Consider the following 57,671-nt stretch of genomic DNA (forward strand, 5'->3'; position numbering starts at 1 on the left):
GGTGGTCGTACAGGCGCAGGCCTTCTGCGATCGCCGCATCGGCGCCGGTCTGCAGCGTCGCGTCGATGGTGGTGGTGACGTGGTAACCCTTGTTGAGCACATCGCCGCCGTACTTGGCGATCATTTCCTGGCGCACCAGTTCTGCCACATAAGGGGCATAGACCTCGACCGGCGGCTCGTGCGGCTTGGCGTGCATCCGTACCGCCTTGGCGGCGTCGGCTTCGGCCTGAGTGACAAAGCCCAGCTCGGCCATGCGTTGCAGCACGTAGTAATCGCGCCGTTCCTGCGCACGCTCCGGGTTGCTGATCGGGTTGCCGCTGGACGGGAACTTGGGGATACCGGCCAGCGAAGCCATCTCATCCAGGCTCAACTCGCTCATCTTCTTGCCGTAGTAGTACTCGGCGGCGGCACCCACGCCGTAGGCGCGGTTACCGAAGAAGCTCTTGTTGAGATACAGCTCGAAGATTTCGTCCTTGCTCAGTTCACTCTCGATCTTGCGCGCCAACAGAATCTCGGCGAGCTTGCGGGTGTAGCTGTACTCGGAACTGAGGAAGAACTGGCGCGCCACCTGCTGGGTGATGGTCGACCCACCCGGCACGCGCTTGGCGTCGGTGGTGGCCAGCAGCCAGACCGCACGGCCAATGCCTTTGTAGTCCACACCTCCGTGCTGGTAGAAGCGCGCATCCTCGGTCGCCAAAAAGGCCTGCTTGAGGCGCAGCGGCACGTCCTTCATCTGGATCGGGTAGCGCCGGGTCTCGCCATACACGGCCATCAGGCGGCCATCGCTGGCATAGACGTACATCGGCTCCTGCAGCTCGACCTGCTTGAGCGACTGCACGTCCGGCAACTTCGAGGAAATGGCGTAATACAGGCCGCCGGCAGCAATAGCGCCAAGCAGTGCGAGCACGACGAGCGTGGCCAGGATCCAGCCCAACCAACGGCGAATACGGGGCATGTAAGAGAGATTCCGATTGCAGATTTCTTGGTCACAGAGTATAGATGACGCCGGGTTTGGCTGGGGCCGAACTCTGGGGATCGCAGAAGATAGCGCTGGGGATCACGTCGCGGGGCCATTGCTTTGCGCGTGAAGGGCTTGTCAACTGTTAAAATTTGATTATTAATACGAGGGCGCAGACATGCGTCCAAGTGCCCGTCGGCAGGGGAGTTTCCGTGGGGCTTCTACCCAAGAGTCAATCGCCACTGATTGGTGTCGATATCAGTTCCACTGCGGTCAAGCTCTTGCAGCTGTCACGTAGCGGGAATCGTTTTCGCGTGGATCATTACGCGGTGGAACCGTTGCCGCCGAACGCGGTCGTGGAAAAGAACATCGTCGAAGTGGAGGCGGTGGGCGAAGCCATTCGCCGCGCCATCAATCGTTCCGGCAGTAAGGCCAGGAACGCGGCTGCGGCCGTGGCCGGGTCGGCGGTGATCACCAAGTTGATCCCGATGCCGGCCGATCTGGACGACAGCGATATGGAAGCCCAGGTCGAACTCGAGGCGACCAATTACATTCCGTACCCGATCGAGGAAGTGAATCTCGATTTCGAAGTGCTCGGCCCGATGCCCAACAGCCCGGACATGGTCCAGGTGCTGCTGGCTGCCTCACGTTCGGAGAATGTGGAACTGCGCCAGTCTGCGCTGGAACTCGGTGGCCTGGTTGCCAAGGTGATGGACGTGGAGGCCTTCGCGGTCGAGAACGCCTTTGCCCTGGTCGCCAGCGAGTTGCCGGTGGCCGCCGATGCAGTGGTTGCGCTGGTGGACATCGGCGCGACCATGACCACGCTGAGCGTGCTGCGCTCCGGTCGCAGCCTGTATAGCCGCGAGCAGGTCTTCGGCGGCAAGCAGCTCACCGACGAGGTGATGCGCCGTTACGGGTTGACCTACGAGGAGGCCGGCCTGGCCAAGCGTCAGGGCGGCTTGCCGGAGAGCTACGAGGTCGAAGTGCTGGAGCCGTTCAAGGAAGCGACGGTGCAGCAGATCAGCCGCTTGCTGCAGTTCTTCTACGCGGGCAGCGAATTCAATCGCGTCGACTGCATCGTGCTGGCCGGCGGCTGCGCTGCGCTGTCGCGCCTGCCGGAGATGGTGGAAGAGCAGCTCGGCGTGACCACCGTGGTCGCCAACCCGCTTGCACAGATGACGCTCGGCCCGAAGGTTCAGGCCCATGCGCTGGCGCTGGATGCGCCTGCATTGATGATTGCCACCGGCCTGGCCCTGAGGAGCTTTGACTGATGGCAAGAATCAATCTATTGCCCTGGCGCGCCGAGCGCCGGAAGGCGCGTGAGCGTGAGTTCTATTCGATGCTCGGCTTTGCAGCGCTTGCTGGCGTGCTGCTGTCCGGACTGATCTGGTTCTATTACGACGCGCAGATCAGTGGCCAGACCGAACGCAATGCGTTCCTGACCACCGAGATCGACAAGGTCAAGGCGCAGAACGAAGAGATCAAGGAGCTCGACAAGAAGAAGGACCGCCTGCTTGCGCGCAAGAAGGTCATCGAGGAACTGCAGGCCAATCGCTCGCAGATGGTGCATCTGTTCGATTCGCTGGTGCGCACCATTCCCGATGGCGTGGCGCTGACCAACATCAAGCAGGACGGCGACATCCTGACCCTGGAAGGCCGCTCGCAATCCAATGCGCGCGTCAGTGCCTACATGCGCAACCTGGAAGGCTCGGGCTGGATGACCAATCCTGATCTGTCGATCATCGAGGCCAAGAGCCAGGACAAGGCCGGGCAACCTGCGGGATCGTCGATGGAAACCAAGGCGCTGCCGTACGTGTTCACGCTCAAGGTCAAGTTGGCCAATCCGAACGAGGCCGACAAGAACGGAACCGCGCCCGCGGTGGTGGATCCGGCTGCGCCGGGTGCAACGCCGGCTGGTACCACGCCTGCTGCTCCTGCAGCGGCGCCTGCGCCTGCAACGCCGCCGAGCGCACCTGCGGCAGCACCGCAGGCAGCGCCGGCGCCCGCCAATCGGGCGCAGCAGGGGGCAGCGTCATGAGCAAGAAATCCTTCAAGCTCAGCGATCTGGACTTCAACAACATCGGCGGTTGGCCGCAGCAGGCACGCATCGTGTTCTGCGTGGTGGTCGGCCTGTTCATCATGGTGCTGGCCTGGTTCCTGTTGATCAGCGGCAAGCGCGATGAACTCGAAGGCCTGGAAGGCACTGAAACGCAGCTGCGCACCGAATTCGAGACCCAGCAGGGCCGCGCGGTGAATCTGGAGCCGCTCAAGCAGCAGCTCGCGCAGATGGAACAGGTGCTGCAGCAGATGCTGCGGCAGCTGCCCAGCAAGACCGAAATGCCGGATCTGATCATCGACATCTCGCAGACCGCGCTGTCCAGCGGCCTGTCCAACGAGTTGTTCCAGCCGGGTCCGGAATCGCCGAAGGAGTTCTACGCCGAGAAGCCGATCGCGCTGCGCATGGTGGGCAGTTACCACCAGTTCGGTGCCTTCGTCAGCGGTGTCGCCTCGCTGCCGCGCGTGGTGATCCTGACCATGCACGACATCAACCTCAAGCCGAAGGACCCAAAGGCCGGTATCACCCCGCGCGGGGCTCTGGAACTTTCCGGCACGGTCAAGACCTATCGTTATCTGGACGATGAGGAAATGGCCGAGCAGGAGAAGGCTGCGGCCGACGCTGCGAAGAAGGGCGGCCAATGACCATGAAACTGCTCAAGATCCTGTCCTGCGTGGCGTTAACTGCTGTATTGCCGGCGTGCACGCGCGGTGTGACCAGCACACCGGGCGATGCGCCGAATCTGGAAGCCTGGGTTGCCGAGGTGCGCGCACGTCCGGCGCCGCCGTTGGAGCCATTGCCGGTGATGCAGCAGTTCGAGACATTCGAATACGCCGCGCAGGTGATGCGCGACCCGTTCAGCGATGCCTGGGTCACTGCGGAAGGCAGCAACGGTACGCGTCCGGATCCGAACCGGCGCAAGGAACCGTTGGAAGCCTATCCGCTCGACGCCCTCGACATGGTGGGGACCATTGGCGGTGGGTCGGGCTTGATCGCGCTGGTGATGGCGCCTGACAAGGTGACTTACCGGGTGCGGCCGGGTGTGTATCTGGGACAGAGCGATGGCCGGGTGACCGGGGTCTACGAAGACCGCATCGAGCTGATTGAACTTGTGCCGGACGGTGCGGGTGGATGGCTTGAACGGCCGGCCGCACTCGCATTGGATGATCAATAAAGTGATAGGGGATAGCACGATGATGTTTTCCAATGCCCGGCGGCTGCGTCCGGTTCGACGCCACGCGATGTTCCAGGCCTGCGCGTTGGGGTTCGCGCTGGCAGTGGCGAGCGGCAGCGCGTTCGCAGCGGCGGCGCTGAAGCAGCCTGCGCAGGATCCGGCCAAGGTCGCTCCGGCGAGTCTGGCGGTGTCCAAGATCGATTTCAAACGTGGCGAGGATGGTTCAGGCCGTCTGATCCTGCAGTTCGACGGCCAGGGCGCCAGCCCGGATCTGCGCACGCAGGGTGACAGCGTGCTGGTCGACATCAGCAACGCCCGGTTGCCTGCCGAACTGCAGCGCCCGCTCAACGTCACCGACTTCGCAACGCCAGTGCAGCGCGTTGAAGTGAAGCCGTCCGGTTCCGGTTCGCAGCTGGTGCTGTCGACCAAGGGCGCGTTCGATTCGCTGGCCTATCAGACCGGCAACGAGTACGTGGTCGAGATAACCCCGCGCAAAGGCCAGCCGGCGGTTGGTGGCGTGAGCCCCGCAGCGGTCACCCAGGCAGCAGCGCAGATCGCTGCGCGCGGCTACAGCGGCCGCCCGGTGACGTTCAACTTTCAGGACGTGCCGGTGCGCACCGTGCTGCAGCTGATCGCCGAGGAGTCCAACCTCAATATCGTTGCCTCGGACACGGTGCAGGGCAATGTCACGCTGCGCCTGATGAACGTGCCGTGGGACCAGGCGCTGGATATCGTGCTGCGCGCCAAGGGCCTGGACAAGCGCCGCGACGGCGGCGTGGTGTGGGTCGCCCCGCAGCCGGAGCTGGCCAAGTTTGAGCAGGATAAAGAAGACGCCCGCATTGCGATCGAGAATCGCGAAGAACTAATCACCGATTATGTGCAGATCAATTACCACAATGCGTCGTTGATCTTTAAGGCGCTGACGGAGGCCAAGGGGATTGGTGGCGGTAGTGGTGGGCAGGGTGGTGGTGGACAAGGCCAGCAGGACAACGGCTTCCTGTCGCCGCGCGGTCGTCTGGTTGCCGACGAACGTACCAACACCTTGATGATCAGCGATGTACCGAAGAAGGTCGCGCAGATGCGCGAGCTGATTTCGCACATTGATCGCCCGGTGGATCAGGTGCTGATCGAGGGCCGTATTGTCATCGCAACAGACTCGTTTGCGCGGGACCTGGGTGCCAAGTTCGGGCTGGGTGGCACTCATACCTACGGTGACAACGTTGCGACAATCGGTAGTGGCGCAACAGGTGGTGGTGTTGCTGCTGGAAGAGGGCTCAACGTGAACCTGCCAACTGGCGCTTTCACAAGTGGAGCAACCGCCCCGAGTCTTGCCTACACGCTCCTGGGTTCGAACTTCAACCTGGATCTTGAATTGTCTGCTCTGCAGCAGGAAGGACGCGGCGAAGTAATTTCCAATCCCCGAATCGTTACTTCCAACCAGCGCGAAGGTGTCATCAAGCAGGGACGCGAAATTGGCTATGTCACAATTACCGGTGGCACCGCAGGGCAGGCAGCAACGCCTAACGTCCAGTTTAAGGAAGTGCTCCTGGAACTGAAGGTAACGCCTACAATCACCAACGACAATCGCGTTTTTCTTAACATGAATGTCAAGAAGGACGAGGTTGACCAGTTAATTGAACTTCCAAATTACGGTACGGTTCCGTCGATCAATCGTCGCGAAATCAACACCGCCGTACTGGTGGATGATGGTCAAACTGTTGTCATCGGTGGCGTCTACGAGTTCACTGACCGTTCCAGCGTCAACAAGGTTCCGTTCCTGGGGGACGTACCGTTTCTTGGCAACCTCTTCAAGAGCCGGGGCCGTAACAAGAGCAAGGCAGAACTGTTGATTTTTATTACACCGAAGGTGCTACGTGTGGCATCAGCGGTGCGCTGATACAGCGCGTTGACAATGCCACGCACACAAAAAGCCAGGCATGTCATGTGCCTGGCTTTTTCTTTGCCTCCCTGTGCAGACTGGTATGAACTCGGTCACTCACTGAACATCTTCCTGTTCTTCAGTGAACCAATCGCGCTCGAATCGGTCACACTGAGCCTATGAACGCACCGCCGCTGCTACCCCCAGAAGCCGCCGCCGCGCCCACCGAGGACCGGCTGCATCGTCAATTCACCTTGCTGCGCGAGTCGCTGACCCAGCGCATCGTGGGCCAGTCTGCGCTGGTCGAACGGCTGCTGATCGCCTTGCTGGCCGATGGTCATTTGCTGGTCGAAGGCGCGCCCGGGTTGGCCAAGACCACTGCAATCCGGGCGCTGGCCTCGCGGCTGGAAGCGGATTTTGCGCGGGTGCAGTTCACCCCGGATCTGCTGCCTTCCGATCTGACCGGTACCGAGATCTGGCGGCCGCAGGACAGCCGTTTCGAATTCATGCCGGGGCCGATCTTCCATCCGATTTTGCTGGCCGACGAGATCAACCGCGCGCCGGCCAAGGTGCAGTCGGCGCTGCTGGAAGCGATGGGCGAGCGCCAGGTCACCGTCGGGCGGCACACCTATGCGCTGCCGCAGCTGTTTCTGGTGATGGCGACGCAGAACCCGATCGAGCAGGAGGGCACGTTCCCGTTGCCCGAGGCGCAGCTGGATCGCTTCCTGATGCATGTGCGTATTGGCTATCCGCAGGCGGATGCCGAGGCGGAGATTCTGCGCCTGGCGCGCGAAGCCGCACGCGATACGCTGGAAAAGCACGAGACGGTGCCCGACAAGATTCCACTGGAAGACGTCTTCGCTGCGCGACGTGTGGTGCTGGATGTGCATCTGGCGCCGCAGCTTGAGCGCTATCTGATCGAGATCGTGCTCGCGTCGCGCGATGCGCAGCGCTACGACCCGGCATTGGCGCGGCGGATTGCCTGGGGCGCCAGCCCACGCGGTTCGATTGCGCTGGAGCGCTGCGCACGTGCGCGTGCATGGCTGGCGGGGCGCGACTACGTGACGCCGGACGATATCCGCGCGATTGCGCCGGACGTGCTGCGTCATCGCGTGCTGCCCAGCTACGAGGCCACCGCCGAAGGCTGGGATGGCGAACGCCTGGTCGCCGCTTTGCTGGAAAAGATTCCGCTGCCCTGATCGGGTAGCGTGTCGCTGAGGTATGCCGCCCTCTCGCCAGAATCCGATGTCTTCGATGCCGTCCTCGCCCCCTGCAATTGTTCCGCCGTCCGTCTCCGGCGATGGTCTGCGCCCAACGCTTGCCGAGTTGATCGCGCTGCGCGGCACCGTGACCCATCGCGGTCAGCCAGGCCGTGGCCGGCATGGCTTGGTGGGGCCGGTGCCGGCGGCAACGCGCGGGCGTGGAATGGAATACGCCGAATCGCGCGAGTACGTGGCCGGCGACGATGCGCGGCATATCGATTGGCGCGTCACCGCACGCACCGGGCGAGCGCACACCAAACTCTTCCAGGCCGAGCGCGAACGCTTGAGTCTGATCGTGGCCGACACTGCACCATCGATCTTCTTCGGCACGCGGGTGCGCTACAAATCGGTGCAGGCGGCGCGTGCGGGGGGCGTTGCGGCGTGGTTGGCGCAGCGGCAGGGCGACCGCATTGCCGCACTGCGTGGCACCGCCAGTGAAGCACCGATCGCGCCGCGTTCCGGCCAGCGCGGTGTGTTGCCGGTGCTGGACGCATTGGCGCGCTGGTATGCGCAGCCGCCATCGGGAGATGCCGGGCTGGATGTCGCATTGGAGCATGCTGCACGCTTGCTGCGCCCCGGTGCGCGGCTGACCGTGTTGGCCGATGCACGTAGCGCCAGCAAGATCTCCGAGGCGCGCTGGTCGGGCTTGGCATTGCATCACGAAGTCGTGGTGATCGTGCTGGTCGACCCGTTGGAATTGGCACCACCTGCACGTGCACTCACCTTCGATGTGCGTGGCGAGCGCATTGCGATCGATCTCTCCACGCAGGCCGGACGTGCGCGCTGGCAGGCCGAATTCGTCGCGCCGCTGGAGCAACTGACGTCGGTATTGCAGGCACGCGGTGTGCGCTTGCATCGCCTGTCCACCGACGATGCCAGCGATGCCTGGTTGGGCGGCAGTAACGCGGTGCGGGGCCGATGACGATGGCGCCGCAATCGCTCCCGTTGCGCGATGTCCATCTGCCGCCGTCGCCGTCGTGGTGGCCGTTGGCGATGGGGTGGTGGTTGGTGATCGCCGCAGTGGTGCTTGTGTTCGGTGCCGCATGGTTCTGGTGGTGGCGTCGTCGCCGGCAGCAGCACCGTTGGTTGGCGGCATTCGATGCCGAACTGCAGAACACGACAACTCCCGCGCAGCGCTTGGCGACGCTGTCGGTGTTGTTGCGGCGTGCGGCGCGCAGCGTCGATGCGCAGGCCGATCGGTTGCAGGGCGAGGCGTGGCTGCAGTTTCTGGATGGCCGCAAAAGCAAGACCCATGCGTTTTCGCAAGGGCCGGGCCGCGCCGTGCTGGATGGCGGATTTCAACGCGCGCCGGCGGTTGCAGATCTGGATGCCGTGCAGGCACTGGCGCGACAGCGTTTTCTGAGTCTGATGCGGGGCCAGCGATGAACTGGCTGCAGTGGTCGCAATGGCAGGACGCGCTTGCGCACTGTGCGTGGCCGTGGGCATGGTGGTTGATGCCGCTGCCGTTACTGATGTGGTTCTGGCCGCAACAGCGTGCCGATGCGGCTGCGCTGCGCGTGCCCTACGCCGACCAATTGCAGGCAGTTGCACAAGCGCAACGTGTGCCGGCATTGCGGATGCCGCGCTGGTTGGCATGGTTGGGCTGGTTCTTGTTGTGTGCGGCGCTTGCGCGTCCGCAACAACTGGGCGAGGTGATCCAGCCGCCGCGCGAGGCGCGACAGATGATGCTGGCGGTGGATCTGTCCGGCAGCATGAGCGAGCCGGATATGGTGCTCGGCGGCAGCGTGGTCGATCGCCTGACAGCGGCCAAGGCGGTGTTGTCGGACTTTCTGGATCGCCGCGAAGGCGATCGTGTCGGCTTGTTGGTGTTCGGCCAACGCGCCTATGCGCTGACGCCGTTGACCGCGGATCTGACCTCCGTGCGCGACCAGCTGGCCGACAGTGTGGTGGGCTTGGCCGGGCGTGAAACCGCGATTGGCGATGCGATTGCACTGTCGGTCAAGCGGCTACGCGAGCAGAAGCAGGGGCAACGCGTGGTGGTGCTGCTCACCGATGGCGTCAACACCGCTGGCGTGCTCAATCCACTGAAAGCCGCCGAACTCGCCAAGACCGAAGGCGTACGCGTGCACACCATCGCCTTCGGCGGCAGCGGTGGGTATTCCTTGTTCGGCGTGCCGATTCCGGCCGGTGGCAATGACGATATCGATGAAGCCGGGTTGCGCAAGATCGCCGAACAGACCGGCGGGCGCTTCTTCCGCGCACGCGACACCGAGGAACTGGCTGGCATTTATGCCGAACTGGATCGGTTGGAACCGGTAAAGGCAATGGGGCCATCGGTGCAGCCACGCGTGGAGCGCTATTATTGGCCGTTGGGCGCTGCCATCTTGATTGCGCTGCTGGCCTACGTGCTGCCGCGGAGATGGCGATGAACGCGCTGGCCGAGTTGACAGCGGCATTGCAGTCGTTGCATCTGCTGCGACCGACCTTGCTATGGGCGCTGCTGGCCATCGTGCCGGCAGCGCTGCTCTGGCACCTGCGCCGACGCGATGCGGAGGTATGGCGGCACAGTGTGGATGCGCATCTGTTGCCCAAGTTACTGGTCTCCGGTGGTCAGCGCGGATGGCTCGGCTTCGTACTGGCTGCGTTGACGTATGCGCTTGCGGTGGTGGCAATGACCGGGCCGAGTTGGCGGCAGGTCGAGCGGCCGGTGTATCACTCCAGCATGCCGCTGGTGGTGGCGCTGGATCTGTCCTCCAGCATCAATGCCAACGATTTGCCGCCATCGCGCTTGCTGCAGGCGCGCGCGAAACTGGCCACGCTGTTACGCAAGCGCGCCGGTGGCGAAGTCGCGCTGCTGGTCTATGCAGGCGAAACCTTCACCGTTGCACCGCTCACTGAAGACACGGCCAATGTGGCGTTGTTTCTGGACGCGTTGTCGCCATCGGTGATGCCGGTGGATGGCAAGCGCGCCGATGCGGCGATCGATGCGGCCACGCAGTTGCTGGTGCAGGCGGGCTTCAAACAAGGCGACATTCTGTTGGTCAGCGATAGTGCGGATCGTGTGGCTGGCAGTTCTGCACGGCTGGCGCATTCGCGTGGATTCAGCGTGTCTGCGCTCGGTGTGGGTAGCGAGCGCGGCGCTGCCTATCGCACAAGTACCGGCGAAATCGCACAGGCGAAGCTGGACGAAGCCAGCCTGCGCGATCTGGCCGGGCAGGGCGGTGGGCGTTATGCGCGCATTGCAGCGGATGATTCGGATTTGCGTGCGCTGGGGGTGCTCGATCCTACGCAGCAGCCCTTGGCCGATGAAGCGGCCGAGTCCAATGGCGGCAAGACCTGGCTGGACGAAGGCTACTGGCTGCTGCTGCCGGTGATGCTGTTGGCGCTGCTGGCGTTCCGCCGTCGTGCGGTTGTGGCGGTACTCGCATTGGTGTGTGTATTGCCGTTGGCCCAGCCCGCGCACGCAGCAGAGAGTACGTTGTGGCAACGCGCCGATCAGGTGCAACAACAACGTCTGGATGCAGGCGTGCAGGCGTATCGCAAAGGCGATTTCGCTGCGGCACAGAAAGCGTTTGAAGGTGTGCCCACTGATGAGGGCCTGTACAACCTTGGCAACGCGCTGGCCCGGCAGGGGCAGTACGACGAAGCGATTGCGGCGTACGACCGTGCGCTGAAGCAACACCCCGACCAGCAGGACGCCATCGCCAATCGTGCGGCGGTGGATGCGGCGCGCAAGCGTCAACAGCAGAACAACAAGGACGGCAAGGGCCAGTCCAAAGAGCAGAAGCAATCCGGTCAGAACAAGCCCGGCCAAAATCAGTCCGGGCAGAACAGACAAGACAACCAAAACGCTGGCCAAGACGGGCAGGATAAGCAGGGCACCCAAGGCAAACAGGACAGCAAGGATCAGCCCTCTCCGGCGCAGACGCCGCAGGATGGAAAGTCGCAAGACCAGCAATCCAAGAGCAGGCAAGGCGAGCAGAGCAAGCAGGACGCGCCGCCGCAGTCGGCCGATGCGCAGGCGCAGCAGCAGGCCGATGCCGCGCAGCGGCAAAAGATGCAGCAGGCGATGGCGCAGGCCGGCGACAAGAGCGCCGATGCAAATGGCAAGCAGGAAGCCGCAGCCGTCAGCGAGACGCCGGAACAGCGCGAGCAACGGCAGGCGGTGGATGCCTGGTTGCGGCGCGTTCCGGACGATCCGGGCAGCTTGCTGCGCACCAAATTCAGGCTGGAACACGAACGCAGGCAACGGGACGGACGATGATCGGCACACACCACTTACGCCGCGCGGCGATCGCGATGCTGGCCAGCATGGTGATGCTCGCTTCCGCACCCGTCGGTGCGGTAACGCGCGCCTGGCTGGACCGCGACAGCGCCAATGTCGGCGATGTGGTGATGTTGAACATCGAAACCGATCAACGCGGTGTCGATCCGGATTACACGCCGTTGCGCAACGACTTCGCACTGGGTGCCAAGAGCGCCAATCAACAGATGCAGGTGACCAACGGCTCGGTGACGGTGCGTGCGTTGTTCGGCGTGGTGTTGACGCCGCGCAAGAGCGGCGAGCTGATCGTGCCGGCGATACGCGTCGGTAACGAGCGCACCGAGCCGCTGCGGTTGCAGGTGGTTGGGGCGGCAAACAATGCGGGCACCGGCAGCACCGGCAGCGCTGGTGGCAGCGCGCCAGGCGGGCCGAGTGCGGCGCAGGGCAATGAAGACGCCTTCGTCGAAACGCAGGTGGACGACCCGCAGCCCTACGTGCAGCAAAGTGTGGGCGTGGTGGTGCGTTTGTACTTCGCTACGCAGCTGGCCTCCGGCGAGCTGGATCTGGAAGCGCCCGATGGCGCATCGCTGCAGCGCATTGGCGATGACGTCAGTTCGGTCAAGCTGGTCAACAATCGTCAATACAACGTGGTGGAGCGGCGCTATTTGCTGGTGCCCGAGCGCAGTGGGCGCTTACTGTTGCCGTCGGCGCGTTTCAATGGGCGTTCGGTCGGTGGTTTTTTCCATGATTACTTCGGTCGCGGTAATGGCGAGCTGACCGCGCGCAGCGCCAGCATTCCGCTGCAGGTGCGTGCGCAGCCGGCCAACGCGCCGCAGCCGTGGTTGCCGCTGCGCAGTCTGCAACTGCGTTACACCACCACGCCGCAACGTGCGACTGCTGGTGAAGCGGCGCAAATCGTGGTGGAAGCCAGCGCACGCGGCGCCACCCAGGCGCAGTTTCCTGAACTGCCTACTCCTAGCGTGCCCGACGCGCAGGTGTTCGCCGAGCCGGCGCAGTACGAAGAACGCTTCGTGGACGGTTCGCCGCAGCTGCGGCTGACCCGGCGCTATTCGATCGTGCCCAACCGCGCCGGCCCGTTGGTGGTGCCGGGTTTGCAGGTGGCGTGGTGGGATGTGGGTGCAGCGGCGGCCAAGACTGCGTCGCTGCCGGATCTCACATTGGATGTGGCTGCGGGTAGCGGTGCGTTTGCGGCGCCCGCGCCTGCGCCAGCAGCAAATCCGTTGCCGGATAACGTTGCTCCAGCTCCTGCGGCTAGCACGCTGAGCCTGCAGCAACCCGCCGCTGCGCAACGGCCGTGGGGCTGGATCGGTGCGGCGATCGGTTTCGCGTTGTTGTGGTTCGCCACGCTTGCGTGGGCGTTGTTGCTGCGTCGCGGCGGTTCGCGCGGTGCGCCGGTGACCAATGGCAGCGATGCACCCGCCTCCGGTCGGCGTGCCACCCATGGTGTGGCCGAATTGCGGCGCGCGCTCGATACCGGCGGGATGGACGATGTGGCGGCGGTACTCTGCGGCATGGCCGGTGTTGCTGACATCGACAGTGTGCTGGCCGCGTTGAGCGACCCGGCCCAGCGCGCAGCAGTGGCGCAGATGCAGCGCGCGCGCTGGGGCGGTGATGGTGATGTGGCCGCTGCGCGTACAGCGTTGCGCGAGGCGTTTTCCAAAGGCCCGCGTTGGCGCCATGCAACGGCTGCGGAACCGGAGGTATTGGCGCCGCTGTATCCGCCGGCGCGTTGATCTGCTGCGCTGCAGCGACAGTTGCTAATGGGGCCTGGATGGTCGCCAGGCCGTGTAGTGCTGCGACTCGTCGATTCCGGTTGTGCGTGGCTTGCTAACTGTGTTGCTGAAAACAGAGCGTTGGGGCTGCGGTTTGGCTGCAGGGCCCTTGCCCGCCCACCATCGCGGGACACGCCGCAAGTACGTCCATGTAGGCTCTTACGCGGCATCCATGCCGCGTAAGGTCCCGCGACGGTAGGCAGGCAAGGACCAGTCGAGATGGTCGGTGTGCACGGTTACAAGCGGGGCAAGACGTGCGTTGGTTCAATAACGGCTTGTCCGATCAGCTTTTCAACGCAAGGCAAACGAAAGGCAGGCTTTCAACGAAGCAACCTGCAGACTCTCTGGTGCGGTGTCCTCGCCGCTTGCGGGACCGTGTGGCGGCATGGATGCCGCCACCGAGCCTACAGGGACGTACTTGCGGCGTGTCCCGCGAGCGGCGAGGGCACCGCGCCCTCGACCAACCAGGCTTTTGATCTAAAGCTATAAGGCATCGTACCCTCGACTAACAAGGCTTTTGGCTGCATCTAGCAACGGCAAGACTCGAAATCTTTGCCGCTTCAAGCTGATTAGACGATGTGGATGCGCTAATTGCAGAGCGATTAGGGCAGCAGACTGGTTGCAGGACTCTCGCCCGCTCCCGCGCCAACGCCTGCATCACCTGACGTCGAGAGGGACACCTACCCTCGGGCAGGCGCGCAGCGGCACGTCGGGTAGGTGGCCGCATCGATGGCGTTTGTTAAGCTCCGGCCCTTGTGTACAGATCAAGGCCCGACCAGATGACTGCATCCCCAGCCGCACGCCGCCCGGGCCTGCCCCTGCATTGGAAGATGGGCATTGGCTTCGCCGTCGGCCTGGTGTTGGGGTTGGCCGTCTACTACCTTGCCGGCAGCGATGCCGACTGGGTGCGCGTGGTCACCAAGTACGTCACCACTCCGTTCTCGCAGATTTTTCTCAATCTGATCTTCATGTTGATCGTGCCGCTGCTGTTCTCGGCATTGGTGATGGGCATTTCCGAAATGGGCGACATCCGTGCGCTGGGGCGCGTGGGTTGGCGCACCTTGGGCTACACCGTCGTGCTGTCCGGCGTGGCGGTGTTGCTCGGCCTGGTGTTGGTGAATGTGCTCAAGCCTGGGGCTGGCGTGGATCCACAGCTGGCTAATCAGCTGATCCAGGAAAACGCCGAGCGCACCCGCGAGATCATTTCCAGCTCCGGCACCCAGCCGCAGGGCATGGACATGCTGTTGTCGATCGTGCCCAGCAACGTGATCGCTGCGGCGTCCAGCAATGGCGCGATTTTGTCGCTGATGTTTTTTGCGGTGATGTTCGGCGTGGGCATGGTGCTGACCGCAGATGAAAAGGTCGCCACGCTCAAGCGCGGCATCGAGGGCATCTTCGAAATCTCGATGACCTTGATCGGGCTGGTGATTCGCCTGGCGCCGTATGCGGTGGCCTGTTTCATGTTCAATCTGGCTGCGCTGTTCGGCTTCGATCTGTTGATCCGCCTGGGCGCCTACGTGGGCGTGGTGGTGTTGGCGCTGGGCCTGCACATGGTGGTCAGCTACGGGCTGGCAGTGAAGTTCGCCGGGCGTTCGCCGATCGGCTTCTTCAAGCAGACCCAGGAGGCCACGATGATGGCGTTCTCCACTGCGTCCAGTAATGCGACCTTGCCGACCGCCCTGCGCGTGGCTGATGAGATGGGCCTGCCGCCGCGGGTGTCGCGCTTTGTGCTGACCGTGGGCGCCACCGCCAACCAGAACGGCACCGCGTTGTTCGAAGGGGTGACGGTGATCTTCCTGGCGCAGTTCTTCAATGTGGACCTGAGCATCGGCCAGCAGTTCATGGTGATGCTGGTCTGCATTTTGGGCGGCATCGGCACCGCGGGTGTGCCGTCGGGCTCGCTGCCGGTGGTGGCGCTGATCTGCGCGATGGTCGGGGTCAACCCGGTCGGCATCGGCATGATCCTGGGCGTCAATCACTTCCTGGATATGTGCCGCACGGCGTTGAATGTGACCGGCGATCTGGCGTTGACGACGTTGGTGGCGAAGGGTGAGGAGTAGGGATTCGGGAGTAGGGATTGGGGATTCGTTGGAGCGGGCTGTTGCGATCGTCAGGTGCCAGGTCAGGTCCTGCGATGTCGTGGCAGCGTCTGCGCCGCCTGCTGCAATGTTGCACTGCGGACGAGGCTGCAGAGGCTCCGGCTCCGGCTTCACCAATCCCGAATCCCGCCTCTCCAATCCCGGCTCCCTAACGCGCTCTGTGGGAGAATAAGCGGCTCCGCTTCCAGCGGTGTTCCCCTCCGCTTCCATAGACGCCCATGACCCAGCCCACCCGCCGCCAGCTGGCCAACGCCATCCGTTTTCTCGCCGCAGATGCGGTCGAAGCCGCCAAATCCGGCCATCCCGGCATGCCGATGGGCATGGCCGATATTGCCGAAGTGCTGTGGAACGATTTCTTCCGGCACAACCCGAACAATCCGCAGTGGTTCAACCGCGACCGTTTCGTGCTGTCCAACGGCCATGGCTCGATGCTGCAGTACGCATTGCTGCACCTGTCCGGCTACGACCTGCCGATCGAGCAGCTCAAGCAGTTCCGTCAGCTGCACAGCAAGACCGCCGGCCACCCCGAGCGCAGCGAGACCCCCGGCATCGAGACCACCACCGGTCCGCTCGGGCAGGGCTTTGCCAATGCGGTCGGGTTTGCGCTGGCCGAGAAGTTGCTGGCGCAGCGCTACAACCGCCCGGAGCTGGAAATCGTCGACCACCGCACCTGGGTGTTCATGGGCGATGGCTGCATGATGGAAGGCATCTCGCATGAAGCCGCTTCGCTGGCTGGTACCTGGGGCCTGGGCAAGCTGGTTGCGTTCTGGGACAACAACCACATCTCCATCGACGGCAACACCGATGGCTGGTTCAGCGACAACACCCCGGCGCGTTTCGAGGCCTATGGCTGGCACGTGATCCGTGATGTGGACGGGCACGATGCCGAGAAGATCAAGGCCGCCATCGAAGCCGCGCTGGAGAACACCGACAAGCCCACGCTGATCTGCTGCCGCACCAAGATCGGCTTCGGTGCGCCCAGCAAGGCCGGCAAGGAATCCTCGCACGGCGCGCCGCTGGGCAAGGAAGAACTGGAAGGCGCGCGCAAGGCGCTGGAGTGGCCGTACGGCCCCTTCGAAATTCCCGAAGAGATCTACGCCGGCTGGCGTGCAGGCGGCACCGGCACGCTGCGTCAGGCCGAGTGGGAGCAGCTGTTCGACAAGTACGGCAAGCAGTACGCCACCGAAGCTGCCGAACTGACCCGTCGCTCGCACGCCGAGCTGCCGGCCGACTTCATCGCCCAGGCCGATGCCTACATCGCCAAGGCGCAGCAGGACGGCCAGACCATTGCCTCGCGCAAGGCCTCGCAGCTGGCGATCGAAGCGTTCGCACCGCTGTTGCCGGAACTGATCGGCGGTTCGGCCGATCTGGCGCATTCCAATCTGACCTTGTGGAAGGCCAGCAAGTCGGTGGCCACCGATGATCCGGATGCCAACTACGTCTACTACGGCGTGCGCGAGTTCGGCATGACTGCCATCGCCAACGGTCTGGCGCTGCATGGCGGCTTCATTCCGTTCGACGCCACCTTCCTGGTGTTCAGCGATTACGCGCGCAACGGCGTGCGCATGAGCGCCTTGAATCCGGCCCATGCCATCCACGTGTACACGCACGACTCGATCGGCCTGGGCGAGGACGGCCCGACCCATCAGCCGGTGGAACACTTGGCCTCGCTGCGCTACATCCCCAACAACGATGTGTGGCGCCCGGGCGATGCGGTGGAATCGGCGGTGAGCTGGAAGGCCGCCATCACCCGCAAGGACGGCCCGAGCTGCCTGGTGTTCAGTCGCCAGAACCTGCAGCACCAGCCGCGCAGTGACGAGCAGCTCAAGCTGATCGAGCGCGGCGGTTATGTGCTGGCCGATGCCGAAGGTGGTACGCCCGACGTGATCCTGATCGCCACCGGTTCGGAAGTCGGGCTGGCGGTGGAAGCCAAGCAGACCCTGGATGCGGCCGGCCTGAAGACACGCGTGGTGTCGATGCCGTCCACCGATGTGTTCGATCGCCAGGATGCGGCTTATCGCGAATCGGTGCTGCCGAACGCGGTGCGCAAGCGCGTGGCGGTGGAAGCGGGCGTGACCGGCTTCTGGCGCAAGTACGTGGGCCTGGATGGCGATGTGGTCGGTATCGACACCTTCGGTGCCTCGGCACCGGCCGACCAGCTGTATGCGTACTTCAAGATCACCGCCGAGCATGTGGTTGCGGCAGCCAAGGCGCTGTAACGCCTTGCGTGTTGCCTGAAAGAAAAAGCCGGCGAAAGCCGGCTTTTTTGTTGAGCCTCGTGAGCGATGCGCGATGCGTCATCGTTCAACGGAAGCGTGGCGCGCTTCAGTGCGCGTCGTTGGCCAGCGCCGAGGCGCGGATCCTGGTCAGCACCTTCAACTGTGCCTCCATCATCGGCGGGTTGGGGTCGTGCCCGGTGTGTGGCAGCAGCAGGAATTGCTTGCTCCGGGCAGAAAGACCATCGAAGTACGCCTTGCTGATCTCCGCTGGAGTGACCAGATCCTGCGAAACGCGCTCCCATCCAGGTAGCGCTCGCTTATGTCAAGCAATTGCTAAAAAAATGTCAACCTAGCTATTTAAAATGTGAATCATTCCCATTAAAATGGCGCGCTGCCGCTAGTACGGCACACCGCTTCCTCCCCCCTTGTTGCCGGCGCGGCGTCTTCGCAGCGCGTGGTCTGATTCCGTCTGCGTTGGAGTTCCCGATGATCCGTAGTACCGAGTTGCGTCATGTTTCCATGGGCGCGCGTCGTCATGCCCTGCCGCGCGCGCTGTTCGCTGCGCTGTGCACGCTGGCCGCCGGCCAGGCCCTGGCCGAGACGCCCGTTGCCGCCGCCGATGCCGAGGTCACCACGCTGGACCGGATGATCGTGCAGGGCGAACAGGCTAAGGGCTATACGGTGGAGAAGACCACCGCCGGCACGCGTATGAACCTGTCGCTGCGCGAGATTCCGCAGTCGGTCACCGTGATCACCCGTGACCGCATGGACGACCAGAACCTGCAGAGCATCACCGACGTGCTCAACAACGTCACCGGCATCTCGGTGGCGCAGAGCGACAGCGAGCGGCTGGAGTTCTTCTCGCGCGGCTTCTACATCGACAACTACCAGTTCGACGGTATCCCGGCCTATATGGAGCAGGCCTGGAGCTACGGCGATTCGGCGCTGGACGTGGCGCTGTACGACCGCGTCGAAGTGGTGCGCGGCGCCACCGGTCTGCTGACCGGCTCGGGCAATCCGTCGGCCTCGATCAATCTGGTGCGCAAGCACGCGCTCAGCCGCGACTTCACCGGCACCGTGTCGGTCGGCGGCGGCGATTTCAACAAGACCCGCAGCGTGGCCGATGTCACCGTGCCGCTGAGCCCAGAAGGCACCGTGCGTGCGCGCGTGATCGGCGTGTACCAGGACGGCGAGTCGGATATGGACCGCTACAGCATGCGCAAGAAGATCGGCTCGGCAATCATCGATGCCGACCTCACCGACAGCACCTTGCTGAGCGTGGGCTACGAGTACCAGAAGAAGGAATCGAACGATGTCACCTGGGGCGGCTTCCCGCTGTTCTACAGCGATGGCACCCGCACCAACTACGACCGCTCGTTCAACCCGGCGGCCGACTGGACGTTCTGGGATACGCGTCTGCAGCGCACCTTCGCCAGCCTGCAGCAGAGCTTCGACAACGGTTGGAACCTCAAGGCCAATCTGAGCCATGAGAAGACCGAAGCGGCCAATCACCTGTTCTATCCGTTCTATACGATCTTCGGGTTCGACCGCGCCACCGGTGGCGGCGTGGTGCCGTATTCGGGCAACTACCTGACCGAGCGCAAGGCCGATGGCGCCGATGTCTATGCGGAAGGCCCGTTCCAGCTGTTCGGCCGCGAGCATCATCTGGTTGCCGGCGCCAGCTACAACCGCCGCGAGTACGTCAACAACGGCACCTTCGATTTCCCGGCGCCGCTGGACAGCTACTTCGGCTGGACCGGCGCGTACCCGGAACCCAACTGGAGCCCGCGCACGGTGCAGAGCGACGGCACCATCAAGCAGAAGGCCGCTTACGTGGCCGCACGGTTCTCGCTGGCCGAACCGCTGACGCTGCTGGTGGGCGCGCGCTATACCGATTGGCAGATCGATGGCCGCAACTTCGATTCGACGACGCAAGGCCTGGTGCCGTTTTCCGACACCCAGACCGAAGTCACCCCGTACGCCGGCCTGGTGTACGACATCAACGATGTGTGGTCGACCTACGTCAGCTACACCGAAATCTTCAACCCGCAGACCCTGCGCGATGCCAATGGCGGCTATCTGGACCCGTTGAGCGGCAAGGGCTACGAAGCCGGCGTCAAGGCAGCGTGGTTCGACGACAGGCTCAACGCCTCGCTTGCGGTCTTCCGCATCGAGCAGGACAACCTGGGCGTGGCCACTGGCGGCTTTGTTCCCGGTAGCAGCGAATCGGCGTACCAGGCCGCCAACGGCGTGGTGAGCGAAGGCTTCGATTTCGAGATCTCCGGCCGCGTGACCGCTGGCTGGAATACCACCTTCGGTGCCTCGCACTACACCGCCCGCGATGACAACGGCACCTCGATCAACACGCATCTGCCGCGCACCACTCTCAAGCTGTTCAACAGCTACACCCCGCAAGGCGCGTGGAGCGATCTCACGGTGGGCGGCGGCGTCAACTGGCAGAACCGTTCGTACTACGTGGACCCGGTGTACGGCACCTTCCAGCAGAGCGCCTATGCGCTGGTCAGTGCATTCGCGCGCTACCGGTTGTCGCCGCAGTTTTCGGTGCAGCTCAATGTCGACAACCTGCTCGACAAGCGCTATTACTCGCAGTTCAACGGTGGCTATGGCGCATGGGGCGCCTCGCGCAACGGCATGCTGACCTTCAACTACACATTCTGATCGCTGACCATGTCGGGCGCGATTTCAGCGCCTGGCCTGTTGTTGCAACGATGCAGGCACCTTGCAAAAGGTGCCTGTTTTTTTTGTGTCTGCATCCCTTCTGGGTGATCGTAGATCTGCTGCGCTTTCTACCGCCTGTGCTGCGTGCTGACATCAGTTTGCTTGGGTGGTGCCGAGCTGGCGCGCAAGCGGAAGCCTTTCCCGCAAGTGTCAGCACGTTGCATAGGCTTGCCTGCACACGCACACGCACACGCACACGCGAAGGCGTGCCGGCAATCACATCGACGGTGGCCCAGGGCTACAGCGGTTCCAGATGCGGCGCCATCACTTCTGCCACCCAATCCATGAACGCACGTACGCGTTGCGGCAGGTGGCGACGCTGCGCGTAGAGCAGCGTGACCGGCATCGGTTCGGGCGCGATGGCGGCCAGCACCTCGATCAAGGCGCCGCTATCCAGGTGTGGGCGCAACGGGCTGGCCGGTGCCTGGATGATGCCCAGGCCCGCCAATGCCGCAGCAAGATAGGCATCGCCGTTGTTGACCGTCACCGGGCCGCGCATTGGCAGCAGTTGATAGGTCTGCCCGTCGTGATACTCGAAGCCGGATGACCGCTGGCCCAGCGTCGGCACGTAATGCACCAGATCGTGCTGCGCCAGATCGTCCAGACAGCGCGGTATGCCACGCCGCGTCAGGTAATCCGCACTGGCGCAGTTGATGATGCGAAACGCGCCGAGCGGTCGCGCGACCAGGTTGGTGTCTTCGAGCGTGCCCACGCGCAACACGCAATCGAAGCCTTCGCGCACCACATCCACGCGGCGGTCGGTGCCGCTGATCTCCACTTCCAGTTGTGGATGCAGTGCCAAAAATACCGGCAAGGCGGGAATCACGAAATTGCGCGCAATGCCGGACGACATGTCCACCCGCAAGCGCCCTCGCAACTGGCTACGGTCGCGCTGAAACATGCCTTGCAACTCGTCCATGTCATCGAGCAAATCGCGGCTGCGCTGATAGAACGCGGTGCCGTCGCCAGTGAGTTGCACGCGGCGTGTAGTGCGATGCAACAGCTGGGTACCGAGCGACGCTTCAAGCCGTTGCACGGCAGTGGAGACGCTGGCCTTGGGCAGGCCCAAGGTTTCGGCGGCGCGGGTGAAACTGCCGAGCTCGGCCACACGCAGGAATGCGCGCAACGACTCCATGGTGTCCATCGATTGGTCGATACTTTTGAACGGTGCAATCAGCCTGAGCTGATTTATGCGGCGCGGCAAGCGCAATAGTCTTTGCAACGACGCGATACCCATACCGTCGCAGGCTGGCGCGCAGACGCGCGCTACAAGATCACTGGCAGACACCAATGCCAGGCACCGATGCGCCTGACGTCCTTACAGGCGTGCGGTCGTTCTCGGCATCATCCCTCATCCCCGGAGTACAGCATGTCGAACACCACCCCCATCACGTTGATCACCGGTGGCAGCCGCGGCCTGGGCCGCAACGCCGCGCTCGCGCTCGCTGCCGACGGCAGCGACATTGTGCTGACCTATCGCAGCGAAGCAGGCGAGGCTGCTGCAGTCGTCGCAGACATCCAGACGCTGGGGCGTCGCGCGCATGCCTTGCAGCTGGATGTCGCCGATGTCGAGGGCTTCGCTGCATTTGCCGCTCAACTGAAGGAGGTGCTGACCGGTTGGGGTCGCAGCCACTTCGATGCATTGGTCAACAACGCCGGCACCGGCTTGCATGCGCCCATTGCCGAGACCACGCCTGCGCAATTCGATGCGCTGTTCAACATCCATCTCAAGGGACCGTACTTCCTGACCCAGACGTTGCTGCCGCTGATTGCCGATGGCGGACGCATCCTCAACGTGTCCAGCGGCCTTGCACGTTTTGCACTGCCGGGTTCGTCGGCCTACGCGATGATGAAGGGCGGGGTGGAAGTGTTCACCCGCTATCTGGCCAAAGAGCTGGGCGCGCGTGGCATCCGTGCCAATACGTTGGCACCGGGTGCGATCGAAACCGACTTCAATGGCGGCAGCGTGCGTGACAACGCGCAGGTCAACGCGATGATTTCCTCGGTCACTGCATTAGGCCGCCCTGGGCTGCCGGACGATATCGGACCGGTGGTGGCTGCATTGCTGGCGCCGGGCACCGGTTGGATCAATGCGCAGCGCATCGAGGTGTCTGGTGGGATGTTGATTTAAGTACAAAGGCCTGCGCATGACGCGCAGGCCTTTATGTACGCCACAGCGTCAGTGCATCACTGCAGTGTCTGATCGCCATGCAAGACGGGATACGGATTCACGACTTCGCCCTTCCACCATTCTTTTTCCGGCCCGAGGCGATGGATCTCGAAATGCAGATGCGGTGCCGCAGGATCTGCGTTACCTGTGCTGCCCACATAGCCAATGATCTGGCCGCGCTTGATCGGCTGTTTTTCCGCCAGACCATCGGCGTAGCGCTCCAGATGTGCGTAGTAGTAGCAATACGTGCCACTCGGGTCGAACTGATACAGCGTCAGGCCGCCGCGTTCGCTGTTGAAGAGTTTCTCGACCGTGCCGTCTGCCACTGCGAGGACCGCTGTTCCGGTGGGTGCGAGGATGTCGATGGCATCGTGCACGCGGCCTTCGCTACGTGCGTCGGTGAAGGTGTCCTGCAGTTGGCTGCTGCTGACGCCTTGTACCGGAATCAACAAGCCAGCACCTGAAACTGCGGTGCCAGCTGGTGGCGCGGGCGTTGCTACCGCAGGCGTATTGACTGGCGCCGCAGCGGTTGCCGGCGCAGCGGCAACGGCTGGCGGTGGCGCGGCTGCCGGAGCAGCAGATGCTGCCAGTTCGGTATGCGCCGCGTCGTGCTGTGTTGCCACGGGTGCAGCAGTGGGCGCTGGCTCTACTGTCGCCTGCGGCGCCTCACGTTCCAGCCACCAATAGCCGGCTGCACCCAGCAACACACCTACCACCAGCATCATCAGCAGTTTCATGCTTACTCCTGCATCACCACCGGCATTGACGGGCCGACCACGCTGGCCAGATTGACCACGTCCCAGTTGGTCAGGCGCACGCAGCCATGCGATTCGGTCTTGCCGACATGACCGGGTTCCGGCGTGCCGTGCAGGCCGTAATGCGGCTTGGACAGGTCGATCCACACGCGGCCGACCGGATTGTTCGGACCCGACGGCAAGGTCGCCTTTTGATCGCCCTTTTTCGCGTCCCAGAACAGCTTGGGGTTGTACTTGAACACCGGATCACGCGCCACGCCCAGGACCTTCCAGCGGCCGATCGGCAGCGGGTCGTGCTTGCTGCCGGAAGACACCGGGAACTGCGCATAGACCTTGCCGTCGGCATCAAACAGGCGCAGCGTCGACTCGGATTTGTCGACCACCAGCTTGGCCGGCTTGGCCAGTGGCGGGACACCGTCGATGTTGGGAACCTGGATTACGGCCCCGGCCTTGCTCAGGTCTACGCCGGGGTTGAGTTGGCGTAGCAGTTCGGGGTCGGCATGAAACCGCTCGCCCAGTGCCTCATCCACCGAGGTGTAGCCGAGCGAGGGCAGCTTGGCCTGTTCGGCCGGGCCCTTGGGAATCGGCTGGAACGGTCCGGCGACATCGGCAGCGGTGAGCGTGTATTGCACCAGCGCCGGCGTGGCGTCGGCCTGCAAGGCCTGCCAGGTCGCGTCATCCAACTCACCGGTCACCTTGATGTTGTGCGCGGCCTGAAACCCGGAGACGGCACGCTTTTGATTGGAGCCGCGCTCGCCATCGATCTGCCCCGGCGAAAAATGCGCGCGATCCAGCAGTACCTGCGCGTGCAGATCCGAACGCGGGCCGCTCGGCACGACATTCGCCGCTGGCGTTGCTGCAGGTGCAGGTGCAGCAACGGGCTGCGGCGCTTGCGCCAGTGCAGACAATGAAGCGCTCAGGGCGAGAGTGAGCAGGCAGGCGCGAGCGTAGGAGCGTGAGGGCATGAGCAGGTCCGAAAGAGGCATGCGCGCACCTTGCCCGAGCTGCCTGCGTGGTCTGCGTGAAATGGCTGCACCGGGACTGACTGAAACCGCAGTATCGATGCGGGTCAGAAGTGGATACCTGCTATCTCGCCTCCGCGCAGCTGCCGAGTCGACGCGTTCGCCTGCTGCTCATGCGTCTACCCGGGCGGCGGAGGGAGTCGTGCACCGCGCAACAATCGATCGCCTGTATGTCAGTCAGGCGATCGATTGGATCAGCGCAAACCTGGTGTTTGCAGCTGCAGACATCGTGCCGCATCTGTCTGCAGGTCTGCCGTCAGTAGGTATAGCCCAACGTCAGCATGTACACCCGGCCGGTCTGTACATACGCACCATCGGCGCCGGGATCGTAGGCCATGTAGCGTTTGGATTTGCCCTGCGTTTCGTAGAACGTTGCCGCATTGAGCAGGTTCTTGGCCGACACACCCACATCGATGTGGTGCGGCAAATGGTAGGTGGCATTGAAGTCCAACGACTTCACCGGTTGCAGGTAGTAGTTGAGCCGGTCGCTGGTCAAGCCCAGCAATTGCAGGCCGGTGTAGTTGTAGCTCAGGTCGGTGCGCAGATGCGTATCGTCGTAGAACAGATCCAGGTTGTAGATGCGCTCCGGCGCGCGTGGCAACCAGGTTTTTTCCGGTTGATCGCTTCGCCTGCTGTCTGCTTCGCTGTGTTGCAGCGTGAGGTTGGCGGTGACGCCGAAATTGCTCCAGATGCCCGGCAAGTCCTGCAGGCGTTTGCTCGCCGCCAACTCCAGGCCATAGAGCTTGGCGGTGCCACCGTTCTGCGGCATCGTCACCGGCACGCCGTTTTCGAACGTGGTGCCGGTCGGTACCAGGCCGCCCAGCGTGTTGTCGTTGCTGGTCGCCGATTGCGAGGTGTAGATGAAGCCGGTGATGCGCTTGTAATAGGTCGATGCACTGAGTACGCCGCCGTTGTGGTCGTAGAACTCGGCGGAGAGATCGGCGTTGTCGGCCTTGCTCGGATGCAGATCGGGATTGGGCTTGGAGATGCCGACCACCTGCTGGGTGTCGTCGATGGTGTACACCGTCTCGCCGGAAATCAGGCCGAACGCCGGGCGGCTGAAACTGCGGCGCAATGAAGCGCGGTATACGGTGAGATCGTCTGGCCGATAGTTGACGCTGATGCCCGGCAACACTTGCCCATAGGTGCTGCCGGTGCCGACGAAATTGCCGGTGCTGCCATCGCCGCTGGATTGCCAGGATTCGGCCGAGTAGCGCGTCAGCTCGTAGCGCACACCGGGCAGCACGCTCACCGAACCGATGTGCAGCGCGGCCATCGCGTAACCGGAATAGATCGCCTCGGTGCTGGAGGTGGTGTTGGCGTTGTAGTCGTTGGCCGTATAGACGCCTGCACCATTGGGATCGTTGACGTACTTGTAAGGCAACGCCTGCGCGAGCATCCAGTTGCGGTTGAGCAGTTTGAACGGGCCTGCGTAACGGCCATCGAACGCGTTATTGGTGACACGTCCCGGGATCGCGCTCAGCGGCGGGCCGCCAGCAGTGGGAAACGCGTAATTGGGCCCGCCAAAGTAAGGACCATTGGTGACGAAGTTGCCGTCCTTGTGGAAGAACGGATGATCGTAGGCGCCGCGGTCGGAGTGATCGGCAGACAGGCCGACTTTGACGCTGTCCAGCACATCGCCATCGACCTGGTAGGTGATATCGGTGTGCGCGTTGACGCGGTTGTCGTGACTGCCGGCGTCATGCCCCTGCACCTTCCACAACAGCGACGAATCCAGGTTGTAGAAGAAGTCCTTCAATGCAGGCGAGCTTGGCGCGATGCTCGGATAGCGTGGATTGCTGAGGTCGAAGGCGAAGCTACCGGGCGTAAAACCATACAGACTGGCCGACACGTAGTCCGGTCGGCTGCGGGTACCGCGACCGACGGAAGCGCCATAGTCGAAGCGCAGGCGATCCAGCGTGGTCTGGCCTCCCAGCTGCAGTGTTGCCAGCTTCTCGTCGATATCGTGGGTGTTGAAGTAGCCGCCGCGCACGGCGGTGGGCTGGTTGCGATAGGTTTCCAGGCGCGCGCTGGACTGATCCTGCTGCCCGGTCACGCCGTAGCTGCCGTAGATGGCACGCGCATACAGCGCGCTGTTGTCGCCTTGCCAATCGAGCGAGAGATTGCCGCCATAGCGTTCGATCTCACTGGTGTAGAGGCTGTACTTGTAGCGGGTGCTGATCAGTGGGCCGACATCGCGCAGGTCCGTTGCACTGGCGAATGCAGGATCGGCCGGCACATACTTGCTGTTGGGCGCCGGCGCCTGCGCCATGTTGTTGTTCTTGCCGTAATAGGCCGATGCGTAGAGGCCGAAGGCATGGCCGTCGCCAAACTTCCAGGCCAGCTCCTGCTGGAAGGTGCCGCCGGTGTCCTTGCCGCCCAGGTCGGAGGCCAGCGCGTTGAACTGACCTTGCGCAGTGGTCTTGGCATAGACGTCGCGATCGAAGTCGAAGGCGTTGGGCGTGCGCATGTCGATCGCACCGCCGATCGAGTCGCCGGGCATGTCGGGTGTGGGCGATTTCGACACCTGCACCGACTGGATGCCGAACGGGGCCAGCATGTTCAACGAGATGGCGCGCGTGGACGAATCGGTCTCGGGCATGCCGAAGCCGTTGAGCGTATATGCGTTGTAGCTGGCATCCATGCCGCGGATGCTGACGTAGGCATTTTCGCCAGTGGTGGCCTGGCCCAGATGCATGTCGCTGTAAGCGGAAAGGCCCGGCATGTGCGACACGACATCGGCGATGCCGCCCGACGGAATGGCATCGATCTGCTGCTTGCTCATCACGCTGTTGACGCTGCTGGACAGGCGCTGTTCGTTGAGCGATCCCGGTGTGGCAGCGTGCTTGGCCTGTACGTTGACCGAATCCAGTGTGGTGGTAGCGGGCTCAGGAGTCTCGGCAAACGCAGGTGCGGACAGCGCCAGCGCAATGGCGCAGGTCAGACGATGGAAAGTGCGGGGGTGCTGCATGCAGTTGGCTCGCGTAGTTGGAGAACGTGGGGTGCCCGGCCCGCATGACGCGGGCACAGACGTGGATCGCCGACGCCTTCCATTGCGACAGGTCTGTGTGGTGTGGCGTGGGTGGTGCGATTGCGGACGTGACCCCACTCAATGCGTGAGGTCGACGCCCTTGCAATGCGCGTGCGCAAGCTGCGGATTGCAGCGTGCGACCGCATCGCCATCGAAGCGCACCACGTAACCGTTGCTGGCCGGCTCGTGTGCGGGGAAGTCGGTGCTGAGCAACTGCGCACCGCTTGCAAGCATGCTGTTGCGGCGTGTGGTGTCGTTGTGCAGCGCTTCCTTCAGGTCCGCATCGGCCCGTGTGCGCACCAGATAGCCAGCTTTCACCAGCTGGTTGATCTTCTCGACGGGGCCATCGTTGAGTTCAGTAAACGCGGCATCGTCTTCGCCCGGCACGGCGTTGGTGAAGCACACCCGTCCGCGTAATGACGGATGCCCGGGCAGGTAGCTCGCACCGGCCGCGCGCTGGTCGAGCAGGAACACGACCTTGCCGCGTGCTTCGTGCAAGGATGGCCAGCCATGCGCGAGCACAGCGGCGTTGAGCGTAGCTGCCGTGCCACGGACTTGGTCGGGGCTAAGGTACTCGCCGGGCTGAAATACCGAGCGCAGTTCGGCATCCAGGGCATCCAGCGCCGCGGTATCGAACGGCTCCGGCTGCACGGTCGGAAAGCTTAGCTTCACCGCTGCCTGTTTGGTTTCCAGCAGGATGAAGATCGGCACGTGCCCAGGGTGCTGCTTCGACCACGCGCGCACTCCCTGCAGGCAGGCGATCAAGGGTTGGCAGTTGCTGCGCTGATCCACATCCTGCACATGCATGACCTTGAAGCCGGGCTTGTCCATCACGCCGGCTGGTGCGCTTGGCGGTGCGGGTGGCAAGCCGGCCTTGGCGATCTGCGCGACGATCGCCGGGTGCGCGTAGCGGCCACCGTTCGCGTCGGCAAACACATCCAGTTCGAGCTGTCTGACGCCATCGTCCAACTGTTGCGTCAGCGCTGGATGGCGATAATCCAGTGCTGCGAACAATTCCGGGCTCAGTTGTTTCAGCAGTGCCGCTTCGCTGGGGGCGAAGCCGGCGTGGTAGCTGTTGTGGCTACCGATGTATTGCAGATCGGTGAGGCGAGGTGCGGCGTGTGAAGTGACGCTGGCCATCATCAACACGCCGCAAAATGCAGCGTGTCTCGCAGTGCTTCGCTTCACGCGCGATGGCTTCGCTTTGCTGTCATCGCCTGGATTCAAAGCCGAAAAAAAAGCGTGTAGAAAGCGCATGCACCGAAGCCGGAAAGAAGGTGGTCGCCATCATCCCGGCCAAATTTGACGCAACGCTTTCCGCAGTGTTGCCGTCGTGGGTCACAATGCGATAAACGCGCCATGACATCGTTTCTCGGCACATCCCGGCAAAGCCGCTCTCAGTGCGATCTGGTCTTGCGCAACGCGTATGCCAGCAGCCGCGCCTGCACGCGCTCACCGATGCCGCGTGGCGTGTCCAATGCCATGCGTTGCAAGCAGGCAGCGTCATTTGTATCGCCCGCATCTCGCGACAGCAGTGCGCGCCACACCGTCGTCAGTTTCGCGCTGTTGCTGGCAGTGGCGCGTTTGAGCCAGGTCAGGGCGCGTAGCACGCGTTGCTCGACTTCGGTGAAGTCACTGCCGAGTGGGTAGTCCGGCAGGCTGCCGTCGCGGCGAAACGGCGCCAATGCCTGTTCCAGCGCTTGCGGTGTATTGCGTTGTGCGCGGGCAGACAGTGCAGGGTCGCCACGCAGCTTGCGCGATGTCTTTGCTGTGGCAAGCAATGCATCCTGAAAGCGCGCATCGCAGATGCTCGCCATCGCCAGCACGCAGTCCTGATCGGTCTGGTGACGCAGATCGGCGATGCCGTACTCGGTGATGTACAGATCGCGCAGATGGCGCGGGATGGTGGTGTGCCCATAATTCCAGCGCACATTGCTCGCCGCATGTGCTCCGGCATCGCGGGTGGCCCGCAGCATCAGCGCGCTGCGTGCCTGCGGCAAGGCATGCGCCATCGCCACGAAGTTGTACTGGCCACCGACACCGGAGACCACGCGCCCATCGTCAAGCCCATCGGACACCGCCGCGCCGAGCGCGGTGGCCATCATGCAGGAGTTGAAGAAGCGGGCCTGATGGCGTTGCAAGCGCTCCAATGTTTCGTTACCACCGTAAAGCTGATTGATCTCGCTGATGCGGCGCATGCCGATGGCATCGCGGGTCTTCGCATCCAGATCGCGCAGCCATTGGTAGAAGTCCGGCGAACCAAGATAGAACGCGCCATGCAGAAACTCGCCTTCGCGTGCCAGCCGCGCGTGATCGGCTGCATCGGCACTGCCGTCGGCGATGCGCTGCATCAGCGGCAGATCGTCGTGCACCTTGCGGCGGATCACGCCGCAGTCCACCAGCTGCTTGAAGCCCTCATTGAGCATTTCGCTGCAACCGTACAGGCCGATCTCGAAGGGCTCCAGACCACCGCTGGCGCGCACCGCAGGATGCTGTTCCAGCTCCGGATCCAGTGCATGCAGCACGCGACGATAGGTCGCGTTGTCGGTCTGTCGCAGCACCAGCGCATGGCTCAGCGCATCGGCCAACGTGCCGATGCCGATCTGCAATGTGCCGCCATCGCGGACCAGCGTGCTGGCATACAAACCGATCGCGTAGTCGATGGTGTTCACCGGTTGCCGCGGCAAGCCGAACAGGCGCGGCGACGGGCCGGGCAGGTCGATGACCAGATCGAAGAACGCCTCGTCCACCGCTGCAGTGCCGCCGATCCAGGGCAGTTGCGTATCGATTTCCGCCACCAACAGTGGACGTGGCAGTCCGAGCGCCTGCACCGCATCGAGCGTGTCCTGGGTGATGTCGTTGTTGCACGACAGCGACAACCGCGTGCCTCCCGGTTCGCGCGCCACCTTCTGCACGATCAGGTTGGGCGCGCGTTGCGCCACCGCTGCAGCGGCGTGCGTGTAGTTCAGACTCGTGTAGTCGGCCTGCGCCTGGGTGGAGTGCAGCAAGCCGCCGGACTGCATGTAGAACTCTTCCACCTGCACATGCTCCGGCAATGCGTCGCGCAGCATGTCGTCGACATACGCCAAGCGCGGAAAGTCGTCACCGAAATGGCGTGCAACGAACGGCGCGGCAAAGCGCGCCTCCAGCCCCGCACCGGGCTTGGGCGGATTGAGCGACAGCGCCGTGTACAGCGCCAGCGGTCGTGACGGTGTGTCCTTGAGCTGCGCATACAAGGCGTTCAACAGCCGATGCGGCTTGCCGATGCCCAGCGGTGCTCCGACGCGCAAGGGGCCTTCGATACGTCGCAGGATCCGCTGCACGGCGGAGGGCAGGTCAGTGAGGTGTTCGGTCATCCGTGCAGGGTAGCCGAGCCGATGGCGAGCCGGTTGCTTGGGCAGTTGGCGTTGCGGTTGGTCGCTGCAATCGCTGCTCGAAGCCCGAGGAGGAACAGGCTTGACAACCGTTTGGTTTACGCATGTAATCAGTAAAAATTACGGATGTAATCGGATGTCGATCAGCGATGCGGAAGCGGTGGTGATGCAAGTGCTCTGGGACGCTGCCCCCCGCACGGCAGAAGAGGTGGTCGCAGCGCTGGTACAGACCGATTGGGCCGAGCCGACCATCAAAACGCTGCTCAATCGCCTGCTCAACAAGGGCGCCATTGCCGCACAGAAGGACGGGCGCAAATATCTCTATACCCCGCTGCTGCAACGCGAGCAGTGGGTACAGCAACAGAGCGAAGGATTGCTGCAACGGCTCTTCGGTGGGCGGGTGGCGCCATTGGTGGCGCATTTCAGCGAGCGCGGAAAGCTCAGTGCGTCCGACATCGCGGAGTTGAAAAAGCTGATCAAGGAGTTGGACGATGAGCCCTGACGCACTGGTTCCGCTACTGCTGCGTGCAACGCTTTACACCGCGGCCGCGCTAGCGCTCTGTCTGCTCCTGCGGCGCCCATTGCGCAGCTGGCTTGGTGCAACAGCGGCGTACGCGATCTGGGCATGCGTTCCGCTCGCCTTGTTGGCCGCCGTGCTGCCAAGCCCGCAATCGGATGTTGCGATGTTGAAGGTGCCGCTGCTTGCTGCCATACCGGCGCTCTCCAACGCGCATGACGGTGCTACTGCGTGGACGACGCTGGCATTGGCGGTATGGCTGACTGGTGCCGCGCTGATGGCAGCCATGCTGTGGCGGCGTCAGCATCGTTTCGTGCGCAGCCTTGGGCCTTTGCACACGTTGGACAATGCAGTGTGGTCGGCAACACATGACGCAGGGCTGCCGGCATCATTGGGAATCTGGCGCCCACGTATCGTGGTGCCGTCGGATTTCACTACGCGCTATTGCGCTGCCGAACGTGCGTTGGTGCTGGCGCACGAACGGCTGCATCTGCGCCGCGGCGATCTGCATGCCAATCTGCTTGCGGCCCTGATGCTCTGCATCGGGTGGTTCAACCCGCTGATGCATCTGGCCTGGCGCGCGTTCCGGCTGGATCAGGAACTGGCCTGCGATGCGGCCGTGCTGGCACAACATCCATGCAAGCGCCGCAGCTACGCCAGCGCAATGCTCAAGACCCAGCTGGGTGCTGGGTGCACACCGCTCGCCTGTCATTGGGCTGCATCGCATCCGTTGACGCAACGCATTGCAGCGCTGCGCAAGCCACTGAAAGATGCCAGGCGTTCGCGCTGGAGCAGTGGGGGTGTGCTGTTGCTCGCGGTAACACTCAGCGCCGCCGCTTGGGCCCTGCAGCCAGCGCGTATCGCAGCAGCGTCTTACGCCGCGCCTGCAGACAACGATGCGGCGGGTGTCACTCGCATGCGTGAGTCGAACTATGCGGATTTCACCACGATGCGACCGCCTACATATCCTGCACCTGCGTTCGATGCCGGCATCGAGGGTTTTGTCGAACTGCAGATGGAGGTCGACCCAGGCGGTGTACCGCAGCACATCGCCGTCGTGCGGAGCACGCCAGCCGGTGTCTTCGATCAAGCGGTGCTGGATGCAGCGCGCCAATGGCGACTGAAACCTGCGTATGCACAGGGCAAGGCCATTGCATCGAACGTGCGCGTGCCGGTGAAGTTCGAACTGGATGCGCCTGAGCAAACGACCAAGACCGCCAATGCCAGCGCCAGCGTTGCACGATCGCATGCGCCACCCTCCGAGCGCCTTGCCGGTTGCGCTATGCCAGGCTGCGCGATGCAGGAGACGCTGCGATGAGATTTACTTCGATGGGCGCTGCAGTCCTGGCGCTGTCGCTTGGCGCATGTGCAACGCAAGGCGTGCAGGAACAGCAGCGCAGCCAGCGCGAAGATTCGGTGGACCAGCGCATGCTGAGCACTCAGTCGGGAGGCGGCGGCGATTCTTCGATCCAGCCTTATACGCTGGCGCCGACACAGCGCTTCCGCATGCCGCGCGCGCTGCGCAGCGCGGCGCCGGTGCTGCCGGCCGATTCGCCACGGCAGACCTTGCCGCCGACCACCGTCTGCGCGCATGTGATCCTGACTGCCGAAGGCGCGGTGCAGCGCGTCGATCCGATGTCCGATCGCGACGAATGCGCGGCGGGTCTGCTGCCGGGCAACGCCGATCTGGTGCAGTCGGTGCGCACCACGGTGCAGCAATGGCAGTTCGTGCCGGCCGCGATGTGCACGTTTGCGCCTGGTGTGGCGCAACCGGCGGCGCTGGACGACTGCACCGGCGCAACTAGCGAAGAACCGGTGCCGGTGACGTTGTCGTTCGCGTTCACCTTCGAAGTGCGGCAGGGCAAGGTCAGCGTGCGCACCGGCAAGGTTGCCCGCTGACGCAAGCCTTGCGTCAGCGGGTGGACGCAACGCACCAACCCTGCCGATTGCGCTTACTCCAGCACATGCAGGCTGTCGGCAATGCGCTGCACTTCGTCGGGATTGTGGCTGACGTACAACATCGGCAGACGGATCTCGTCACGCACGCGTTGCAGGTAGGGAATCAATTCTTCGCGACGCGCCTGATCCAGCGCCGACAAGGGCTCGTCGAACAATAGAATCGCCGGTTGCGACAACAAGGCGCGGCCGATCGCCACGCGTTGCGCTTCGCCACCGGACAAATTGCGCGGCCGGCGTTGCAGTAACGGCGCAATTCCCAGCAATGCCACCACATCATCGAAACCGAATGGTGCTGTGCCACGGGCATGCCGGCCGTAACGCAGGTTGCGGCGCACATCCAGATGCGGAAACAGCCGCGCATCCTGAAAGACGTAGCCGATGCTGCGCTTGTGCGTAGGCAGGTTCACGCCTTGCCGGGCGTCGTACAGACACCGCCCGTCGATGCGGATATGCCCGGCCTGCGGTTGCACCAGCCCGGCGATCGCATTGAGCACGGTGGTCTTGCCGGCACCGGACGGGCCGACCAAGGCCACCACGCGGGCGGCGTCCTGAATCCGGATGTGGCGTTGGAAGTTGCCGCGCTGCAATTGCAGATCGATGTCCAGCATCAGTCTTCCTCACGCGGATGCGGCCTGCGCACCAGCCATTCGGACAGCAGCAGCGCGGCCAGCGAAATCGCCAACGCAACGCCAGCCAACCGCCACACGCCCGATTCCATGCCTGGCACCTGCATCAAGCCGTAGATGGCCGACGACAAGGTCTGGGTTTCGCCAGGGATGTTGGAGACGAAGGTGATGGTCGCGCCGAACTCGCCCAAGGCCTTGGCGAAGGCCAGCACCGTGCCAGCGACCAGGCCGGGCCAGGCCAGCGGCAAGGTGATGCTGAAGAACACCCGCCACGGACCGGCGCCGAGCGTGGCGGCGGCCGCTTCGAGACGGCGATCGGTGGCTTCGATGGACAAGCGGATCGCGCGCACCATCAACGGAAATCCCATCACCGCGCATGCCAGCGCTGCGCCGGTCCAGCGGAACGCGAACTGGATGCCGAGGTGTTGCAGCAACCAGCTGCCGACCGGGCCCTGTGTGCCCAGCACCACCAGCAGCGCGTAGCCGGTCACCACCGGCGGCATCACCAAGGGCAAGTGCAGCAACGCGTCCAACAGCGCCTTGCCCGGAAAGCGCCGCCGCGCCAGCAACCAACCGCAGGCAATACCCGGCGGCAGGCTGGCGATGGCGGCAACGATCGCGACCTTGAGACTCAAGCCAATCGCGGTCAGCTCTTGCGGGGTGAACATCGACAACGGCGCGCCTCAATCGGTCAACGAAAAACCGCGGCGGGTGAAGATCGCCTTGGCCGGTTTGCTGCTCAGCCATTGCACGAACTTGACGGTGTCGGGGTTGCTGCTGTTCTTCAACGCAGCGACCGGATACACGATCGCATCGTGGCTGTCGTCGGGAAACGTGGCGACCACGCGCACCTTGGGGTCGGCGCGTGCGTCAGAGCCGTACACGATGCCCAGCGGCGCCTCGCCACGCGAGACCAGCATCAGTGCGGCGCGCACGCTCTCCGACTCGGCCAGGCGGTTGCTCACTCCGTCCCACTGGCCAAGCTTGCGCAGCGATGCGGCGGCGTATTTGCCGGCCGGCACGCTGGTGGTCTGGCCAACCGCCAACCGGCCGCTGTCGCCGAGCGCCTTGGCAATCGCGCCAGGTTTGCGCGGGTCCACGTGCATCTTGCTGGCGGCCGGGGCGATCAGCACCAGCGTGTTGCCGAGCAGGTTGTGGCGCTGCGCCGGCAGCACCAGGCCGCGCTGCTGCAGATAGTCCATCCATTCCAGATCGGCCGAGAAGAACACGTCTGCCGGTGCGCCTTGCTCGATCTGGCGTGCCAGTGCGGAGCTGGCGGCATACGACACGCGTACCGGCGTGCCGGTCGCCTTTTCGTAAGCGGCCGCGGCCTCGTCCATGGATTCCTTCAAGCTTGCTGCGGCAAACACCGTCACCGGTGCAGTCTGCGCAGTGCCCAGGACGGGCAGGGCGAGCATCAGCACGCAGAACGCGCGCTGCCAAAAACCGATCGTGCGCATGGGTAAGCTCCAGCAGGGTCAGACACCGATCATAGCGGCTGCACCCCGTGCGCCGCGTGGCGACCACACCGGAACGTTACCGATCCACGCCGCCGCATCGGCCAGCCTGGAGATTGGCCTGCAGTGCCGGCCGGATCAGCTTGGGCTCGGGCAAGGTGGCATCGCGCGCCTGCCGCTGCGCCACGAACGCCTCGATCTCGACGCCATCGCGCACATGGAGATTGCCGCGCCGCTGTTCGCCAATGCTGGTCTGATGCGCCACAGCGCGACCGCCCGGGCCGTAGTCGTGGCAGACGAACACACGCGTATCTTCCGGCAGCGCATACAGGCGCTGGATCGAGGCGAACAGTTGCCACGCATCGCCACCGGGAAAATCGCAGCGCGCCGTGCCCGCGTCGGGCATGAACAACGAATCGCCGGGAAACAGCGCATCGCCGATCAGATACGCAATGCTGTCGCTGGTATGCCCGGGCACCGCGATGACGCGCGCCTGGATGCCGCCGAGCTGGAAGCGTTCGTCATCTGCGAACAGGTGATCGAACTGCGAGCCATCGGCGCGGAAGTCCTCTGGCAAGGCATAACGCGGAGCGAGTGTCTGTTGCACATCCCGAATGCCTTCGCCGATGCCGATGTGCGCCTGTGGCCAGTGTTGTTTGAGCCATTGCGCGGCAGACAGGTGATCGGCATGCGCGTGGGTTTCCAGCAGCCATTGCACCTGCCAGCCGCGTTCGGCGATGGCATCGACGATGGCCTGCGCGGCGTGCGTGCTGACCTCGCCGGTGTCGGCCGCATAGTCCAGCGCCGGGTCGATCACCGCCGCTGCACCGGTTGCCGCATCGGCGACCACATAGGTGAAGGTGTTGCTGTCGGCGTGGAAGAACGCAAGGACCTCGGGCTGCATCGGCGTCTCCATCTCAGGGGGTAGCCAGCGCCGCATTGAGCACGGCGGCGAGTCGGTCGCCGGCAAGCCGCAATTGCGTCTCGGCGATCGGACGATAGGTGGCGATGTAGTTGTCCGGCAATACATGCTCGCTCGGATACACGCCCGGCGTGATCGCGATCTTGCAGGAGGCCTGCGCCCATTCAGCAGCGGGCGGCGGAAGCGCCGGAGACATTGCAGCGGCAGCCGGCAACGCCAGCAGACGTGGCAGATACGCATCGTCGTCGAGGTGGCTGTCGTTGAGCATGCCGCTGTCCCATAGCGCATGCAGGTTGCTGCCCTTGCCATCAACCTGCAGCTGGAACGTGTTGCCGCCCTTGTCGTGCGCGTAGCCGGCATGCATGGGCTGATGGATGTCGCCGACAAAATGCACCACGAACTTCAATGCCTGCCGCCGCACGTCCAACGGCTGGCTGCGATCGGCAAGCAACGCGGTTTGCTGCTCGAGCGCGGCGATCACGCAATTGCCATCCGGGCAGTCGCGCGCCGGCACGTAGCCGCACTCGTATTCGCCCAGGTTGACGTAATGCCAGGGCCCGGAGCGCTTGCCCAGATCCGGATCGTGTTCGCGCAGTTCATCGGCCCAGGTCGCGATCCCGGCCAGGCTCGGATTCGACTCGCCTGCCAGCAATTGCGCCACCTGCGCACGCGCTTGCGGTGTCAGCTCGGTTTCTGCAACGCGCGCCACCAAGCGGTGACCCTGCGGGCCCCAGGCGAATGCGGCGATGGGCTGGAGTGCCGCAACGGCGGCAGCAAGAACGACAACATAAGGGGAGAAGGTCTTCATCCCGTAATTGTACGCATCGCTTTGGGACGGTTTGATGGCCGTCCCTGTCGCAGGACGGCCACGCCTCAGCGTGGCGTCGGCAATACGATCAGAAGTACACCAGGTAGGACACGCCATAGGTCAGTGGATCGATCTTCGCCTTGCCCAGCCGCGCGCCGTTGAAGTCGACGTTGCTTTGCGAGCCGGTCCAGCGCGCATCCACGCGCAAGCCGCTGCGCTCGTTGAAGATGAAGTCCACCCCGACATGCGCGGTGGCGCCCACCGAATCGTCGAAGCTCAGATCGCCATTGCCGAATGCATCATCGACGTCTTCACCGAGAAAGGTGGTGTAGTTGATGCCCACACCCACGAACGGCGACACCGTGCCGTAGCCGTTGATGTGGTACTGCAACAGCACGCTCGGCGGCACCGACCAGTAGCTCCCCACCTTGCCGATACCGTCGAGCTCCAGATCGTGCTTGCCCGACACGGCGGCATGCACCTCGATGCCGAGATTGTTGCGGATGAAGTATTCGTAGGTGAACGACAGCGCCGGTGCGCCCTTGATCTCGGCACGCGTGCCGCCGAAGGTGCCGCTGTCGGATTTGGGCGAGACATAGCCGGCACCGTAGCCGGTGGTCCAGTGGCCGGCCGACTGTGCAAGGGCGGGTGTGGCCGAAGCGGCCAGTGCGATGGCGAGGGCGGTACGGATCAGCATGCTCATGGAATCCCCGGTAGGTCGGACAGGCGGTCGACGTGACCAACCTGTCCGCAACTCCGGCGGTGGATGCACGTCCCTGGACGCCCAGTGTGCCAGAGATGCACCGCGCACGCAGTGGATCAGAACCGGTGCACGTACGCCACGCCATAGACCAGCGGGTCGATGTTGACCGTGCCGATGCGGTTGCCATCGAGGCTGGCTTCGGTGTCGATATCGATCCAACGCAGGTTCACGCGCAGGGCGCCGCGCTCGCTGAGCTTGTAGTCCACGCCTGCGTGCAGGGCAAGGCCCCAGGAATCGTCCAGTTCCAGATCGCTGCCGGCCAGCGCGCCGCGGGTGTCGGTGCTGAAGAAACGGGTGTAATTGATACCCGCGCCAACGAACGGCGAGAGCTTGCCCTGGCTGTTGAAGTGGTACTGCAGCGAAATCACCGGCGGCAGATGCTTGGTGCTGCCGACACGCCCCATGCCGCGGAGCGCGATGTCGTGCTTGAACGGCAGCGCAGCCAGAACTTCGATGCCCAGGTTGTCGGCAATGAAGTATTCCGCAGTGAAGGTCGGCTTGATGTCCTTGCCGACGTCTGCTTCGAGCGTGCCGCCGACCAGACGGCCGTTATCGGATTTGGGCGCGACCTGGTGGGCGCCGACGGCAACCGTCCAGTCGCCTTTGGATTGAGCCAATGCGGGGACGCTGGCAAAGCTGGCGGCCAGGCCGGCGAGCAGAAGGGTAGAGCGCATGCGCATAGAAATTCTCGTTGTGTGCAGAAGATGGAGTAAGTCTTGAGGGTTTGCCCGAGGGCTGCCTTGATCCTGATCAATCCGTTGGCGCCATGACGCTGTGGGTCATGCAGCGGTGTGAGCAGGAGCTGGCGTTGACAACAGCGGTGCGCGCCGTGGCGGTGATCGCACCGGCGCATCGCGTCCGAGGTGCAACGCGATGCGCCTTGTGCAAGCGGCGGCGGGGGAGGAACACCGCCGCTTGCATGCGCGATGGAGCAGGCAGCGAGCGGATGGCTGCAGGGATCGAGCACTTACTTGACCTTGGCGACCTTGGGCGCATCCACTTCCGGCATCGCCGAGCTGTGGTGGTTGATGATCAGCCACTTGTCGTCACGCTTTTCGTACACGAAGGTGTAGCGCGCCTGCACCTTGCTCTTCTTGCCGTCCTTGTCGGTCAGCGTGAAGGTATAAACACCGGCATCCACCGCGCTGTCTTCATCGAGTACGCGCACGGTGCGGTAGTTGACGACGCCCTGCGGCTTCTTGGTCAGGAACATCTCGAAGTACTTTTCGATCTGCGCCCGCGAGGCGCGCACTTCGTTGGAGACGGTCGGCAGCAGCACACCGTCCGGTGCGTACAGATCGGCCACCTTGTGCGGGTTGCCGGTGGCCAGCGCCGCGTTCCAGGTGTCGAACAGTGCAGCCACTTCGCGCGCTTCGCCATCGGCGGGCAGCGTTGCCTTTTCGGTGTAATGCATCACGCCGCCAGCCAGCGCCGGGGTGGCGGCCAGAGCCAGAACCAGAGAGAGAAGGGTGCGACGCATGGGGAATCTCCGTTGTGAGTGATGGGTGCCTCAGCAGGCAGGGCCAGTATCGAAATCCACGGAGCACCGAAATTCAGCTGTTCGGCATAGTCTTGGGTATGCTGTATGGCGTAGTTTGGATACTACTAAGCTATTGAAAATAAATAATTTAATGAGGATTTATGGCCCTCTTCAGGTTTTGCCTGTTGTGCAGAGAGTTGTTCGTTGTGCCGAGCCCGCTGCCAGCGCGGTGCATGCAGGCGCTGGATCAGTAGGTCTCTCGTTGCATGTGGGGCCGTGCATCGCGCATGCGGCGAGCGCAGATATCCAGGGTCGGCACTGCGTCTACCGGCAGTGGTTCGGGGATGACTGCGATGGGTGCGGCTGCACCTGACCACAACGTCTTTGCACGCTGTACTGCGTGGCATTCAAGCGCACGGCTGTGCGAGTGCGACGCTGCTAGAATGGCCGTCCCTTTCCATCCGCCGCGCTGTCGCGGCCGCAGGAGCTAGTGAACATGGCAATCAAGGTTGGCATCAACGGATTCGGTCGCATCGGCCGCAACGTGCTGCGCTCTGCGGTGCAGAACTTCGGCAATGACATCGAGATCGTGGCCATCAATGACCTGCTCGAGCCGGACTATCTGGCCTACATGCTGCAATACGACTCGGTGCATGGCCGCTTCAAGGCCGATGTATCGGTCGACGGCAACACGCTGATCGTCAACGGCAACAAGATCCGTCTGACCCAGGAACGCGACCCGGCCAACCTCAAGTGGGATGCCGTCGGTGCCGAGGTGGTGATCGAATCCACCGGCCTGTTCCTGACCAAGGAAACCGCGCAGAAGCACATCGACGCGGGCGCCAAGAAGGTGATCCTGTCGGCCCCGTCCAAGGACGACACGCCGATGTTCGTGTTCGGCGTCAACGACAAGACCTACAAGGGCGAGGCGATCGTCTCCAACGCTTCGTGCACCACCAACTGCCTGGCGCCGTTGGCCAAGGTGATCAACGACAAGTGGGGCATCAAGCGCGGCCTGATGACCACCGTGCACGCGGCCACTGCAACGCAGAAGACCGTGGACGGCCCATCGAACAAGGACTGGCGCGGCGGCCGCGGCATCCTGGAGAACATCATTCCGTCCTCCACCGGCGCTGCCAAGGCTGTCGGCGTGGTGATTCCCGAGCTCAACAAGAAGCTCACCGGCATGAGCTTCCGCGTGCCGACCTCTGACGTCTCGGTGGTCGACCTCACCGTCGAACTGGAAAAGCCGGCCACCTACGCCGAGATCTGTGCCGAGGTGAAGGCGCAGAGCGAAGGCGCCTTGAAGGGCGTGCTGGGTTACACCGAAGACAAGGTCGTGGCCACCGATTTCCGCGGCGAGACCTGCACCTCGGTGTTCGACGCCGACGCCGGCATCGCCCTGGATTCCACCTTCGTCAAGCTGGTGTCCTGGTACGACAACGAGTGGGGCTATTCCAACAAGTGCCTGGAAATGGTGCGGGTTGTGGCGAAGTAAATCGCGCGCCTAGGCGACGCGTCGAAGGCCCCGGCATGCCGGGGCCTTTCGTTTTTTGTCTGTTGGAATGTGATGTGGACATGCGCCGCCACCGCTTCGTCGCCAGTACAAGATGTGGACTTTGAGAGGCTCACGTGCGCTAATTTGCGCGCACGGCGGCCGTTCCCGTGTCGTGTACGAAGGATCGGGGAACTCCATGGATCGAGAGAACATAACGATGAATAAATTTCTGGCGGGTGCATTGGCGCTCGGTGTGGTGATTGCGTTTTCGGCTCCGTTGAACAGTTGGGCGGCGAAAAAGCAGACCGGTACGCCGGCCTGGATGAATGCCGATGGTGAAGTGATCAAGTCGTCCGACGTCGAGGCCGGCTATGGCGAGACCGTCAAGGGCGTCAACGATTACGAAGGCGAGATCACCGGCAAGCCGGCGCCGGGCAGCAAGTTCACCCAGTTGCAGATCGGCATGCCGATGAAGCAGGTGACCGATCTGATCGGGCAGCCGAATGACCAGGGTTCGTACGTGACTGGCAAGGCGTTCATTCCGTTCTTCTTCGGCGGCGACCGTTACCGGTACGAGATGGCCTACAAGGGCCAGGGCCGTCTGGTCTTCGCTGGCAAGTCGATGGATACCGGCGGCAACTTGATCTGGATCATCCATAACAAGAACGACAGCGGCTACCGCGAATAAGTTTGAAACGCCCGGTTCTCCGGGCGTTTTTTTGGACGCGCTTGCGTACGTGCAGCCATTGCGTCCCGGAGCTGCTGACGTCATCGCGCCGCAGGGCTTTCCCCCCGGCTTGGCTGCCCAGACGCGTCCTGAGCCTGTATGGTTCGCGCATTCGGCCGGATGCCGACTCAGGGGTTGCTGCGTTGGAAACGATGATCGGGTTGGTAGTGTTGTTTCTGCTTGCGTTGCCGGTGGGATTGGTGATCGCACTGGTATGGATTGCCGGGTTGCGGCGGCGCGTGGATTCACTGGAGCAGCGGCTTGCGCAGTGGCAGGCCAGCGGGGCGGGGGCCGCGGATTCGGCGGCGGTGCATTCGCCAACGCCAACGCCTTTCAGGGCGTGGGAGCCGCAGCAAGACGCATCCGACGTCGGTTTGTCTACATTTGGCGAGCCCGACTCGCCTCGCGCAGCAGACCTGCAAGCTGCACCGGTGCCTGTCGTGACGATGCCGCCATCATTGCCGGCAGAAGCTCCAGCGTCTTCGGCAGCGCGTAGCGCTGGCGATGCGCCGACTTCGTCCACTGCGTCTGCGCAGGCTGAGCCACAGCCGCAGCAGCAACCGCAATACATCCCATCCGAACCCGGCCCGATCGCGCGCGCAGCCAGTGCAGTGAAGCGCTGGTTCACCGAAGGCAATGTGCCGGTCAAGGTTGGCATGCTGGTGTTGTTGGCCGGTGTGGCGTCGTTGTTGAAGTACGCCAGCGATCAAGGCTGGATGCGTATGCCGGTCGAGCTGCGGCTGGCCGGTATCAGTGTGCTGGCGCTCGCCGGCCTAGTCTTCGGCTGGAAGCAACGGCTGCAGCGCCCGGGCTTTGCGTTGGCCTTGCAGGGTGGCGCCATCGGCGGCTTGCTGCTCACCGTGTTCGCCGCTTTCAAGTTGTATGGATTGCTCGGCGCCGGCCTGGCGATGGGTATCAGCGTGGTGCTGATTGCCGGCATGTGCGTGCTGGCGGTGGTTCAGGACTCGCGCACGTTGGCGGTACTCGGTGTATTGGCCGGCTTCCTCGCGCCGATCTGGCTATCCACCGGTACCGGCAATCATGTTGCGCTGTTCTCGTATTACGCCGTGCTCAACGCCGGCATCGTGGCGATCGCCTGGACGCGTCCGTGGCGGGTGCTGAACCTGCTCGGATTCGCCTTCACCTTCGGCATCGGCACGCTGTGGGGCGCGCTGCAATACAGCCCCGCAAAATTCGCCAGTACCGAGCCGTTCCTGCTGTTGTTCTTCGCCATGTATGTGGCGATTCCGGTGCTGCATGCGCGCCGCGGCGATGGCAGTGCAGGCAAGGTCATCGACGGCAGCCTGTTGTTCGGCACACCGCTGGTGGCCTTTGCGTTGCAGGCGCGTCTGCTGGAGGGCGATCGGTTGCCGCTGGCCTTGTGCGCGCTGGCCGTGGCGGTGCTGTACGCGGGTCTGGCGAGCTGGCTGCTGCGCCGTGCCTCCACGCGCTTGCTGGGCGAAGCACACGCGATGCTGGCGGTGGGCTTTGCAACGCTGGCGGTGCCGTTGGCATTGTCGGCACGTGCCACCGCCAGCGTGTTCGCACTCGAAGGTGTGGGCTTGTTGTGGTTGGGCTTGCGGCAGCAGCGACGCATCTCGCAGTTCAGCGGTGTGGCGCTGCAGTTGCTTGCGGCGGTCGGTGTGGCCTTCGGTGTGGATGCGTGGCGTTACGACACGGTGGCAATTGCCAATGCCACCTGCATGAGCACCTTGCTGCTTGCCATTGCCGGCTGGGCCAGTGCCTGGTTCCTGCGCGATGCAGGGCAGCCACGGCGTGCACTGGTTACGTATCTGTGGGGGCTGGGCTGGTGGGCATTCTGCGGTGTGCACGAGATCTTCAGTTTTGCTGGCGATCTGCGCAGCGAACCAGATCTGCTGCTGGGCTTTGTGGCGCTTACGCTGTGGATGGCGGCCGAAGTCCATCGTCGTCGCCCGGCAACGGCGTTGGTGTGGACGGTGATGTCCGGGCTGGCGCTGGCCGTGCCGCTGGCACTGTGGCAGAGCCATGCGCATACCCAGCCGTTCGCGCATTGGGGCGCGTTGGCGTGGTTGGGGTTTGCGTTGGCCGGTGCACGTGCGCTGTGGTGCTTGCGCATGCAACACGGTGCAGGCGCTGTGGCCGCGCAGTTCATCTGGTGGTTGCTGTGGCCGTTGGTGGTGTCGTTGGGCGCAGCCTGGTTGGCCGATGCATTCCTGCTTGCCAACGGCTGGCGCTGCGCATTGCTCGCCGCGCCCTGGCTTGCGGTGGTGGCCGTGGGTCTGCTGCGTTGGCCGTGGCTGGCATGGCCGCAGGGGGCAAGCTTCGATCTTGCGCGCAATGCCTTGCTGAGCTGTGTGTTCGCCGTGCTGGGCATCGGCTGGTTGATCGTGTTGCTGGATCCGGTGAGCGCCGCCCCATTGCCGTGGCTGCCCGTGCTCAACCCGGCCGAGCTGGCGCAACTGGCCGTGCTGGCCTTGCTTGCCCGTTGGGCATGGTCCACGCGGGCGCCGTTGGCGTTGCAACGCTGGCGTGTGACGGCGCTGGGCGTGCTGGGCTGGGTGTTGATCACCGGCAGCACCTTGCACAGCGTGCATCACTGGGGTGGCGTGGCGTGGGATGCGTCCTTGATCAACGCCACCTTGTCGCAGACCAGCCTGACCATCGTGTGGAGCGTGCTGGGCTGGGTGATCGGCTCGCGTCGCGGCCAGCGTGGGCTGTGGCTGGGTGGGGCGTTGCTGATGGGTCTGGTATTGGCCAAGCTGGTCCTGGTCGATCGCCAGCATCTGGGCAATCTGCTCGGCATCGGCTCGTTCATGGCCTATGGCCTGTTGTGCACCGTGGTGGGCTATCTGGCACCGGCGCCGCCGCGCCAGGCGGCCGCTGAAGAACCTGCTGTCGCAGACGATGGCGTCGAAAAGGATCAGGCATGAAAGCGAGGCAATGGGGATGGCTGCTGCTGGTGCCGCTGATGGCGCAGGCGGCCGATGTGCGCCAGGACTATCGTCAGCAATGGCCGTTGCAGGTGACCGGCTCGGATGCCGGCATGTACCAGCTGAGCTTGAACGATGCACTCTATCGCAGCGCAGATGACGCAGTGCTGCGCGATGTCACCGTGATCGATGCGCGCGGCGAAGAGATGCCAACTGCATTACTCGCCGTGGACGCAGCGCCAGCGGTCGCGCCACGCCGGCAGCGTTTGCCATTGTTCGCATTGCCGGCGGGTGCGGCGCCTGCCAACGGCGATCTGCAGCTGATTGCCGAGCGCGATGCCAGTGGTGCGGTACGCCGGCTGGAAGGCCGTTTTGCCACCGGCACATCGGCAGCTGCGGGCGCCGGCGGCAGTTGGTTGATCGATGCCAGCGCATTGCGCGATCGTGTGCGGGCGCTGTGGCTGGACTGGGATGGCAACATGCCGGTGCAAGCTCAACTGCGCGTTGAAGGCAGCGACGATCTGCGCGACTGGCGCGTGCTCGCCTCCGACGCCACCGTGATGGCGCTGGACAATCAGGCGCAGCGTCTTCAACAACGCCGCATCGCGTTGGACGACGGCGCACGCTATCTGCGCATCGTGCCGGTGTCGGGCGAGTTGCCGGCCTTGCGGGTGGTCGATGCGGAGCTGGACGGCGTCGCAGCACCTGCACACTCGGAATGGCTGGAACTGCCGGGCACTGCGCAGGACGCAGCCGTGGTCTACGTCCTGCCGGGGCGCTTTCCGATCACCCAGATCGATGTCGGCGGTGGTCAGGCCGAAGCGGTCGAATGGATCGTGGAAAGCCGCGATGCCGACGATGCGCCGTGGCAGCGCCGTGCCGGGCCGTGGTTGGCCTATCGCCTGGGGAATGGCGCTGCGGCCGCCTCGCCGCCGCAAGTGCTGTCCGCACCGGTGCGCGATCGTCAGTGGCGGCTGCTCGCCGCACAGGGGCGCAGCACCGCAGTGCCGACCCTGCGTGTGGGCTACCAGCCGGAGCGGGTGATGTTTCTCGCGCAGGGCCAGCCGCCGTACGCAGTGGTTGCCGGCAGCGCGCGCGTGCAACGCGGTGAAGCGCCGCTGGCCTCGATGCTGCAGGCGCTACGTCGCGAACGCGGTGCGCAGTGGCAACCGGCCCAGGCCAGCGTCGCCGCGCAGGCACAGCCGCTGGCTGGCGATGCAGCATTGCAGCCGGCCACCACGCCGCGCGACTGGAAGCGCTGGTTGCTCTGGGGTCTGCTGGTCGGCGGCGCCTTGCTGGTCGGCGGTTTCGCAGTGAGTCTGCTGCGTAGCTCGGCGGCCAATCGCAACGCCTGATAGCGAGGTGCGCCGCACTGCGGTTTGCCGCTGCGGCGCGAAGGTCCGACAATGGGCGTCCTCCGTCGCCAAGGCATCCGCATTGCCCGTCGTCTTTGACCGACCACCGTCCGCGTCGCCAGCCCTGTTGGCAGCGACATGCGTGACAGGCAATGTGCGATCCCCTGCGATCCGCACGCGGGCGCAACGACAGCGTGCAGCGGCTGCTTCAACGCGTCTGCAAATGCATGACATCCAGCGCGCCCGCAGCCCGCTCCTGCATCACCAATCTCCAATCCCCTCTCCCGAATCCCCAGACCTAGCGAGCTGACCCCATGTCCATTGTCCGCATGACCGACCTCGATCTCTCCGGCAAGCGCGTGCTGATCCGCCAGGATCTCAACGTGCCGATCGACAACGGCCAGATCACCTCCGAACAGCGCATCACCGCCTCGGTGCCCACCATCAAGCTGGCGCTGGAAAAAGGCGCTGCAGTGATGGTGACGTCGCACCTGGGCCGCCCCAAGGAAGGCAGTTGGACCGAAGAAGATTCGCTGGCGCCGGTGGCCGCGCGCTTGAGCGCGCTGCTGGGCGTGGACGTGCCGCTGGTGCGTGACTGGATCGACGGGGTCGAGGTGGCGCCGGGCCAGGTGGTGCTGCTGGAAAATTGCCGCATGAATGTCGGCGAGGGCAAGGACGACGAGACCCTGTCGCGTAAGTACGCCGCGCTATGCGATGTGTTCGTCATGGACGCCTTCGGTACCGCCCATCGCGCGCAGGCCTCCACGCATGGGGTGATCCGGTTCGCGCCGGTGGCCGCTGGCGGCCCGCTGCTGATGGCCGAACTCGATGCGCTGGCCAAGGCGCTGGACAACCCGGCCAAGCCGCTGCTGGCGATCGTGGCCGGCAGCAAGGTCTCCACCAAGCTGGAGCTGCTGTCCAACCTGGTCAACAAGGTCGACCAGCTGATCGTCGGTGGTGGCATCGCCAACACCTTCATCGCCGCAGCCGGGCATGACGTGGGCAAGTCCTTGAACGAGCCGGACCTGATTCCCACCGCCAACCAGATCGTGGCCGATGCCAAGCTGCGCGGCGCGGAGATTCCGTTGCCCACCGATGTGGTGGTCGCCAAGCAGTTCCTGCCCGATGCGCAGGCCACCGTGAAGGCGCTCGATGCGGTGGAGGCCGACGATCTGATTCTGGATATCGGCCCGCAGACCGCCAAGCGCTACGCCGAGCTGATCGCCAGCGCCGGCACCGTGGTGTGGAACGGGCCGGTGGGCGTGTTCGAATTCGAGCCCTTCAGCCATGGTACCGAAACCCTGGCGCGTGCGATCGCCAGCTCCAGGGCATTCTCGATTGCCGGTGGTGGCGACACCCTGGCGGCGGTGGACAAGTACGACATCGCCAAGGACGTCACCTACATCTCCACCGGCGGTGGTGCGTTCCTGGAGTTCCTGGAAGGTAAGACCCTGCCGGCGGTGGCCGCACTCGAGGCGCGCAGTAAGTGAGCGCAGCCACGCTGTTCTTCGATCTGGATGGCACCCTGGTCGATTCGGAGCCGGGCATCGTCGGTAGCATCGTGCATGCCTTCGACGAGGTGGGCCAGCCGCGTCCGTCGCCGCAAACCCTGCGCGCCTGGATCGGCCCGCCGCTGCGCGACAGTTTCACCGAGTGCTTTCCTGATGATCCGGAGCTGGTGCAGCGCACCTTGGCCGCCTACCGCGCGCGTTACGACGCGGTGGGCTGGACCGAACTGAGCGTGTTCGACGGTATCGGTGAGGTCGTCATCGACCTGCAGCGCGCCGGCCATCGCCTGGCGGTCGTGACCTCGAAGAACGAGCGCTACGCGCGCCGTATCGTCGAGCATCTGCCCTTCGGTGCGTGCTTCGAGAACGTGATCGGCGCCAGCGAAGACGGCGAACGTCGCTTCAAGCCGGACCTGATCGCCGAAGCATTGCGCCGTTTGCAGATCGAAAAAACCGGCTGCGTGATGATCGGCGACCGCCGCATGGATATCGACGGCGCCACTTACCACGGTATCCACAGCATCGGCGTGTTGTGGGGCTTCGGCGACGAAGCCGAACTGCGCGCCGCCGGTGCCGGTGCAATCGCACACACCCCGGCCGAGTTGCGTGCATTGATCGACGCAAATCATTGACGCTTGCAAAGTCTGTTCTTCACCGCCGCCGCGTTAGGGTGGCAGCCCACGGTTTCAGCCCGCAGCGCGTCAGCGTGGTGCGGAAAGCGTACGTACTGTCCCGCACTGTCTTCAGGACATGCCGGAATGCGAGGGTGGCTATGCCGCAATGCCATCCTTGGTACGTGACGCGTGTGTTAAGTTTCGCGGCTTTTACAGGGAGGCCATCATGAAAGAACGTCAACGCCGCACCAAGATCCTCGCAACGCTCGGACCGGCCACGGATCCGCCCGGTGTGCTGGACGCTTTGTTCAAGGCGGGCGTCAACGTGGTGCGCCTCAATTTCAGCCACGGCGATCCGTCCGGCCAGGCCAAGCGTGCGGCCGAAGTCCGCGCCGCCGCGGTACGTGTCGGTGCCGAGGTCGGCATCCTGGCCGACCTGCCTGGCCCGAAGATCCGCGTCGAGCGCTTTGCCGAAGGCAAGATCAAGCTGACCACCGGCGCACGCTTCGACCTGGTGGCCGACCCCAATGCACCTGCGGGCGACCAGAATCAGGTCGGCGTCAGCTACCTCGGCCTGCCGCAAGACGTGGCCGCGGGCGATGTGCTGCTGCTCGACGATGGCCTGGTGCAGCTGCAGGTCACCGAAGTGCAGGGCCAGCGCATCGTCACCACCGTGCTCAACGATGGCGTGTTGTCCGATCGCAAGGGGTTGAACAAGCAGGGCGGCGGCTTGTCGCTCGGCGCGCTGACCGAGCGCGACAAGGAACTGATCGGCATCGTCGCCAAGATCGGTGTGGACTTCATCGCGGTATCGTTCTGCCGTAATGCCGAAGACATGAACGATGCACGGCGCATCGCGCGCCAGCACGGCTGCGATGCCGCGCTGGTGTCCAAGATCGAGCGCACCGAAGCGATCGAGAACCTGGTCGAGATCGTCGAAGCCTCCGACGTGGTGATGGTGGCGCGCGGCGATCTGGGCGTGGAAATCGGCGATGCCGAATTGCCGGGCCTGCAGAAGAAGATCATCCGCGAATCGCTGGCGCAGAACAAAGTGGTCATCACTGCCACGCAGATGCTGCAGTCGATGGTGGAAAGCCCGATCCCGACCCGCGCCGAAGTGCTCGACGTGGCCAATGCGGTCATCGACGGCACCGATGCGGTAATGCTCTCGGCCGAAACTGCGGCCGGCGCCTACCCGGTGCGTGCGGTGGAAGCGATGGCGCGCATCTGTCTGGGTGCCGAGCGCCAGTTCGAGTTCGACACCGACTTCGAAGCCGCGCAACGCAACCTGCAGCGTGCCGACCAGGCGATCGCGATGGCGACCATGTTCCTGTCCGAGCACATCGGTCTGGCCGGTGTGGTCGCGTTGACCGAATCCGGCGGCACGCCGCGTTACCTGTCGCGCTTCCGCTCCAACATGCCGATCTACGCGTTCACCCGTCACGATGGCGCGCGCCGCCACATGGCGATGATGCGTGGCGTGTTCCCGATCAGCTTCGACAGCCGCGGCCTGACCCCGCGCGAAGCCGCACGTGCGGCGATCCGTCTGCTGGTGGAGAACGAGCGCATGGGACCTGGCGACCGCGTGGTCTTTACCAGCGGCGAGCATATGGAAACCCACGGCGCCACCAACACCTTGCGCCTGCTGGAAGTGGGCGAAGACGGCCGCGCCAGCGGACTGGGCGAGCTGTAGTCACGCCTGTTTGGTGATGACACAGCGCGCGTGCGAAACGCGCGCTGCGTGGTGATCGCGAGGACAAACACAACGGCGGCCTGTGGGTCGCCGTTGTGCTGTGTGCCATGTCCGGGTGAGGTTTGTTGCGGACCGTTTGCGCACGCAAGACGCCAGGCAAGACCCATGCGCGCATCCGCCCGATGCGCGGCCACCGGCATGGTCGTCATGCGTGCACATCGCGATGCACATTGCGATGCGCGCCGCGCCACACATCCTGTCATGCAGGACACGTGTAATCGGTTGCAGACATTCCGTGAAGGAATGTCTGCGACTTTCGTCGCTATACTTTCGTTCTCCCCCGCAGCTGCCACAGGAACTACATGAGCATCGAACAGCTTGCCGAAACCGCCCAGGCCATGGTCGCCCCGGGCAAGGGCATCATCGCCATCGACGAATCGACCAGCACGATCGCCAAGCGTTTTGCCAGCGTCGGTATCGAGAACATCGAAGAAAACCGTCGCGCCTATCGCGAACTGCTGCTGACCACGCCCAAGCTGAGCGACTACATCTCCGGCGCCATCCTGTTCGACGAGACCATCCGTCAGAAGACCAAGGACGGCGTGCCGTTCGCCGAGTACATGACCGCCCACGGCATCATTCCGGGCATCAAGGTCGACAAGGGTGCGCAGCCGCTGGCCGGCATGCCGGGCGAGCTGGTCACCGAAGGCTTGGACGGGCTGCGCGCACGTCTGGAGGAGTACTACACGCTGGGCGCGCGTTTCGCCAAGTGGCGTGCGGTCATCAACATCGGCGAGGACATTCCGTCCGGCACCTGCATCGAGGCCAATTCGCATGCGCTGGCGCGGTATGCCGCGCTGTGCCAGGAACAGGGCCTGGTGCCGATGGTCGAGCCGGAAGTGATCATGGACGGCAGCCACGATATCGAGACCTGCTACGAAGTCACCGAAGCCACGCTGCGTTCGCTGTTCGGCGCACTGTATGAGCAGAATGTCGTGCTCGAAGGCACCATCCTGAAGGCCTCGATGGTCATCTCCGGCAAGGGCTGCGAAGAGCAGGCCGGCATCGAAGAAGTGGCCGAGTCCACCGTGATGTGCCTGAAGTCGACCGTGCCGGCGATCCTGCCGGGCATCGTGTTCCTGTCTGGCGGCCAGAGCGACGAGCAGTCCACTGCGCACCTCAACGAGATGCACCAGCTCGGCAATCTGCCGTGGCCGCTGAGCTTCTCCTACGGCCGTGCGATGCAGCAGGCCGCACTGAAGCTGTGGGCCAAGGACATGACCGGCAACTTCGCCAAGGCGCAGCAGATCATCTATGAGCGCGCCAAGGAAAATGGCCTGGCCGCGCTGGGCAAGTGGAAGGGTTGATCGGTTGATGACGGCTGCAAGGCCGTCGCATCGCTAAGACAAAAACGCCGGCAGCAATGCCGGCGTTTTTATTTGCCGATCAGGAGCGATAGCGCTGATCGGGCGCGATTCCGGGCCACACCTTCATACGGCACTGAAGTCGTTGAAAGACTGTCGGCGGCAGTGATTGCGCTGCACGTCAGTCGTCTAGTCAAAACGCAACGAGCGCCTCTCGGCGCTCGTCACTTCAACCTTTGCATCGCGCTTCAGGCGGCCGCAGTTTCCTGCGCGGCCAATGCCTGCTGGTACGCCTTGAAGGTCGCCTCGTTATAGGCCACCAGCACGATGTGCTTGGGTACCTTGTGCGAGCGCTGCCAATCGCGCGTTTCGGTCACGGCTATGCGTGCGGCCTGATACAACGGATATCCATAGATGCCGCAACTGATCGCCGGAAAGGCGATCGAATGCAGCATCATCTGCTCGGCAAGTTTCAATGACTGCCAGTAGCAATTGGCGAGTTGTTCCGGCTCGTTGTGCTTGCCGTCGCGCCACACCGGGCCGACGGTATGGAACACATGGCGTGCCTTCAGGTCGAAGCCGTCGGTGATGCGGATTTCGCCGGTGGGGCAGCGCACGCCCGGGCGCACTTGCGGCAATGCTTCGCAGGCTTCCAGCAAACGCGGGCCGGCGGCACGATGGATGGCCCCATCGACGCCACTGCCGCCCAACAACGATTCGTTGGCGGCGTTGACGATGACGTCAACGTCGAGTTCGGTGATGTCGCCTTGCCAGACTTCGATCTTCATAGCGCGATAGTTAAGGGATTTGCATGAGGAACGCGTGATGGGGCGCGCGTTGCGGAACAGGCACGCTATCGCCCATTCATCTCACCTGCTGCGACCGCCCGGCGCGCGTACGTCGATGCCGCGCGTCGATGGCATGCCGCGACTGTGCAAACGTGCCAATGCGATCGATTGGGTCAATCGCCACGTAGATGTCATCGACAATCGAGAGCTACAACCAGCGCCGCACGTGCGCGCAATAGGCGCTGTAATGGCGGCCGAATTCACTACGCAAGCGCGCTTCTTCGAACGGGATGACGTAGAGCTGCAAGGCCAGCCATGGCAGCGGCAACAACGCAACCGCCCACAGCAAACCCAGCTGCAGACATAGGCCGACATAGCTCAGCACCAGCGCCAGATACATCGGGTTGCGGGTGAAGCGATACGGGCCGTCGAGCACCAGCCGCGAGGGATGGCCGCTGGGCATGATGGTGGTGCGTCGGCGCGCGAACAGGACGAAGCAACTCACCGCCAGCGCCAGTCCGAGACAGGCAATGCCGCCGCCGGCCAGTTCGATCCATGCCAACTGTGTTGGTGCAGGCACTGGCAGGTCCAATGCGCTTTGCAGCCAGGCACCCAGGCCCAGTGCCAGCGCAAAGTGAGCAGGCGAGGTGATCTTGACCAGCCATGGTGCCCGCGAGGCGCGGGTGTCGCTGTGTCCGCACGGCCGGTTGTTCACCACGTTTCTCCCTGCATCACGGCCGCCATCCTAACGTTTCCTTGACATGGACGGGAGTGCACGGGTGCCGTAGTGCGAGCTGCTCCGCACACAGCGATCTACAAAAGCTTGGCGATGTCCGAGGTATCTGCGGCACCATGCGCAATCGCGTGCCGGGGAAGGCGAGGCCGATGACTGGATCGACCACAAACAAAAAGGCCGCGCTGTGGGCGCGGCCTTGTATGCAGACACAACGCGAAGATCAGGGCAGACCGGCCAGCCAATCGTCGTCGGAGCCTTCGTTGATGTCGGCGAACAGCGGTGTAGAAAAATACCGCTCGCCGGTATCGGGCAGCATTGCCAGGATGACGGCGCCGGGCACCGCGCTTTCGGCCACGCGCAATGCAGTGGCGACGGTGGCGCCGCCGGAGATGCCGGTGAAGATGCCTTCCTCGGCGGCCAGGCGACGGGCCACAGTGATCCCATCGGTGTCTTCCACGCTGAAGACTTCTTGCGCGACATCGCGATTGAGCACTTCCGGCACGAAGTCCGGGGTCCAGCCCTGGATCTTGTGCGGCTTCCAGTCCTGGCCCTGAAGCAATGCGGCGCCGGCCGGCTCGGTGGCGGTGATGCGTACTTCCGGGCGGGCCACGCGCAGCACTTCGCCCACGCCGGTGAGCGTGCCGCCGGTGCCCCAGCCGGTGACGAAATGGTCGAGCCGGTGGCCGGCGAAATCGCGCAGGATTTCGGCCGCAGTGGTGTTGCGGTGGTAGGCCGGATTGGCCGGGTTGGCGAACTGGCTGGCCAGGAACCAGCCATGCTGCTCGGCCAGCTCCTTGGCCTTGCGCACCATGCCGCTGCCGCGCTCGGCGGCCGGGGTCAGGATCACCTTGGCGCCATACGCGCGCATCAATTTGCGGCGCTCGATCGAGAAGGTTTCCACCATGGTGGCGACGAACTTGTAGCCGCGTGCGGCGGCCACCATGGCCAACGCCACGCCGGTATTGCCGGAGGTGGCCTCGACAATGGTGTCGCCAGGCTTGAGCAGGCCGCGCTGCTCGGCGTCCAGAACGATCGCCAGCGCCAGCCGGTCCTTGACCGAGCCGCCCGGATTGAACGCCTCGACCTTGACGTACAGGGTCACGTGCTCGGGCGCGAGGCGATGGAGCTTGACCACCGGGGTACGGCCGATGGTGTCGAGGATGTTGTCGTACAGGGCCATGGGGTCTCCGTCGGAATCAGGCTGCGTGGGCGAGTGTGGGCGCGTCGGGCGTTGCGATGGGTGAGTGCGGGGGCGGCCGGGCGGTCAACGGCGCTGCGCCGAACCAGTGCAGGCTGGCGGCCAGCCCGGCGACCTCGCCCAGGATCAGCAAGGCCGGTGCGCGCACGGCGTGCTGCTGCGCGGTGGCGGCCAGGCTGGCGAGGGTGCCGGTGATCACGCGTTGCTGCGGGCGCGAGCCGTTTTCCACCAGCGCGAATGGCGTGGCGGGCGCGCGGCCGGCCTGCAACAGGCGTTGCTGGATGCCGTCCAGGCCGGCCACGCCCATGTAGAAGGCCAGGGTCTGGCGTTCCTGCCCGAGCGCCTGCCAGTCCAGCGTGTCCAGCGAATCCTTGCAGTGCGCGGTGATCAGCCGCAGCGATTGCGCGTGATCGCGATGGGTGAGCGGAATGCCGGCGTAGGCGGCGCAGGCGATCGCGGCGGTGATGCCGGGAATGACCTGAAAAGCGATGCCGTGGTCGCGCAGGAATTCCAGCTCCTCGCCGCCACGGCCGAACACGAACGGGTCGCCGCCTTTCAGCCGCACCACGCGGCGCCCGGCGCGGGCGTGCTCCAGCATCAGCGCGTGGATCTGCTCCTGGCGGGTGCTGTGGCCTTGTGCGGCCTTGCCCACTTCCACGCGCAGTGCGTCGCGACGTGCCAGGCGCAGGATCTGTGGGCTGACCAGGCGATCGTAGAGCACCACGTCCGCCTGGCGCAGCGCGCGCAAGGCATGCCGGGTGAGCAGGCCGGGATCGCCGGGGCCGGCGCCGACCAGGGTCACGCTGCCGGGGGCCAGCGTGCCGACTGCGGTACGGGGCGTGGGGGAAGCTGCGGGTGTCGCTGCTGAAGCGGCCGGGATAGCGTCGTGCGTGAGCAGGCGGCGCGCGGTGGCTGCAGCGCGTAGGGCATCGTTGAGTCCGGCGGTCGCGCTGGCGGCAATGGTCAGCCAGACCGGTTGGTCGGGCAGTTCCAGCCACGCCGGGTCGAACCCGCCCAGCAGCCAGCGCACCTGCCCGGCCTGCACCCAGTTGCGCAATTGCATGGTGAGTTCCGGTGCACCCACCAACGGCAGCGCGCCTGCCTGCAGCAGCTCGGCGGTGGCGTGCTCGGCATCGGCGCCGCCGCCGACCACCAAGACGGCACGGCCACGCAGGTCGGCAATGAGCGGGAACACAGGGGGCACGGCAGGGGCATCGAGAAGGGAGGGCCAGACCGTAACGCCGGCATATAGCCGTCGGAAATGACTTCATACACCCTGGAAATAGCGTTCGGTTATAAGCTGGCCCATAGAACTCCTCTACAGTCGAGTCCCTGTGGCGCCTCGCGCTTTTTTGGATATAAGCCCATGACGCTGACCCAACTTCGTTATCTGGTCGCCATCGCCGATGCCGAGCTGAACATCACGCTGGCCGCCGCGCGTGTGCATGCCACCCAGCCCGGTCTGTCCAAGCAGCTCAAACAGCTGGAGGACGAACTGGGCTTTCTGTTGTTCGTGCGCAAGGGGCGCAGCCTGGATGCGGTCACGCCGGCGGGCGTGGAAGTGATCGAGCGTGCGCGTTCGGTACTGTCGGAAGCCAATAACATCCGCACCTATGCGGCCAACCAGCGCCGCGAGAGCCAGGGCCAGCTGACCCTGACCACCACCCATACCCAGGCGCGCTTCGTGCTGCCGCCGGCGGTGGCGCAGATCAAGCACGCCTACCCGCAGGTGAGCGTGCATCTGCAGCAAGCCGCCGAAAGTGCGGCGCTGGATCTACTCAGTCAGGGCGATGCGGATATTGCGGTGGTCAGCACCGCCGGTGGCGAGCCGAGCGCCGGGATTGCGGTGCCGCTGTATCGCTGGCGTCGGCTGGTGATCGTGCCGCGCGGTCATCCGCTGGATCAGGCGCGCACGGCGCCGGACATGCAGGCGTTATCGCAATACCCGTTGATCAGCTACGAATCGTCCACGCGGCCAGGTTCGTCGTTGCAGCGGGCATTTGCGCAGGTCGGGCTGGAGCCGAGCATCGCGTTGACCGCGCTGGATGCGGACCTGATCAAGACCTATGTGCGTGCCGGCCTGGGCGTTGGTCTGGTGGCGGAGATGGCGGTCAGCGCCAACGATGAGGATCTGCGCGCCTGGCCGGCACCGGCGCCCATTGCCGATTGCATCGCCTGGGCGGTGCTGCCGCGCGACCGCGTGCTGCGCGATTACGCGCTGGATCTGGTGCATGTGCTGGCGCCGCAGATCGACAAGCGCGATCTGCGCCGCGTGCTGGATGGCAACCAGGCGCCGAACTGGCCGCTGCCGCCGACTTGGGAATCGCTGACCCAGACGATTACCAGTTAAGCGGCTGGCCACGGCCGCATGAGCGCTGGTTGAGCGGCTATCGAAGGCTGCATGTTTGCCGGATCGATGCGATGCATGTCCTGCAGGAAAGCGAAGGCATTACCTGCCGATGAGCGGCCGCGCACAGGCCAATCCCGCACCCACCGTCTGCCGGTTTTGTGAGAGTGCTTCGGTCACTGAGGGGCGCTTGCGCGCGTACCAGCGTGGGACACGCCGCAAGTACGTCCATGTAGGCTCTTACGCGGCATCCATGCCGCGTAAGGTCCCACGCCGGTACGCGCGCAAGCACCTTCGGATGTTGTCGGTGTCTGCAGGAAAAGCGGAGGGATTGCCTGCCAATCAGGTGCCGTGAAGAGTGGAGGCGTGGTGCCGTATCCGGGTGCGGGACCGTGTGGCGGCATGGATGCCGCCACCGAGCCTACATGGACGTACTTGCGGCGTGTCCCGCTCCCGGATGCGGCACCGCGCATCGACTATCGCCGCTCACGGTGCTTGCCAGTTTTACGCGAATGCTCCGGTCACTGAGGGCGCTTGCGCGCGTACCAGCATGAGACACACCGAAAGTACGTCCACGTAACAACTGCATCATGCTGGTATCAGCGTTCGGAATCGGTAGGGACTGTTCGTACACTGCAGTCTGCGCGCGGGGTATGCCAATCCCGGTTTGCTATGCGCGCGATCTCCATTTGCCACTGTGAGGCGCTGCAACCGATGACCGAGCGATTGACCGAGCCACTGCGTCCGCCTCTCAGCCGGCTGTGGTCGCCCGACCAGGACGGCGGCATGTCGTTGCAGCTGTCGGCCAACCTCGACGGACGCGAGCATGCGTTGCTGACGGTACTGGCCGACCCGCACGACGAAGCGTTATGGGTGGCAGTGCAGGCCGGCGACACCCAGGTGCAGATTCCGCTGGCGGTGCTGCGTCAGCTGTTGGAGGTCGCAGCCGAAGAGGTGCATTCGGCTGAGTGGTTTGCGCGGCAGGATGCGGCCGAACCTGAGCTTTGACGGCCTCATCTGTTGCACGCGTGACTGCTCTGGATGCTGCACTGCAGTGTACGTGGCTGCGAAAAATCTCAATGCGATCAATAGCCTGCGCGCAGGCTTGCACTAACCCGGAAACACGCTGTCAGTGATTCTCCCTACGCGTGTCAGGGCCGCCGGATCGGCGTCATCGGTCCGTATCAAGTTGCGCGCTGCGCTGTCGTAAATCCTTATAGCAACCATAACGCGACACTCTCGGACGTCTAGGGGTGGACGGCGCAGGACCGGCGATGCAGTGATCGCATGGCCGGTCTGTTTGGCGGTGTCGTCGAGAGGTTGCCAGCGCTGTCGCATCACCATTGCGCGAGGCTGCGCGATGGCGCGGCTGGCGCACCCGGGTCCCTGGGGAGAGACCTGGCGTGCTTGGCGGCGGATCCGGGTCGGGAGCCCGGGTCCGCTTTTTTTTTGCGCGACGCCCTGCCGTGCTCAGGCCAGCGGGATGCGCACCGAGAAACAGGTACCGCCTGCCGGGCGTGGGCGCACATCCACCTCGCAGTCCAGGGTTTCGGCAGTGCGGTGCACGATCCACAGACCGATGCCTAGCCCTTCGCTGTTCGGATCCGCCTGGCGAAACGCCTGGAACACCTGTTCGGGGTGGT

48 protein-coding genes and 1 pseudogene (2 of these 49 only partly in view) are annotated in these 57,671 nt (G+C 64.1%); 28 read left to right on the forward strand and 21 right to left on the reverse strand.

Annotated elements, in window-relative coordinates:
- Positions 1-955: the 5' end (the start) of a penicillin-binding protein 1A gene (locus ABS769_RS00265; protein ID WP_317059777.1), read on the reverse strand. Its footprint begins 1,472 nt before the window's first position; 955 of the gene's 2,427 nt are visible here — the first part of the coding sequence; the start codon lies at positions 953-955; its stop codon lies beyond the left edge, outside the window.
- Positions 956-1,170: 215 nt separating this feature from the next.
- Between ABS769_RS00265 and ABS769_RS00270 the strand changes: the two genes are divergently transcribed.
- The 13 genes from ABS769_RS00270 (at position 1,171) to tkt (ending at position 17,665) form a co-directional block, all read left to right on the forward strand.
- The gene (locus ABS769_RS00270; protein ID WP_043888921.1) at positions 1,171-2,229 is read left to right on the forward strand and encodes a pilus assembly protein PilM; all 1,059 of its coding nucleotides are present in this window, start codon (positions 1,171-1,173) and stop codon (positions 2,227-2,229) included.
- Positions 2,229-2,996, forward strand: a complete 768-nt coding sequence (locus ABS769_RS00275; RefSeq protein WP_317059778.1) for a PilN domain-containing protein — start codon at positions 2,229-2,231, stop codon at positions 2,994-2,996. The genes ABS769_RS00270 and ABS769_RS00275 overlap by 1 nt, the downstream gene beginning before the upstream one ends.
- The gene (locus ABS769_RS00280) at positions 2,993-3,658 is read left to right on the forward strand and encodes a type 4a pilus biogenesis protein PilO (RefSeq protein WP_317059779.1); all 666 of its coding nucleotides are present in this window, start codon (positions 2,993-2,995) and stop codon (positions 3,656-3,658) included. The genes ABS769_RS00275 and ABS769_RS00280 overlap by 4 nt, the downstream gene beginning before the upstream one ends.
- Positions 3,655-4,188, forward strand: coding sequence for a pilus assembly protein PilP (locus tag ABS769_RS00285; RefSeq protein WP_023902582.1), 534 nt, complete (start codon positions 3,655-3,657; stop codon positions 4,186-4,188). Before ABS769_RS00280 ends, ABS769_RS00285 begins: the two co-directional genes overlap by 4 nt.
- A 19-nt stretch (positions 4,189-4,207) precedes the next feature.
- Entirely contained in the window at positions 4,208-6,085 is a 1,878-nt protein-coding gene (locus ABS769_RS00290; protein WP_317059780.1) for a type IV pilus secretin PilQ, read from the forward strand.
- 161 nt (positions 6,086-6,246) lie between these two features.
- Entirely contained in the window at positions 6,247-7,266 is a 1,020-nt protein-coding gene (locus ABS769_RS00295) for an AAA family ATPase (RefSeq protein ID WP_023902584.1), read from the forward strand.
- Between the two features lie 22 nt (positions 7,267-7,288).
- The gene (locus ABS769_RS00300; protein ID WP_317059781.1) at positions 7,289-8,251 is read left to right on the forward strand and encodes a DUF58 domain-containing protein; all 963 of its coding nucleotides are present in this window, start codon (positions 7,289-7,291) and stop codon (positions 8,249-8,251) included.
- A 2-nt stretch (positions 8,252-8,253) separates the two neighbouring features.
- Positions 8,254-8,715: a DUF4381 domain-containing protein gene (locus ABS769_RS00305; protein WP_317059932.1), complete on the forward strand. Its 462-nt coding sequence runs from the start codon at positions 8,254-8,256 to the stop codon at positions 8,713-8,715.
- Positions 8,712-9,719, forward strand: a complete 1,008-nt coding sequence (locus ABS769_RS00310) for a vWA domain-containing protein (protein ID WP_317059783.1) — start codon at positions 8,712-8,714, stop codon at positions 9,717-9,719. The genes ABS769_RS00305 and ABS769_RS00310 overlap by 4 nt, the downstream gene beginning before the upstream one ends.
- On the forward strand, positions 9,716-11,554 hold the full coding sequence (locus tag ABS769_RS00315; protein ID WP_317059785.1) for a tetratricopeptide repeat protein: 1,839 nt from the start codon (positions 9,716-9,718) through the stop codon (positions 11,552-11,554). Before ABS769_RS00310 ends, ABS769_RS00315 begins: the two co-directional genes overlap by 4 nt.
- Complete coding sequence (locus tag ABS769_RS00320) at positions 11,551-13,308, forward strand: BatD family protein (protein ID WP_317059786.1); 1,758 nt, start codon at positions 11,551-11,553, stop codon at positions 13,306-13,308. Before ABS769_RS00315 ends, ABS769_RS00320 begins: the two co-directional genes overlap by 4 nt.
- Positions 13,309-14,126: 818 nt before the next feature.
- Positions 14,127-15,407 (forward strand): dicarboxylate/amino acid:cation symporter, encoded by a 1,281-nt coding sequence (locus ABS769_RS00325; protein WP_268214290.1) that lies wholly within the window; start codon positions 14,127-14,129, stop codon positions 15,405-15,407.
- 257 nt (positions 15,408-15,664) lie between these two features.
- On the forward strand, positions 15,665-17,665 hold the full coding sequence (gene tkt / locus ABS769_RS00330; protein ID WP_317059787.1) for a transketolase: 2,001 nt from the start codon (positions 15,665-15,667) through the stop codon (positions 17,663-17,665).
- A 106-nt stretch (positions 17,666-17,771) separates the two neighbouring features.
- On the opposite strand, the pseudogene ABS769_RS00335 reads toward tkt, so the two are convergent.
- Positions 17,772-17,951 (reverse strand): annotated as a pseudogene (locus ABS769_RS00335) (alpha/beta hydrolase); the annotation flags it as partial.
- A 200-nt stretch (positions 17,952-18,151) separates the two neighbouring features.
- Here ABS769_RS00335 and fhuE point away from each other — a divergent pair.
- Positions 18,152-20,344 carry a ferric-rhodotorulic acid/ferric-coprogen receptor FhuE gene (gene fhuE, locus ABS769_RS00340; RefSeq protein ID WP_317059788.1) on the forward strand — a complete coding sequence of 731 codons (2,193 nt, stop codon included), beginning with the start codon at positions 18,152-18,154 and terminating at the stop codon, positions 20,342-20,344.
- 298 nt (positions 20,345-20,642) lie between these two features.
- Here the strand turns inward: fhuE and ABS769_RS00345 are convergent, their stop codons facing one another.
- A complete protein-coding gene (locus ABS769_RS00345; protein WP_317059933.1) occupies positions 20,643-21,614 on the reverse strand; it encodes a LysR family transcriptional regulator in 972 nt (323 codons plus the stop codon).
- 159 nt (positions 21,615-21,773) lie between these two features.
- Between ABS769_RS00345 and ABS769_RS00350 the strand changes: the two genes are divergently transcribed.
- The gene (locus tag ABS769_RS00350; RefSeq protein WP_317059789.1) at positions 21,774-22,535 is read left to right on the forward strand and encodes an SDR family NAD(P)-dependent oxidoreductase; all 762 of its coding nucleotides are present in this window, start codon (positions 21,774-21,776) and stop codon (positions 22,533-22,535) included.
- 56 nt (positions 22,536-22,591) lie between these two features.
- On the opposite strand, the gene ABS769_RS00355 is transcribed toward ABS769_RS00350, so the two are convergent.
- The 5 genes from ABS769_RS00355 to ABS769_RS00375 all read right to left on the reverse strand — a co-directional run bounded on the left by ABS769_RS00355 (position 22,592) and on the right by ABS769_RS00375 (position 30,738).
- Positions 22,592-23,311: a peptidoglycan DD-metalloendopeptidase family protein gene (locus ABS769_RS00355; RefSeq protein ID WP_350498040.1), complete on the reverse strand. Its 720-nt coding sequence runs from the start codon at positions 23,309-23,311 to the stop codon at positions 22,592-22,594.
- Between the two features lie 2 nt (positions 23,312-23,313).
- Entirely contained in the window at positions 23,314-24,237 is a 924-nt protein-coding gene (locus ABS769_RS00360) for a L,D-transpeptidase family protein (RefSeq protein ID WP_317059934.1), read from the reverse strand.
- A 370-nt stretch (positions 24,238-24,607) separates the two neighbouring features.
- Positions 24,608-27,322, reverse strand: a complete 2,715-nt coding sequence (locus ABS769_RS00365; protein ID WP_317059792.1) for a TonB-dependent receptor — start codon at positions 27,320-27,322, stop codon at positions 24,608-24,610.
- A gap of 138 nt (positions 27,323-27,460) precedes the next feature.
- Entirely contained in the window at positions 27,461-28,639 is a 1,179-nt protein-coding gene (locus tag ABS769_RS00370) for a phosphatidylinositol-specific phospholipase C1-like protein (RefSeq protein ID WP_350498041.1), read from the reverse strand.
- Between the two features lie 140 nt (positions 28,640-28,779).
- Positions 28,780-30,738, reverse strand: coding sequence for an acetyl-CoA hydrolase/transferase C-terminal domain-containing protein (locus ABS769_RS00375; RefSeq protein ID WP_317059794.1), 1,959 nt, complete (start codon positions 30,736-30,738; stop codon positions 28,780-28,782).
- Positions 30,739-30,892: 154 nt separating this feature from the next.
- Here ABS769_RS00375 and ABS769_RS00380 point away from each other — a divergent pair, with 154 nt between their 5' ends.
- From ABS769_RS00380 to ABS769_RS00390, 3 genes are read left to right on the forward strand one after another with little or no spacing between them, the layout of a single operon-like run.
- A complete protein-coding gene (locus ABS769_RS00380; RefSeq protein ID WP_317059795.1) occupies positions 30,893-31,258 on the forward strand; it encodes a BlaI/MecI/CopY family transcriptional regulator in 366 nt (121 codons plus the stop codon).
- On the forward strand, positions 31,248-32,591 hold the full coding sequence (locus ABS769_RS00385) for a TonB family protein (RefSeq protein WP_317059796.1): 1,344 nt from the start codon (positions 31,248-31,250) through the stop codon (positions 32,589-32,591). The genes ABS769_RS00380 and ABS769_RS00385 overlap by 11 nt, the downstream gene beginning before the upstream one ends.
- Positions 32,588-33,172: a hypothetical protein gene (locus tag ABS769_RS00390; RefSeq protein ID WP_317059797.1), complete on the forward strand. Its 585-nt coding sequence runs from the start codon at positions 32,588-32,590 to the stop codon at positions 33,170-33,172. Before ABS769_RS00385 ends, ABS769_RS00390 begins: the two co-directional genes overlap by 4 nt.
- Before the next feature lie 53 nt (positions 33,173-33,225).
- Here the strand turns inward: ABS769_RS00390 and modC are convergent, their stop codons facing one another.
- The 8 genes from modC to ABS769_RS00430 form a co-directional block, all read right to left on the reverse strand.
- Entirely contained in the window at positions 33,226-33,840 is a 615-nt protein-coding gene (modC, locus tag ABS769_RS00395) for a molybdenum ABC transporter ATP-binding protein (protein ID WP_317059798.1), read from the reverse strand.
- The gene (gene modB / locus ABS769_RS00400) at positions 33,840-34,526 is read right to left on the reverse strand and encodes a molybdate ABC transporter permease subunit (protein ID WP_317059799.1); all 687 of its coding nucleotides are present in this window, start codon (positions 34,524-34,526) and stop codon (positions 33,840-33,842) included. The genes modC and modB overlap by 1 nt, the downstream gene beginning before the upstream one ends.
- 15 nt (positions 34,527-34,541) lie before the next feature.
- Positions 34,542-35,318, reverse strand: a complete 777-nt coding sequence (gene modA / locus ABS769_RS00405) for a molybdate ABC transporter substrate-binding protein (protein WP_317059800.1) — start codon at positions 35,316-35,318, stop codon at positions 34,542-34,544.
- Positions 35,319-35,394: 76 nt separating this feature from the next.
- Positions 35,395-36,219, reverse strand: a complete 825-nt coding sequence (locus ABS769_RS00410; protein ID WP_317059801.1) for an MBL fold metallo-hydrolase — start codon at positions 36,217-36,219, stop codon at positions 35,395-35,397.
- A gap of 13 nt (positions 36,220-36,232) precedes the next feature.
- Positions 36,233-37,162, reverse strand: coding sequence for a S1/P1 nuclease (locus ABS769_RS00415; protein WP_430544107.1), 930 nt, complete (start codon positions 37,160-37,162; stop codon positions 36,233-36,235).
- Positions 37,134-37,748 carry an OmpW/AlkL family protein gene (locus ABS769_RS00420; RefSeq protein ID WP_023902611.1) on the reverse strand — a complete coding sequence of 205 codons (615 nt, stop codon included), beginning with the start codon at positions 37,746-37,748 and terminating at the stop codon, positions 37,134-37,136. The genes ABS769_RS00415 and ABS769_RS00420 overlap by 29 nt, the downstream gene beginning before the upstream one ends.
- 116 nt (positions 37,749-37,864) lie before the next feature.
- Complete coding sequence (locus tag ABS769_RS00425) at positions 37,865-38,488, reverse strand: OmpW/AlkL family protein (RefSeq protein ID WP_317059803.1); 624 nt, start codon at positions 38,486-38,488, stop codon at positions 37,865-37,867.
- Between the two features lie 287 nt (positions 38,489-38,775).
- The gene (locus tag ABS769_RS00430) at positions 38,776-39,288 is read right to left on the reverse strand and encodes an SgcJ/EcaC family oxidoreductase (RefSeq protein ID WP_104591828.1); all 513 of its coding nucleotides are present in this window, start codon (positions 39,286-39,288) and stop codon (positions 38,776-38,778) included.
- A 496-nt stretch (positions 39,289-39,784) separates the two neighbouring features.
- Here ABS769_RS00430 and gap point away from each other — a divergent pair, with 496 nt between their 5' ends.
- The 8 genes from gap to ABS769_RS00470 all read left to right on the forward strand — a co-directional run bounded on the left by gap (position 39,785) and on the right by ABS769_RS00470 (position 50,962).
- Positions 39,785-40,786 (forward strand): type I glyceraldehyde-3-phosphate dehydrogenase, encoded by a 1,002-nt coding sequence (gene gap / locus ABS769_RS00435; RefSeq protein WP_006451409.1) that lies wholly within the window; start codon positions 39,785-39,787, stop codon positions 40,784-40,786.
- Positions 40,787-41,003: 217 nt separating this feature from the next.
- Complete coding sequence (locus ABS769_RS00440) at positions 41,004-41,474, forward strand: hypothetical protein (protein WP_317059804.1); 471 nt, start codon at positions 41,004-41,006, stop codon at positions 41,472-41,474.
- Positions 41,475-41,665: 191 nt separating this feature from the next.
- On the forward strand, positions 41,666-44,425 hold the full coding sequence (locus ABS769_RS00445; protein ID WP_434801676.1) for a DUF2339 domain-containing protein: 2,760 nt from the start codon (positions 41,666-41,668) through the stop codon (positions 44,423-44,425).
- The gene (locus tag ABS769_RS00450) at positions 44,422-45,780 is read left to right on the forward strand and encodes a DUF3999 domain-containing protein (protein ID WP_317059806.1); all 1,359 of its coding nucleotides are present in this window, start codon (positions 44,422-44,424) and stop codon (positions 45,778-45,780) included. Before ABS769_RS00445 ends, ABS769_RS00450 begins: the two co-directional genes overlap by 4 nt.
- Before the next feature lie 314 nt (positions 45,781-46,094).
- A complete protein-coding gene (locus tag ABS769_RS00455; protein ID WP_317059808.1) occupies positions 46,095-47,270 on the forward strand; it encodes a phosphoglycerate kinase in 1,176 nt (391 codons plus the stop codon).
- Positions 47,267-47,920 (forward strand): HAD family hydrolase, encoded by a 654-nt coding sequence (locus ABS769_RS00460; RefSeq protein ID WP_317059810.1) that lies wholly within the window; start codon positions 47,267-47,269, stop codon positions 47,918-47,920. The genes ABS769_RS00455 and ABS769_RS00460 overlap by 4 nt, the downstream gene beginning before the upstream one ends.
- Before the next feature lie 208 nt (positions 47,921-48,128).
- Positions 48,129-49,595: a pyruvate kinase gene (pyk, locus tag ABS769_RS00465; RefSeq protein ID WP_043889404.1), complete on the forward strand. Its 1,467-nt coding sequence runs from the start codon at positions 48,129-48,131 to the stop codon at positions 49,593-49,595.
- A gap of 362 nt (positions 49,596-49,957) precedes the next feature.
- Entirely contained in the window at positions 49,958-50,962 is a 1,005-nt protein-coding gene (locus ABS769_RS00470) for a class I fructose-bisphosphate aldolase (protein ID WP_006451416.1), read from the forward strand.
- 245 nt (positions 50,963-51,207) lie between these two features.
- On the opposite strand, the gene ABS769_RS00475 is transcribed toward ABS769_RS00470, so the two are convergent.
- The 4 genes from ABS769_RS00475 to cobA form a co-directional block, all read right to left on the reverse strand.
- Positions 51,208-51,747, reverse strand: coding sequence for an O-acetyl-ADP-ribose deacetylase (locus ABS769_RS00475; protein WP_205393882.1), 540 nt, complete (start codon positions 51,745-51,747; stop codon positions 51,208-51,210).
- 208 nt (positions 51,748-51,955) lie between these two features.
- On the reverse strand, positions 51,956-52,462 hold the full coding sequence (locus ABS769_RS00480; RefSeq protein WP_317059811.1) for a methyltransferase family protein: 507 nt from the start codon (positions 52,460-52,462) through the stop codon (positions 51,956-51,958).
- A gap of 241 nt (positions 52,463-52,703) precedes the next feature.
- Positions 52,704-53,663 (reverse strand): cysteine synthase A, encoded by a 960-nt coding sequence (gene cysK, locus ABS769_RS00485; protein ID WP_317059812.1) that lies wholly within the window; start codon positions 53,661-53,663, stop codon positions 52,704-52,706.
- A 16-nt stretch (positions 53,664-53,679) separates the two neighbouring features.
- Positions 53,680-54,885 carry a uroporphyrinogen-III C-methyltransferase gene (gene cobA / locus ABS769_RS00490; protein WP_317059813.1) on the reverse strand — a complete coding sequence of 402 codons (1,206 nt, stop codon included), beginning with the start codon at positions 54,883-54,885 and terminating at the stop codon, positions 53,680-53,682.
- 162 nt (positions 54,886-55,047) lie between these two features.
- Between cobA and ABS769_RS00495 the strand changes: the two genes are divergently transcribed.
- Both ABS769_RS00495 and ABS769_RS00500 read left to right on the forward strand, forming a co-directional pair.
- On the forward strand, positions 55,048-56,031 hold the full coding sequence (locus ABS769_RS00495) for a LysR family transcriptional regulator (protein ID WP_006451421.1): 984 nt from the start codon (positions 55,048-55,050) through the stop codon (positions 56,029-56,031).
- 723 nt (positions 56,032-56,754) lie between these two features.
- Positions 56,755-57,036: a hypothetical protein gene (locus tag ABS769_RS00500; protein WP_176339302.1), complete on the forward strand. Its 282-nt coding sequence runs from the start codon at positions 56,755-56,757 to the stop codon at positions 57,034-57,036.
- Positions 57,037-57,498: 462 nt separating this feature from the next.
- Here ABS769_RS00500 and ABS769_RS00505 read toward each other — a convergent pair whose 3' ends face one another.
- Positions 57,499-57,671, reverse strand: partial view of a sensor histidine kinase gene (locus tag ABS769_RS00505; protein ID WP_043889402.1) — the 3' portion only. 1,021 nt of this gene lie beyond the right edge of the window; the window shows 173 of its 1,194 coding nt (coding positions 1,022-1,194); its start codon lies off the right edge, out of view; it ends in the stop codon at positions 57,499-57,501.

Origin of the sequence: Xanthomonas hortorum (assembly GCF_040279205.1) — a bacterium.
Lineage (GTDB): Bacteria > Pseudomonadota > Gammaproteobacteria > Xanthomonadales > Xanthomonadaceae > Xanthomonas > Xanthomonas hortorum_F.

Bases quoted from the DNA above. Each gene is read 5' to 3' on its own strand.
- ABS769_RS00275 (WP_317059778.1), top strand. From the start codon at position 2,229: ATGGCAAGAATCAATCTATTGCCCTGGCGCGCCGAGCGCCGGAAGGCG.
- ABS769_RS00280 (WP_317059779.1), top strand. From the start codon at position 2,993: ATGAGCAAGAAATCCTTCAAGCTCAGCGATCTGGACTTCAACAACATC.
- ABS769_RS00285 (WP_023902582.1), top strand. From the start codon at position 3,655: ATGACCATGAAACTGCTCAAGATCCTGTCCTGCGTGGCGTTAACTGCT.
- ABS769_RS00290 (WP_317059780.1), top strand. From the start codon at position 4,208: ATGATGTTTTCCAATGCCCGGCGGCTGCGTCCGGTTCGACGCCACGCG.
- ABS769_RS00295 (WP_023902584.1), top strand. From the start codon at position 6,247: ATGAACGCACCGCCGCTGCTACCCCCAGAAGCCGCCGCCGCGCCCACC.
- ABS769_RS00300 (WP_317059781.1), top strand. From the start codon at position 7,289: ATGCCGCCCTCTCGCCAGAATCCGATGTCTTCGATGCCGTCCTCGCCC.
- ABS769_RS00305 (WP_317059932.1), top strand. From the start codon at position 8,254: ATGGCGCCGCAATCGCTCCCGTTGCGCGATGTCCATCTGCCGCCGTCG.
- ABS769_RS00310 (WP_317059783.1), top strand. From the start codon at position 8,712: ATGAACTGGCTGCAGTGGTCGCAATGGCAGGACGCGCTTGCGCACTGT.
- ABS769_RS00315 (WP_317059785.1), top strand. From the start codon at position 9,716: ATGAACGCGCTGGCCGAGTTGACAGCGGCATTGCAGTCGTTGCATCTG.
- ABS769_RS00320 (WP_317059786.1), top strand. From the start codon at position 11,551: ATGATCGGCACACACCACTTACGCCGCGCGGCGATCGCGATGCTGGCC.
- ABS769_RS00325 (WP_268214290.1), top strand. From the start codon at position 14,127: ATGACTGCATCCCCAGCCGCACGCCGCCCGGGCCTGCCCCTGCATTGG.
- tkt (WP_317059787.1), top strand. From the start codon at position 15,665: ATGACCCAGCCCACCCGCCGCCAGCTGGCCAACGCCATCCGTTTTCTC.
- fhuE (WP_317059788.1), top strand. From the start codon at position 18,152: ATGATCCGTAGTACCGAGTTGCGTCATGTTTCCATGGGCGCGCGTCGT.
- ABS769_RS00350 (WP_317059789.1), top strand. From the start codon at position 21,774: ATGTCGAACACCACCCCCATCACGTTGATCACCGGTGGCAGCCGCGGC.
- ABS769_RS00355 (WP_350498040.1), bottom strand. From the start codon at position 23,311: ATGAAACTGCTGATGATGCTGGTGGTAGGTGTGTTGCTGGGTGCAGCC.
- ABS769_RS00365 (WP_317059792.1), bottom strand. From the start codon at position 27,322: ATGCAGCACCCCCGCACTTTCCATCGTCTGACCTGCGCCATTGCGCTG.
- ABS769_RS00370 (WP_350498041.1), bottom strand. From the start codon at position 28,639: ATGCGCTTTCTACACGCTTTTTTTTCGGCTTTGAATCCAGGCGATGAC.
- ABS769_RS00375 (WP_317059794.1), bottom strand. From the start codon at position 30,738: ATGACCGAACACCTCACTGACCTGCCCTCCGCCGTGCAGCGGATCCTG.
- ABS769_RS00380 (WP_317059795.1), top strand. From the start codon at position 30,893: ATGTCGATCAGCGATGCGGAAGCGGTGGTGATGCAAGTGCTCTGGGAC.
- ABS769_RS00385 (WP_317059796.1), top strand. From the start codon at position 31,248: ATGAGCCCTGACGCACTGGTTCCGCTACTGCTGCGTGCAACGCTTTAC.
- ABS769_RS00390 (WP_317059797.1), top strand. From the start codon at position 32,588: ATGAGATTTACTTCGATGGGCGCTGCAGTCCTGGCGCTGTCGCTTGGC.
- modC (WP_317059798.1), bottom strand. From the start codon at position 33,840: ATGCTGGACATCGATCTGCAATTGCAGCGCGGCAACTTCCAACGCCAC.
- modB (WP_317059799.1), bottom strand. From the start codon at position 34,526: ATGTTCACCCCGCAAGAGCTGACCGCGATTGGCTTGAGTCTCAAGGTC.
- modA (WP_317059800.1), bottom strand. From the start codon at position 35,318: ATGCGCACGATCGGTTTTTGGCAGCGCGCGTTCTGCGTGCTGATGCTC.
- ABS769_RS00410 (WP_317059801.1), bottom strand. From the start codon at position 36,219: ATGCAGCCCGAGGTCCTTGCGTTCTTCCACGCCGACAGCAACACCTTC.
- ABS769_RS00415 (WP_430544107.1), bottom strand. From the start codon at position 37,162: ATGGCGTGTCCTACCTGGTGTACTTCTGATCGTATTGCCGACGCCACG.
- ABS769_RS00420 (WP_023902611.1), bottom strand. From the start codon at position 37,748: ATGAGCATGCTGATCCGTACCGCCCTCGCCATCGCACTGGCCGCTTCG.
- ABS769_RS00425 (WP_317059803.1), bottom strand. From the start codon at position 38,488: ATGCGCATGCGCTCTACCCTTCTGCTCGCCGGCCTGGCCGCCAGCTTT.
- ABS769_RS00430 (WP_104591828.1), bottom strand. From the start codon at position 39,288: ATGCGTCGCACCCTTCTCTCTCTGGTTCTGGCTCTGGCCGCCACCCCG.
- gap (WP_006451409.1), top strand. From the start codon at position 39,785: ATGGCAATCAAGGTTGGCATCAACGGATTCGGTCGCATCGGCCGCAAC.
- ABS769_RS00440 (WP_317059804.1), top strand. From the start codon at position 41,004: ATGAATAAATTTCTGGCGGGTGCATTGGCGCTCGGTGTGGTGATTGCG.
- ABS769_RS00445 (WP_434801676.1), top strand. From the start codon at position 41,666: ATGATCGGGTTGGTAGTGTTGTTTCTGCTTGCGTTGCCGGTGGGATTG.
- ABS769_RS00450 (WP_317059806.1), top strand. From the start codon at position 44,422: ATGAAAGCGAGGCAATGGGGATGGCTGCTGCTGGTGCCGCTGATGGCG.
- ABS769_RS00455 (WP_317059808.1), top strand. From the start codon at position 46,095: ATGTCCATTGTCCGCATGACCGACCTCGATCTCTCCGGCAAGCGCGTG.
- pyk (WP_043889404.1), top strand. From the start codon at position 48,129: ATGAAAGAACGTCAACGCCGCACCAAGATCCTCGCAACGCTCGGACCG.
- ABS769_RS00470 (WP_006451416.1), top strand. From the start codon at position 49,958: ATGAGCATCGAACAGCTTGCCGAAACCGCCCAGGCCATGGTCGCCCCG.
- ABS769_RS00475 (WP_205393882.1), bottom strand. From the start codon at position 51,747: ATGAAGATCGAAGTCTGGCAAGGCGACATCACCGAACTCGACGTTGAC.
- cysK (WP_317059812.1), bottom strand. From the start codon at position 53,663: ATGGCCCTGTACGACAACATCCTCGACACCATCGGCCGTACCCCGGTG.
- ABS769_RS00495 (WP_006451421.1), top strand. From the start codon at position 55,048: ATGACGCTGACCCAACTTCGTTATCTGGTCGCCATCGCCGATGCCGAG.